Annotated in this window: 55 protein-coding genes (1 of these 55 cut by a window edge); 28 read left to right on the top strand and 27 right to left on the bottom strand. The window is 72.1% G+C overall.

Annotated features, from left to right (window positions below; translation table 11 throughout):
- Positions 1–507 precede the first annotated feature (507 nt).
- Both QI554_RS19215 and QI554_RS19220 read right to left on the bottom strand, forming a co-directional pair.
- On the bottom strand, positions 508–2,109 hold the full coding sequence (locus QI554_RS19215) for an acyl-CoA dehydrogenase family protein (protein WP_281471329.1): 1,602 nt from the start codon (positions 2,107–2,109) through the stop codon (positions 508–510).
- Positions 2,106–3,323, bottom strand: coding sequence for an amidohydrolase family protein (locus tag QI554_RS19220; RefSeq protein ID WP_281471330.1), 1,218 nt, complete (start codon positions 3,321–3,323; stop codon positions 2,106–2,108). Before QI554_RS19220 ends, QI554_RS19215 begins: the two co-directional genes overlap by 4 nt.
- Before the next feature lie 114 nt (positions 3,324–3,437).
- On the opposite strand from QI554_RS19220, the gene QI554_RS19225 reads away from it, so the two are divergent.
- Positions 3,438–4,253, top strand: coding sequence for an enoyl-CoA hydratase/isomerase family protein (locus tag QI554_RS19225; protein ID WP_281471331.1), 816 nt, complete (start codon positions 3,438–3,440; stop codon positions 4,251–4,253).
- A 321-nt stretch (positions 4,254–4,574) separates the two neighbouring features.
- Here QI554_RS19225 and QI554_RS19230 read toward each other — a convergent pair whose 3' ends face one another.
- Positions 4,575–5,378: a FadR/GntR family transcriptional regulator gene (locus QI554_RS19230; protein ID WP_281471332.1), complete on the bottom strand. Its 804-nt coding sequence runs from the start codon at positions 5,376–5,378 to the stop codon at positions 4,575–4,577.
- Positions 5,375–6,313, bottom strand: coding sequence for an aldo/keto reductase (locus tag QI554_RS19235; protein ID WP_281471333.1), 939 nt, complete (start codon positions 6,311–6,313; stop codon positions 5,375–5,377). Before QI554_RS19235 ends, QI554_RS19230 begins: the two co-directional genes overlap by 4 nt.
- 132 nt (positions 6,314–6,445) lie before the next feature.
- Between QI554_RS19235 and QI554_RS19240 the strand changes: the two genes are divergently transcribed.
- On the top strand, positions 6,446–7,648 hold the full coding sequence (locus tag QI554_RS19240) for a DegT/DnrJ/EryC1/StrS family aminotransferase (protein ID WP_281471334.1): 1,203 nt from the start codon (positions 6,446–6,448) through the stop codon (positions 7,646–7,648).
- 101 nt (positions 7,649–7,749) lie between these two features.
- On the opposite strand, the gene QI554_RS19245 is transcribed toward QI554_RS19240, so the two are convergent.
- Positions 7,750–8,862 carry a hypothetical protein gene (locus tag QI554_RS19245; protein WP_281471335.1) on the bottom strand — a complete coding sequence of 371 codons (1,113 nt, stop codon included), beginning with the start codon at positions 8,860–8,862 and terminating at the stop codon, positions 7,750–7,752.
- A 165-nt stretch (positions 8,863–9,027) separates the two neighbouring features.
- Between QI554_RS19245 and QI554_RS19250 the strand changes: the two genes are divergently transcribed.
- The gene (locus QI554_RS19250) at positions 9,028–9,591 is read left to right on the top strand and encodes a VOC family protein (RefSeq protein ID WP_281471336.1); all 564 of its coding nucleotides are present in this window, start codon (positions 9,028–9,030) and stop codon (positions 9,589–9,591) included.
- Positions 9,592–9,681: 90 nt separating this feature from the next.
- Here the strand turns inward: QI554_RS19250 and QI554_RS19255 are convergent, their stop codons facing one another.
- Positions 9,682–10,419, bottom strand: coding sequence for a nucleotidyltransferase family protein (locus QI554_RS19255; protein ID WP_281471337.1), 738 nt, complete (start codon positions 10,417–10,419; stop codon positions 9,682–9,684).
- A gap of 327 nt (positions 10,420–10,746) precedes the next feature.
- On the opposite strand from QI554_RS19255, the gene QI554_RS19260 reads away from it, so the two are divergent.
- A complete protein-coding gene (locus tag QI554_RS19260) occupies positions 10,747–11,334 on the top strand; it encodes a hypothetical protein (RefSeq protein ID WP_281471338.1) in 588 nt (195 codons plus the stop codon).
- A 978-nt stretch (positions 11,335–12,312) separates the two neighbouring features.
- Positions 12,313–12,945 (top strand): glycoside hydrolase family 3 protein, encoded by a 633-nt coding sequence (locus tag QI554_RS19265; RefSeq protein WP_281471339.1) that lies wholly within the window; start codon positions 12,313–12,315, stop codon positions 12,943–12,945.
- Between the two features lie 16 nt (positions 12,946–12,961).
- On the opposite strand, the gene QI554_RS19270 is transcribed toward QI554_RS19265, so the two are convergent.
- Positions 12,962–14,224 (bottom strand): MFS transporter, encoded by a 1,263-nt coding sequence (locus tag QI554_RS19270; RefSeq protein ID WP_281471340.1) that lies wholly within the window; start codon positions 14,222–14,224, stop codon positions 12,962–12,964.
- A 93-nt stretch (positions 14,225–14,317) separates the two neighbouring features.
- On the opposite strand from QI554_RS19270, the gene QI554_RS19275 reads away from it, so the two are divergent.
- Positions 14,318–14,890 (top strand): MarR family winged helix-turn-helix transcriptional regulator, encoded by a 573-nt coding sequence (locus tag QI554_RS19275; RefSeq protein ID WP_281471341.1) that lies wholly within the window; start codon positions 14,318–14,320, stop codon positions 14,888–14,890.
- A 722-nt stretch (positions 14,891–15,612) separates the two neighbouring features.
- Here the strand turns inward: QI554_RS19275 and QI554_RS19280 are convergent.
- The 7 genes from QI554_RS19280 to QI554_RS19310 form a co-directional block, all read right to left on the bottom strand.
- The gene (locus QI554_RS19280; protein ID WP_281471342.1) at positions 15,613–16,353 is read right to left on the bottom strand and encodes a GPR1/FUN34/YaaH family transporter; all 741 of its coding nucleotides are present in this window, start codon (positions 16,351–16,353) and stop codon (positions 15,613–15,615) included.
- Positions 16,354–16,378: 25 nt separating this feature from the next.
- The gene (locus QI554_RS19285; protein WP_281471343.1) at positions 16,379–18,274 is read right to left on the bottom strand and encodes an amidohydrolase; all 1,896 of its coding nucleotides are present in this window, start codon (positions 18,272–18,274) and stop codon (positions 16,379–16,381) included.
- Positions 18,271–19,224: an alpha/beta hydrolase gene (locus tag QI554_RS19290; protein WP_281471344.1), complete on the bottom strand. Its 954-nt coding sequence runs from the start codon at positions 19,222–19,224 to the stop codon at positions 18,271–18,273. Before QI554_RS19290 ends, QI554_RS19285 begins: the two co-directional genes overlap by 4 nt.
- Positions 19,225–19,319: 95 nt before the next feature.
- Positions 19,320–20,150 carry an alpha/beta fold hydrolase gene (locus tag QI554_RS19295; RefSeq protein WP_281471345.1) on the bottom strand — a complete coding sequence of 277 codons (831 nt, stop codon included), beginning with the start codon at positions 20,148–20,150 and terminating at the stop codon, positions 19,320–19,322.
- 86 nt (positions 20,151–20,236) lie between these two features.
- The gene (locus QI554_RS19300; protein ID WP_281471346.1) at positions 20,237–20,824 is read right to left on the bottom strand and encodes a Dps family protein; all 588 of its coding nucleotides are present in this window, start codon (positions 20,822–20,824) and stop codon (positions 20,237–20,239) included.
- A gap of 13 nt (positions 20,825–20,837) precedes the next feature.
- Positions 20,838–21,362 (bottom strand): DoxX family protein, encoded by a 525-nt coding sequence (locus QI554_RS19305; RefSeq protein ID WP_281471347.1) that lies wholly within the window; start codon positions 21,360–21,362, stop codon positions 20,838–20,840.
- A gap of 5 nt (positions 21,363–21,367) precedes the next feature.
- Positions 21,368–22,030 (bottom strand): hydrolase, encoded by a 663-nt coding sequence (locus QI554_RS19310; protein WP_281471348.1) that lies wholly within the window; start codon positions 22,028–22,030, stop codon positions 21,368–21,370.
- A gap of 320 nt (positions 22,031–22,350) precedes the next feature.
- Here QI554_RS19310 and QI554_RS19315 point away from each other — a divergent pair, with 320 nt between their 5' ends.
- Positions 22,351–22,701, top strand: a complete 351-nt coding sequence (locus tag QI554_RS19315) for a DUF4352 domain-containing protein (RefSeq protein ID WP_281471349.1) — start codon at positions 22,351–22,353, stop codon at positions 22,699–22,701.
- 15 nt (positions 22,702–22,716) lie between these two features.
- Here the strand turns inward: QI554_RS19315 and QI554_RS19320 are convergent, their stop codons facing one another.
- Both QI554_RS19320 and QI554_RS19325 read right to left on the bottom strand, forming a co-directional pair.
- A complete protein-coding gene (locus QI554_RS19320) occupies positions 22,717–23,391 on the bottom strand; it encodes a hypothetical protein (protein WP_281471350.1) in 675 nt (224 codons plus the stop codon).
- 138 nt (positions 23,392–23,529) lie between these two features.
- Positions 23,530–23,718 carry a CsbD family protein gene (locus tag QI554_RS19325; protein ID WP_281471351.1) on the bottom strand — a complete coding sequence of 63 codons (189 nt, stop codon included), beginning with the start codon at positions 23,716–23,718 and terminating at the stop codon, positions 23,530–23,532.
- Positions 23,719–24,000: 282 nt separating this feature from the next.
- Between QI554_RS19325 and QI554_RS19330 the strand changes: the two genes are divergently transcribed.
- Positions 24,001–24,501, top strand: a complete 501-nt coding sequence (locus QI554_RS19330; RefSeq protein ID WP_281471352.1) for a flavin reductase family protein — start codon at positions 24,001–24,003, stop codon at positions 24,499–24,501.
- Here the strand turns inward: QI554_RS19330 and QI554_RS19335 are convergent.
- Together QI554_RS19335 and QI554_RS19340 are read right to left on the bottom strand one after the other, a co-directional pair.
- Entirely contained in the window at positions 24,479–24,769 is a 291-nt protein-coding gene (locus QI554_RS19335) for a hypothetical protein (protein WP_281471353.1), read from the bottom strand. The genes QI554_RS19330 and QI554_RS19335 overlap by 23 nt on opposite strands.
- Positions 24,770–24,803: 34 nt before the next feature.
- Entirely contained in the window at positions 24,804–25,433 is a 630-nt protein-coding gene (locus QI554_RS19340) for a TetR/AcrR family transcriptional regulator (protein WP_281471354.1), read from the bottom strand.
- A gap of 101 nt (positions 25,434–25,534) precedes the next feature.
- On the opposite strand from QI554_RS19340, the gene QI554_RS19345 reads away from it, so the two are divergent.
- Positions 25,535–26,497 carry a TIGR03620 family F420-dependent LLM class oxidoreductase gene (locus tag QI554_RS19345; RefSeq protein ID WP_281471355.1) on the top strand — a complete coding sequence of 321 codons (963 nt, stop codon included), beginning with the start codon at positions 25,535–25,537 and terminating at the stop codon, positions 26,495–26,497.
- Between the two features lie 170 nt (positions 26,498–26,667).
- On the opposite strand, the gene QI554_RS19350 is transcribed toward QI554_RS19345, so the two are convergent.
- A complete protein-coding gene (locus tag QI554_RS19350) occupies positions 26,668–29,466 on the bottom strand; it encodes an MXAN_6230/SCO0854 family RING domain-containing protein (RefSeq protein WP_281471356.1) in 2,799 nt (932 codons plus the stop codon).
- 236 nt (positions 29,467–29,702) lie between these two features.
- Here QI554_RS19350 and QI554_RS19355 point away from each other — a divergent pair, with 236 nt between their 5' ends.
- Positions 29,703–30,548, top strand: coding sequence for a YwqG family protein (locus QI554_RS19355; RefSeq protein ID WP_281471357.1), 846 nt, complete (start codon positions 29,703–29,705; stop codon positions 30,546–30,548).
- Between the two features lie 870 nt (positions 30,549–31,418).
- Here QI554_RS19355 and QI554_RS19360 read toward each other — a convergent pair.
- The gene (locus QI554_RS19360; RefSeq protein ID WP_281471358.1) at positions 31,419–31,775 is read right to left on the bottom strand and encodes a hypothetical protein; all 357 of its coding nucleotides are present in this window, start codon (positions 31,773–31,775) and stop codon (positions 31,419–31,421) included.
- A gap of 204 nt (positions 31,776–31,979) precedes the next feature.
- Positions 31,980–33,119, bottom strand: coding sequence for an aromatic ring-hydroxylating oxygenase subunit alpha (locus QI554_RS19365; RefSeq protein ID WP_281471587.1), 1,140 nt, complete (start codon positions 33,117–33,119; stop codon positions 31,980–31,982).
- 500 nt (positions 33,120–33,619) lie between these two features.
- On the opposite strand from QI554_RS19365, the gene QI554_RS19370 reads away from it, so the two are divergent.
- The 14 genes from QI554_RS19370 to hypE all read left to right on the top strand — a co-directional run bounded on the left by QI554_RS19370 (position 33,620) and on the right by hypE (position 46,984).
- The gene (locus tag QI554_RS19370) at positions 33,620–34,675 is read left to right on the top strand and encodes an NADH-quinone oxidoreductase subunit B family protein (protein ID WP_281471359.1); all 1,056 of its coding nucleotides are present in this window, start codon (positions 33,620–33,622) and stop codon (positions 34,673–34,675) included.
- Between the two features lie 129 nt (positions 34,676–34,804).
- Entirely contained in the window at positions 34,805–36,586 is a 1,782-nt protein-coding gene (locus tag QI554_RS19375) for a nickel-dependent hydrogenase large subunit (protein WP_281471360.1), read from the top strand.
- On the top strand, positions 36,583–37,152 hold the full coding sequence (locus tag QI554_RS19380) for a thioredoxin (RefSeq protein ID WP_281471361.1): 570 nt from the start codon (positions 36,583–36,585) through the stop codon (positions 37,150–37,152). Before QI554_RS19375 ends, QI554_RS19380 begins: the two co-directional genes overlap by 4 nt.
- Positions 37,149–37,790 (top strand): DUF5947 family protein, encoded by a 642-nt coding sequence (locus QI554_RS19385; protein ID WP_281471362.1) that lies wholly within the window; start codon positions 37,149–37,151, stop codon positions 37,788–37,790. Before QI554_RS19380 ends, QI554_RS19385 begins: the two co-directional genes overlap by 4 nt.
- Positions 37,787–38,416, top strand: coding sequence for a DUF6084 family protein (locus tag QI554_RS19390; protein ID WP_281471363.1), 630 nt, complete (start codon positions 37,787–37,789; stop codon positions 38,414–38,416). Before QI554_RS19385 ends, QI554_RS19390 begins: the two co-directional genes overlap by 4 nt.
- Entirely contained in the window at positions 38,413–39,807 is a 1,395-nt protein-coding gene (locus QI554_RS19395; protein ID WP_281471364.1) for a hypothetical protein, read from the top strand. The genes QI554_RS19390 and QI554_RS19395 overlap by 4 nt, the downstream gene beginning before the upstream one ends.
- Positions 39,807–40,382, top strand: a complete 576-nt coding sequence (locus QI554_RS19400; protein ID WP_281471365.1) for a hydrogenase maturation protease — start codon at positions 39,807–39,809, stop codon at positions 40,380–40,382. Before QI554_RS19395 ends, QI554_RS19400 begins: the two co-directional genes overlap by 1 nt.
- Positions 40,376–40,480 carry a DUF6893 family small protein gene (locus QI554_RS43580; RefSeq protein ID WP_425528012.1) on the top strand — a complete coding sequence of 35 codons (105 nt, stop codon included), beginning with the start codon at positions 40,376–40,378 and terminating at the stop codon, positions 40,478–40,480. The genes QI554_RS19400 and QI554_RS43580 overlap by 7 nt, the downstream gene beginning before the upstream one ends.
- 169 nt (positions 40,481–40,649) lie before the next feature.
- The gene (locus QI554_RS19405) at positions 40,650–41,033 is read left to right on the top strand and encodes a hydrogenase maturation nickel metallochaperone HypA/HybF (RefSeq protein ID WP_281471366.1); all 384 of its coding nucleotides are present in this window, start codon (positions 40,650–40,652) and stop codon (positions 41,031–41,033) included.
- Positions 41,034–41,037: 4 nt separating this feature from the next.
- The gene (hypB, locus tag QI554_RS19410) at positions 41,038–41,967 is read left to right on the top strand and encodes a hydrogenase nickel incorporation protein HypB (RefSeq protein ID WP_281471367.1); all 930 of its coding nucleotides are present in this window, start codon (positions 41,038–41,040) and stop codon (positions 41,965–41,967) included.
- Positions 41,964–44,432 carry a carbamoyltransferase HypF gene (gene hypF, locus QI554_RS19415; protein WP_281471368.1) on the top strand — a complete coding sequence of 823 codons (2,469 nt, stop codon included), beginning with the start codon at positions 41,964–41,966 and terminating at the stop codon, positions 44,430–44,432. Before hypB ends, hypF begins: the two co-directional genes overlap by 4 nt.
- On the top strand, positions 44,405–44,758 hold the full coding sequence (locus tag QI554_RS19420) for a HypC/HybG/HupF family hydrogenase formation chaperone (protein WP_281471369.1): 354 nt from the start codon (positions 44,405–44,407) through the stop codon (positions 44,756–44,758). The genes hypF and QI554_RS19420 overlap by 28 nt, the downstream gene beginning before the upstream one ends.
- A complete protein-coding gene (gene hypD / locus QI554_RS19425) occupies positions 44,755–45,879 on the top strand; it encodes a hydrogenase formation protein HypD (RefSeq protein ID WP_281471370.1) in 1,125 nt (374 codons plus the stop codon). Before QI554_RS19420 ends, hypD begins: the two co-directional genes overlap by 4 nt.
- A gap of 115 nt (positions 45,880–45,994) precedes the next feature.
- A complete protein-coding gene (hypE, locus tag QI554_RS19430; protein WP_281471588.1) occupies positions 45,995–46,984 on the top strand; it encodes a hydrogenase expression/formation protein HypE in 990 nt (329 codons plus the stop codon).
- 252 nt (positions 46,985–47,236) lie between these two features.
- Here hypE and QI554_RS19435 read toward each other — a convergent pair whose 3' ends face one another.
- Positions 47,237–47,788, bottom strand: coding sequence for a hypothetical protein (locus tag QI554_RS19435; RefSeq protein ID WP_281471371.1), 552 nt, complete (start codon positions 47,786–47,788; stop codon positions 47,237–47,239).
- A 167-nt stretch (positions 47,789–47,955) separates the two neighbouring features.
- Between QI554_RS19435 and QI554_RS19440 the strand changes: the two genes are divergently transcribed.
- Positions 47,956–48,582, top strand: coding sequence for a sigma-70 family RNA polymerase sigma factor (locus QI554_RS19440; protein ID WP_281471372.1), 627 nt, complete (start codon positions 47,956–47,958; stop codon positions 48,580–48,582).
- A gap of 34 nt (positions 48,583–48,616) precedes the next feature.
- Here QI554_RS19440 and QI554_RS19445 read toward each other — a convergent pair whose 3' ends face one another.
- The gene (locus QI554_RS19445; RefSeq protein WP_281471373.1) at positions 48,617–48,841 is read right to left on the bottom strand and encodes a hypothetical protein; all 225 of its coding nucleotides are present in this window, start codon (positions 48,839–48,841) and stop codon (positions 48,617–48,619) included.
- Between the two features lie 88 nt (positions 48,842–48,929).
- Here QI554_RS19445 and QI554_RS19450 point away from each other — a divergent pair, with 88 nt between their 5' ends.
- Entirely contained in the window at positions 48,930–49,757 is an 828-nt protein-coding gene (locus tag QI554_RS19450) for a hypothetical protein (protein ID WP_281471374.1), read from the top strand.
- A 219-nt stretch (positions 49,758–49,976) separates the two neighbouring features.
- A complete protein-coding gene (locus tag QI554_RS19455; protein WP_281471375.1) occupies positions 49,977–50,852 on the top strand; it encodes a hypothetical protein in 876 nt (291 codons plus the stop codon).
- A 150-nt stretch (positions 50,853–51,002) separates the two neighbouring features.
- On the opposite strand, the gene QI554_RS19460 is transcribed toward QI554_RS19455, so the two are convergent.
- From QI554_RS19460 to QI554_RS19475, 4 genes are all read right to left on the bottom strand, one after another.
- Positions 51,003–51,551 carry a hypothetical protein gene (locus QI554_RS19460; protein ID WP_281471376.1) on the bottom strand — a complete coding sequence of 183 codons (549 nt, stop codon included), beginning with the start codon at positions 51,549–51,551 and terminating at the stop codon, positions 51,003–51,005.
- Positions 51,552–51,813: 262 nt separating this feature from the next.
- Positions 51,814–52,074, bottom strand: a complete 261-nt coding sequence (locus QI554_RS19465; RefSeq protein ID WP_281471377.1) for a hypothetical protein — start codon at positions 52,072–52,074, stop codon at positions 51,814–51,816.
- Positions 52,075–52,257: 183 nt separating this feature from the next.
- Positions 52,258–52,761: a deaminase gene (locus QI554_RS19470; protein WP_281471378.1), complete on the bottom strand. Its 504-nt coding sequence runs from the start codon at positions 52,759–52,761 to the stop codon at positions 52,258–52,260.
- A gap of 182 nt (positions 52,762–52,943) precedes the next feature.
- Positions 52,944–53,861 (bottom strand): NADP-dependent oxidoreductase, encoded by a 918-nt coding sequence (locus QI554_RS19475; protein ID WP_281471589.1) that lies wholly within the window; start codon positions 53,859–53,861, stop codon positions 52,944–52,946.
- A gap of 264 nt (positions 53,862–54,125) precedes the next feature.
- Between QI554_RS19475 and QI554_RS19480 the strand changes: the two genes are divergently transcribed.
- On the top strand, positions 54,126–55,561 hold the 5' portion of the coding sequence (locus QI554_RS19480) for a CYTH and CHAD domain-containing protein (RefSeq protein WP_281471379.1). 115 nt of this gene lie beyond the right edge of the window; only the first 1,436 of its 1,551 coding nucleotides appear in the window; the start codon lies at positions 54,126–54,128; its stop codon lies off the right edge, out of view.

A 55,561-nucleotide genomic window follows, 5' to 3' on the forward strand; every position in this document is an offset into this window, starting at 1 on the left:
CGGTAGACGCGGTGTTCGCTCGACACGACCCGCTTTACCAGGGGCTTCACGCCTGCGGGAGCCGCGCACCACCGCGCACGGCAACTCCCGCCCGCGCGCCCCCACGGCTTTCACTGAGAAAACCTCAATAGGGATTCGTGTGCCTCAATGCCCCGATTTGGTGCGATATGAGAACCGTGAAGTGCGGTCACCGGTCGTCAAAGGTGGTCGCCCGCCCCACGCCGGGACCGCAGCCCGGCAACGCAACGCACCCGATGCGCCTCCACACCGCCTCCCCCTCCCGATAGTTGCCGTGGTTTTAAGCGCGGCCGGGCGGCTGTCAAGGCGCCCCCACCACCCCGGGACAGGCCACCTGTTGATGACTGATCCACCGCGCCTTGACAGGCGACCGGCCGCGCGGACAATCCCCAATCGGGAGGGGGAGGTGGCCTCCGCCGGCAGACAGGTCCGGGACGGCGCATGGACTTCGACTCCCACGCCGCAACGGAACAGGCGCGCCCGGACCCGTCACCAGCCCTCGCGCAGGGCCCGGTCCGCCAGTTCTGCACGGGCCGACGTCGGGCCGCCGTGGGCCAGTTCGGCGAGGCGGGTGATCGCGCGGAGGTCGCCCAGGCCCGACTCTCGCAGGTAGCCGTGGGCGCCGCACAGCAGGATCGCGTCCTCGACGACACGGTGGCAGGCCGGGCCGACCACGGCGCGAGCGGCGAGTTCGTCCGCTTCGCCGCGTTGCGCCACCAGCCCGCGCGCTGCGGCGAGTTCGAGTCTCATGTCGGCAAGTCTCTGCCTGACCACCGGCAGTTTCGCCAGCACCGTGCCGTACGCCTGGCGCCGCCCCACATACTCGACCGCTATGCGCAGGGCCTGTTCGGCGGCGGCCACGGCGTCGGCCAGCAGGCCTTCGCCCTCGGTGGGTTCGGCTATCGCCTCGCCTCGCTCGCCCAGCACCAGTGCGGCGATCGTCGCGCGGTGGAGGTCGTTCGCGCCGACGCTGATCGGACCGTCCAGCCGGAATACCGCCTCGGCCTCGAACCGCGCTGCGGCGGACGGGTCTTCATTGCCTGCGACCGTGTCGGCGGCGATCCGGGCCGCGGCCTGGACGAACTCGGTCAGCCTGACCTTCGCGACCGCTGCGGCGGCCGGGTCCGCCTTCACCGCCTTCACCGCCGTCGCCGCCGCGACCGGGGCGAGCGCGGGCGCGCGTTCGGCCGCGAGGCCCGCCCACAGGCCGCCCAGCGCGTCGCGCAGCACCCCGGCCCGAGCGGCGGCCACGGGGTCGGCGCCCCGCAGGTCCGCCGCCCCCGTCGTCCGTGCCCATGCCGTCAGGTCGGCCACGATCCTGTGTGCCCACCCCAGGTGGAACATGCCGCCCTGCTCGGCCCGGATCGCCCGGGCGGCCTGGCGGCGTCCGGCGCCTGCTTCGCCGAGGAGTTCGGCCTCCGTCGCGTCGAACTCCAGCTCGTCGAGGGTGTATCCGGCGAGCGTGGGCATCCGGCGCACCGCGACCGTGTCCCCCGCGGCCCGCAGGTCGACGACGAACATGGCCGGCCCGTGCCGGGTCTGGGCCGCCGTCAGACAGCGCTCGGCCTTGGCCCCGCCGGTGATGCGGGACTTGACGCCGGTCAGCCGCCACACCCCGTCCCCATCCTGCTCCCCCCGGGTGGCCAGACCCGCGAACAGGTCGTTGCCCGAGGTGGGTTCGGTGTACGCGCAGCACCACATCTCGGTGCCGCCCAGCATGCCGGGGAGCAGGCGTGAGCGCTGCCGGGCGCTGCCGTACGCGATCACCGGCCGCGCCGCGAGGGTCACCCCTGTGTCGACCAACGGTGCGTGGTGCCAAGCGACTTCGTACGCGAAGGCCGCCGCCCACGTCGCGGGTCGCCCGCCGCCGCCCATCGCGAACGGCAGCGAGACGCCCAGCAGGCCCCGCTCCCCCGCCTCGCGCAGCAGCTCGCGCTCGAACTTCTCGTCCAGTCCGGTCCTGTCGGCCGGGTCGGTGTGGTGGGCGGTGCGTTCCGGAGCCATTGCCCCGGTCAGCCACGTGCATACGCCGGCACGGAACGCCTCGGCGGGTGCGTCGAGTCCGAGGTCGAGTGGGTGGTGCGGCCTCACTGGGGTTCCGGCAGGTCGAGGCCGAGGAGGCGGATGGCGTTGCCGCGCGCGAGCTTGTGGATCGTGGCGTCGTCGAGGTGGCCGAACTGCGCGGCGGCCGCGGCGCGCGAGTGGGGCCACGTGCCGTCCTGATGCGGGTAGTCGGTCTCGAACGCCACGTTGTCCACGCCCACGTGGTCGAGGAGTTCGACGCCGACGGCGTCCTTGAAGAAGCACGAGTACATCTGCCGGCGGTAGTACGTGGACGGCGGCTCGGGGCACAGGCGTTGGCTGCCCGACCAGCCCCGGTGCGTCGTCCAGACGTCGTCGATGCGTTCCAGCAGGTACGGGATCCACCCGATCTGCGCCTCGGCGAACAGCAGGTTGAGGCGCGGGCGGCGGTGCAGGACGCCGGAGAACATCCAATCGGCCATGGAGGCCGCCGAGTTGCCGAAGATGATCGTGGACGCGACGGCGTCGGGGGCGTCCGGCGAGGCCTGCGGGGTCTTGGTGCCCGACCCGATGTGCATCGCCAGCACCGTGCCGGTCTCCTCGCACGCCTCGAACAACGGCTCCCACGCGCCCGAGTAGATGCTCGGCAGCCCCAGGTAGGTCGGGAGTTCGCTGAACGCGGCCGCCCGCACGCCGCGTTCGGCGTTCCGCCGTACCTCGGCGGCGGCGGCCTCGGCGTCCCACAGCGGGACCAGGCACAGCGGGATCAGCCTGCCGCCCGACGTGCCGCACCACTCCTCGACCATCCAGTCGTTGTACGCGCGCACGCACGACAGCGCCAGCTCGCGGTCCTTGCCGCCGAGGAACAACTGGCCGCAGAAACGGGGGTAGTTCGGGAAGCACATCTGCGCCTGGACGTGGTTGAGGTCCATGTCGGCGAGCCGGTCGGCGGTGCGCCAGCAGCCCGGGCGCATCTGGTCGTACGTGATGCCGGTCATCGTGATCTCGTCGGCCGGGTAACCGGCGGCGGCGATGAGGCGCTTGACGGAGTAGTAGTGGTCCTCGTAGTGCCACCAGGCGACGTCGGGGCCGTCCTCGCCGGGCGCCTCGCGGTAGGTTCCGCCGGTCAACACCGGTTGTCCGCCGGGGAGATGCTCGATGCGCGGACCGATGTCGCGGTAACGACGCGGCAGGCGCGAGGACCACAGGTCGGGGGGCTCGACGACGTGGGCGTCCAGGTCGACGAGGGGCGGGATGCGCTCCAGATCCGGAGTAGCCGTCATGGCCAATCATCATAATGATTGCAAGTGCACGATGGCAGAACGCGGAACGTCGAACGTCCTGTACGTCCAACGTCGAACGTCGAACGTCGAACGTCCAACGCGAAGGAGCCTCGTATGGCCGACGGAGACCACTACGGCTTCACGTACCTGCGCACCGAACTGCGGGGGCGGATCCTGTGGGTGACCCTCGACCGCCCCGAGCGGCGCAACGCGATCAGCCCGGAGATGCACGCCGAGTTCACCCCGCTGTTCCGCCGTGTGGCCGCCGACGAGCAGGTCGACGTGGTGGTGGTGACCGGGGCCGGCGACAAGGCCTTCTGCGTCGGGGCCGACTTCGCCGGAATGGACGCCAAGCTCACCGAGGGCTACCCCGACGGGAATCCGGAGCTGTTGGAGGGGTCGGCGGCCCTGGTGCGCGCCCAACTCGCCGTACCGCAGCCGGTGATCGCGGCGGTCAACGGCGACGCGCTGGGGCTCGGCGCGACGCTCGCGCTGTTCTGCGACGTGACGTTCCTGGCCGACACCGCGCGTATCGGCGACCCGCACGTGAACGCGGGCCTGGTGGCGGGCGACGGCGGCGCGATCCTGTGGCCGCTCCTGCTTGGCGTCAACCGGGGCAAGGAGTATCTGATGACCGGCGACATGATGACCGCCGACGAGGCCCTGCGCTACGGCCTCGTCAACCACGTCTGCCCGGCGGCAGAGGTCCGAACCCGCGCCGCGGCCCTGGCCGAACGCCTCGCCGCCGGCCCGCAGATCGCCATCCGCTTCAACAAGCGCCTGGCCAACACGGAGCTGGCCGACCGCGTGAACCGCCTGCTCGACACGTCGCTGGCCCTGGAGGCCGTGACGTTCGAGACGGCGGACCACAGGGAGGCGGTGACGGCGTTTCTAGAACGCCGCCACCCACACTTCGGCGGGAATGCCTGACTGACAGGTTGCCCGTCCGCTCAAGGACACCGGCCTGCCCTCGCCGGCGCCCGGTGCCCGGGCGCCGCGGCGCGGCTGCTGCGCGCTTCGGCGAAGAGCGATGAGGCCCAGATTGCCCCGCTGCGCGGGCCCGGCCCAGTCCCGGCCCAGTCCCGGCCCATGCCCGCGCCCCCATGCCCGCGCCCCCATGCCCGCGCCCCCATGCCCGCGCCCCCATGCCCGCGCCCCCATGCCCGCGCCCCCATGCCCGCCAGGCGCTTCGCGCCGGCGGGCGCCGGCGGGGTGTGCGCGGGGCCGGTCGGGTGCGTTCGTCGTTGTCCGTTACACCTTGACCGGGCGGGCGCTGTGGGCTCGGAGGGGGTATTCCTGGGCGCCGGCGATGTGGCGGGAGGCGAGGCGGTAGACCTCGGTGTCGTCGCCTGCGGCGATCAGGGCGATCAGCTTGCCGTGGTCGCGGAGGCTGGCTTCGCGGACGGCGCGGGCCGTGTCGGCGAGGGCGGCGTCCGCCCAGACCTGTTCCTGGCGGGCCCACAGGACCTCGACGGCGCCGAGGAGGATCTGCATCGTCGCGTTGCCGCACCGTTCCACGAGGGCCTCGTGGAAGGCGCGGTTCTCGCGGAGGAAGGCGTCGCCGTCGTCGAGGACGTCGGCCATGCGCGCGTGGACGGCCTCCAGGTGCGGCACCACCGCCGTCGCCCGGTCGGCGCGCGACGCGCAGAGCGCGGCGCACACCGGTTCCAACTGCCGCAGCGCGCCCGCCAGATCCTCCAGCGGGACGTGCCGGGCGTGCATGACCATCCCGAACATGTGGGCCGCGTCCGCCGGTTGGGGCACGTGGACGACGGCGCCGCCCGCGTTGCCCCGCCGAACCGTGATCAGGCCCTCGGTCTCCAGCACCCGGAACGCCTGCCGCACCGTGGTGCGGCCCACGCCGAACTCGGCCATCAGGTCGTCCTGCTTGGGCAGCGTGCCGCCGTCCGGGATGGCCCCGTCGAGGATCCGGGCGCGCAGCCGGGCGGCGACCGCGTCGGCGATGCTGTGGTGCCGTACCGCCTCGGCGTCGCCCGGCGGCAGCGCCCGCACCGACGCCGCGCCGCCCGCGCCCAGCCCTCGACGCTCGGTCACGCCACGGCCCCCGCGGTGATCGCGGCGATCTCCGCCAGCTCGTCGGCGGTCAGGTCGACCACCGCGGCGGCGTTGGCCGCGGCCTGCTCGGCGCTCGTCGCCCCGACCAGGACGGACGGCACCTCGGGCTGCGCGGCGAGCCAGGACAGCGCGAGCTCGAGGAGCGTCCGGCCGTGGTCGGCGGCGTACGCGGTGAGCTTCTCGACGATGTCGAAGTTCGCGTCGGTGGCGCCGTCGGCGAGCCGCGGGATGGCCGCGAAGCGGGTGTTCTCCGGGAACTCCTCGCCGCGCCGGTACTTGCCGGTCAGCAGCCCGGACGCGAGCGGGAAGTACGGAATCACCCCGAGGTCCAGGTGCCGTGCCGCCGGCACGACCTCGCGCTCGATGCCGCGCTTGAGCAGGCTCCACTCGGCCTGCGTGGCGATGAACCGGGCGCCGCCGGACGCCCGCGCGATGTGGTCGGCGTCGACCAGCTGCCAGCCGGTGAGGTTGGAGTTGGCGATGTACCGGACCTTGCCCTGCCGCACCAGGTCGTCGAGGGCCGCGAGGGTCTCCTCCATCGGGGTGTCCGGGTCCGGGAAGTGCAGGTAGTACAGGTCGATGTGGTCGGTGCCGAGCCGGGTCAGGCTGGTCTCGACCTGCCGCATGACCTGGAGCCGCGCCGCGCCGCCGTCGTACGGGCCCTTGCCCGGCGCGCCGAACTTGGTCGCGACCACCACCTCGTCGCGCCGCGAGCCGAGGGCGCGGCCGAGCATCTCCTCGGAGCGCCCGCCGCCGTAGATGTACGCGGTGTCGAAGAAGGTCACGCCCGCGTCGAGCGCGGCGCCGACCACCTTGTCCGCCGCGGCGGCGTCTATCCGCATGCCGAAGTTGTTACACCCGAGACCGACCGCCGAGACCTTGAGGCCCGATCCCCCGACCCTGCTGTACCGCACGCGCCGACTCCCCTCACGCTCCGAACCACTTGCCCCACCATCATAGCCATGATAGCCATGAAAGGGATGCTGACGCTCCGTCAGCCACCCTCGGCACCACCACCACATCACAACACCCAGGGGCGGAACCACATGCGCAAGATCCCGTACGCCGGCAGCGTCCACGACCAGGCCGAGATCGACGCCATGCTGACCATCCTCAACGGTCCCCCCAGCGCCATGACCATCGGCCCCAACGTCGCCGCCATGGAGCAGAAGGTCGCCGCGCTGTTCGGCAAGAGCCACGGCCTGATGTGCAACTCGGGATCGTCCGCCCTCTACCTCGCCATCGAGCTGCTCCGCCTCACGCCCGGTGACGAGATCATCACCTCGACGCTGACCTTCTCCACCGACATCGCCCCCATGGTCAAGGCCGGCCTCGTCCCCGTCCTCGCCGACGTCGACCCCGACACCTTCCAGATCGACGTCGACCGCATCGAAGGCCTCATCGGCCCGCGCACCAAGGCCATCCTCACCCCCAACCTCGCCGGCAACGCCCCCGACTGGGACCGCATCCGCGAGATCGCCGACCGGCACGGCCTCGTCGTCGTCGAGGACTCCTGCGACGCCCTCGGCGCCACCCTGCGCGGCACCCCCACCGGCACCCGCGCCGACATCTCCGTCACCAGCTTCGCCATGAGCCACATCATCACCTGCGCCGGCAACGGCGGCATGGTGCTCGTGGACGACGAGGCCCTGCGCGACCGCGGCCTCATGCTGCGCCGCTGGGGCCGCCGCTCCGAACTCCAGCTGTTCGGCTCCAAGAAGGGCAACCGCGACTTCTTCGAGGAGATCGACGGCGTGCTCTACGACAACCTGTTCATCTTCGACGAGATCGGCTGGAACTTCGAACCGTCGGAGCTCGGCGCCGCCTTCGGCCTCGCCCAACTGGAGAAGCTGCCGCGCTTCCTGGCGACCCGTCAGCGCCACTTCGCGGCACACCACGCGTTCTTCTCCAAGCACCCCGAGGCGTTCATCGCGCCGCGCCAGACCGAGGGGCTGGAGACCGGCTGGCTCAACTTCCCCGCGATCATCAACCCGGAGGCCGGCTTCACCCGCGGCGAACTCCAGCAGTACCTCGAGGAGCGCGGCGTCTCGACGCGCACGGTGTGGTCCGGCAACATCCTGCGCCAGCCCGGCTTCAAGGACATCGCGCACCGCGCCGACCCGGACGGCTACCCGAACGCCGACCGGGTCATGCAGCACGCGTTCATCGTGCCGATGAACCACCGCATGGACGACGAGGACACGGCGTACATCCACGAGCAGGTGGAGGGGTTCCTGGCCTCGCGCTGACGAAGGCGGGGGCGAGGGTGGGGCGCTGCTGCCGCTGGACGGTGCGGGCCAGGACGAGGCGCGGCAGCGCGCCGCGGGACGGAGCAGAACGGCGGACCGGGTCACCCCCGCTCCGCCACCCACCCCGCGACCAGGTCCGCCGCCTCGTCCCGCGCGCCCGGCGGGTCCTGGAGGTAGTGGTCGGCCTTGACCAGCGCCAGGCGCTTGTCCGACGCGGCCAGGCCGTCCAGGATCGCGCGGGCGTCGCTGTCGAACACGCCCGTGTCGGCGGTCGCGTGCACCACGAGCGACGGCACCGTGATCCGGGCCAGGTGCGGCGCGGCGCGGCACTGCGACGTGCGCAGGCTCCACATCGACAGCCAGCCGCGCAGCGTGCAGACCAGACCCACCCCGTGCACGCCGTAGTTCGCGCGTGCCGGCTCGCCGCGGTAGCACTGGTTCGGGATCCGGTCGGACGGCTCGATCGACGGGTCGACCATCCGCAGGTCGGCCCATGTGCGCGGGACGAGGAACAGCCGGTCGCGGGCCCGCGTTCCGCGCAGCGCGTCGAGTTCGGCCAGCGCCCAGTCGGTGATGCGCTCGTTGCGGGCCCGCTGCGCGGCGCGGTAGCGGTGCTGGAACTCCGCGTCGTACGGCGGCCCGTGGCGCTCGTCGAACGGGTCGAGCTCCGGGTCGACGGAGAGCGGGTCGGTCTCGTCGGTGACAGACGGGTCCATCCAGGCCGTGAGGACGTCCGGCCGCCCCGCGTGCGCGGCGAGCGCCACGAACAGGTCCCCGGGCGGCAGTTCGTCCAGCTCCGGAACCGGCCGCAGGCCCGGCGCGGGGCGGACGTTCGGCTCGACGGCCTGCGACTGGTAGGCGGCCATCAGCGACCCGCCGCCGGAGTTGCCGAGCAGCACCACCCGTTCCACGCCTGCCTGTTCGCGCAGCCAGCGCACCCCGACGCCGATCTCGGCGAGCGCGTGGTCGAGCAGGAAGTGCGGCTCGTCGCCGCGGAACCGGGTGTTCCAGCCGAGGAACCCGTAGCCGCGCTCGGCGAGGTAGGGCGCGAGGTAGTGCTCGGCGAAGTCGATGTTGTAGTGCGTCGCGATGAACGCGGTGCGCGGCGGCGGTCCGGCCGCGGGCCGGTGGTAGAGCCCCTGGCAGGGGTGGCCGCCGGCTCCGGCGCGTCCGACCAGCGGCGACGGCAGTCCCACGAACTCCCGGCTGATCATGCCCGGTCCCCCGTTCCTCGTGGTGATCCCGGATCAGATGTCGTACTGGACCCGTGCGATCGAGGCGATCCGCTGCCGCGTCAGGCTAGAGCAATCTGCTGAACGAGCGCTAGCTTTGGGGGTGTTCGCACGAGACCCCGGGACACCAGGGACGGAGGGCACCACATGGCCTGGCAGAACCCCGAGTTCGCACTGGGCGGGGTGAACCACCTCGCGCTCGTATGCTCCGACATGAAGGAAACCGTCGAGTTCTACCGCGACATCCTCGGCATGCGTCTGGTGAAGACCATCGACCTGCCGCGCGGGCTCGGCCAGCACTTCTTCTTCGACATGGGCGGCGGCAACTGCCTGGCGTTCTTCTGGTTCGCCGACAACCCGGACGCGGTGCCGGGCGTCTCGGCGCCGGTGGCGCTGCCGGGCGAGGGCGACTTCAGCAGCGCGGTCGGGTCGATGAACCACATCGCGATCACGGTGCCGGAGGAGCACTTCCTCGCCTACCGCGACAAGCTGCTGGGGCGGGGCGTCCGGGTCGGACCTGTTATCGACCACGACGACAGTCCGCTCGGTGTCGCACCCGAACTGCACGACGGGGTGTTCGTCCGCTCGTTCTACTTCCAGGACCCGGATGGGATCCTGCTCGAATTCGCGTGCTGGCGGCGCGAGATGGGGCAGGACGGCGATGTGGTGCACGAGCCTCGGACGGCGGCGGAGCGTACGTCGGCCGGCTGACGGGCGGGTCGTCGAAAGCGGGTCACCGGAATGCGCGAGGCCGGGCGTCAGAGATCCTCAGAGCTCTGAGCCCGGCCTTCTCGACGGTTTTCAGCCCCGCAGTTCCTTCGCGGCCTCGGAGAGGTCCTTCGCGGTGTCGATCGCGCGCCAGTACGACCCCTGCGGGATGGCGAACCCGGCGAGGCGCTGCTCGCGCGCCAGCCTCGGGAACGTCGTCCGCTCGTGGTCGCCGACGTCCGGCAGCAGCGCCGTGAACTCCGCCGAGAACACGTACACGCCCGCGTTGATCGGGTACGGCGACGTGGGCGCCTCGATGAAGTCGAGCACGTGCCCGAACTTGTCCGTCTCCACGACGCCCCACGGGATACGGGGCCGGGCCAGCGACAGCGTCGCGATCGCGTGCCGCTCCTCGTGGAAGGCGGCCATCTCGCGCAGCGAGAAGCGCGTCCAGATGTCGCCGTTGGTGGCGTACCACGGCTCGTCGGGCCGCGGCAGCGCGGCGGCCGCGAACTTCAGACCGCCGCCGCGCCCCAGCGGCTCGGTCTCCACCACGGTCGACACCGCGAGCGGCAGGTCGGCGGTCTTCAGCCAGTCCTGCAGCACCTCGGCCAGGTGGCCGCACGAGACGACGACGTCGGTGACGCCCTCCTCGGCGAGCCACGCGAGCTGGTGGCCGATGATCGGCGTGCCGGTGCCCGGGATCTCGACCATCGGCTTGGGCCGGTCGTCGGTGTAGGGCCGCAGGCGCGAACCCTGCCCGCCGGCCAGGATCACGGCCTGCGTGATGGGGCGCGAGGGCTGCGCCGTGCTACGTGCTGCGGAAGTCATGCCCACGACGATATCGACTTGTCCCGAAGGACCGAAAACGTGTGTCACCCGGCGGGTGGGTGCTGTCGGTGCAGGCTTGTTGAATGTTGTCGAAGCAGAGCGCTAAGGCCGGTTATTTTTGACGACAACCAGCGAGTCGGCACGCGTCACAGCGCCCGCCGCACCGCCAGGCGGGACGACAGGTTCCGCTCAGGAGTACCGCCGACCCCGAGCACCGCACTAGCATCCGACCGGGGCAGGCGCACGCCCGGCGTACTCATGGTGGGGACCGGAGTACCGGGGGCGCGCGATGCGGTCCGGCGGGGGCACGGCGTTGGGGGGCAGTGCATGAAAGGGCGCGTCGTCGCGTACACGCTCGTCGCGGCCGGGATGTGGCTCGTGGCGGGCTGCATCGGGTCGGGATCGGGCTGCTGCCCGCACGCGGCCACCTCCACCATCCAGCCGACCGGCCCAGGCGTCCTCCCGACGAGCCGCGTCCCGCAACCACCCCCCACCCCCGGCGCCCCCCGCCCCACAGCCTGCGAGCTGCTCACCCCCGCGCAGGTCGGCGAGGCCCTCGACACCGACGAGGTCACCGCGGTCGTGGACGAGGACGGGCGCGCGTGTCTGTTCCTCCGACCCGACAGCCAGCGCGTCCTCACCGTCCGCGTCCGCGACCTCCCCAGCGCCCTGATCGGCGACGCCGACCGGGTAGCCCGCCTGACCGCCGCCCCCCAGGCCGAGACCGAGCCCGTCACCGGCGTCGGCGACGCGGCGTACTTCTACAGCGACGCCACCTCCAACGGCCTGGCCTTCGCCCGAGGCCACGGCGACCGCGTGACGAGCGTCGACATCAACGCGGCGGGGCCGCGGGCACACCCACCGCGTGAGGCGCTGGTGAAGTTGGGGCGATCGGCGCTGAACGCGCTGCGCTGAGGGCGGCGGGTGAGGAGGTCGGTGGGGGCTCGCCACGCGCGGGGGCTCGGCACATGGGAACGCAGTTGCACGCAAACGCGGCACGCGCGGATCGGCGCACGGGGGCGTAGTGCGCGCGAGCGCAGTGTGGGCGAGCCCAAGCGCAACACGGGTGCCAGCGGTGTGGAGGCGCGCGGCGCGGGTAGGGGTGGGCCGGCCCGGCTGGGAGCCCCTGCCGTACCGGCTCGAACAACTGCGCTGCGGCGTCGAACCGCACCCCACGGAGAGCAGCCAGGACTGAACCCGCACCGCAGCCGGTGGCGGACGCCCCCGCACGCCAAGGGACCCGGACCCGCCAAGGCCCCCGCCCGGACCTGACAGCCCGCGGTAAGCGCTGGCTCGGTACGGACGGAGTCGGCGCGCGCGGGCGCCACGGGCGATCGCAGTACAGAAACGTGCGGTGCGAGCGCGCGCAGCACACGCGGGCTCGGGTCGGGCGAGCGCGGCGCACGCGGGGCGAAGGACGTACGAGCGCAGTGCCGGCTAACTCAGCGCGACTGAGCGGAGCACGTGCGGGCTCAGTACAACCGATCGCGGCGTGTCCCAGCGCGGCTCGTGCGAGCGCGGCGCGTCCCAGCGCGGCACGACCAGGCACGGCGCGTCCCAACGCGGCCACGACCCAACGCAGCGCGACCAGGCACGGCGCGCGCACGGTCGAATGGGTCTGGCGGGAGTCTGACTCGGCCGAATGAGGGCCGCCGAATGAGCGACAGTCACAGGCCACCCCGCGCGGCGGCGTTGGGCCCATCGTCCGGCCTCTGCCCCGGTGCGTGTCCGCTTGTGCGGAGTTGGCGTCTGCCGTGCGAACCGGCCGCCTTCCAACTGTTCGGAACCACACTCTCGTGCACGTGACGTCCACACCTGTCGGCGCGATCTGCCACCATGGGGCGGCGCAGTGGGGCCAGGCCACCGGCCCCGCCCGAAGGGAGCCGCCGGAAGATGCCGTCCCCAGAGACCACGGTCGGGTCGCGCACGGCCCAGGACCGCACCGGCCCGCGCGTGGCCGGACCCCGAGCGGGCGACGCGTACGAAGTCGCCCGCGCCCCACGTGAACTGCCAGGCCCCGCCCGCCGCCTCACGGTGCCCGCCGGGCGCGTCGAGGCCAGCGGCACGGACGCCGAGTTGCGGGCGTTGACGCTGCTGACGAACCGTACGAGCACCCGAACCAGCGCCACCGGCGGGCCCGCGATCCCGCTGCGCGACGGCGTGCGGGTGTATCTGGAAGGTCTCCCGAACGGCTCGGCGGGCGCCTACGCCCAGGTCGTGGCCGAGCTCGCGGAGGCGGAGGTCGCGGTGCTGCGGGTCGCGGCCGCGCCGGACGCCGACGCGGTGGACCGGGTTCTGGACATCGCCGCCACGGTTCCGACGATCGTCGTGCTGCGGCTCGACGGGCCGGACCCGGTACCGGAGTTCGCCGACCAGTGCGCCGCGCTGCTGGCCGACCGCGGGGCGGGCGACCAGACGGTGCTGGACGTCGTGTTCGGGCGCCACGCGCCGCTGGGCCGACTGCCGTTCGACCTGCCGGCCGTCGACGGGCCGGGCTACGACGCGGGATTCGGGCTGTCGTTCTGACGGTCGCGCGGGTCCGCTACGCGGGCTGCGCGGCGTGGTCCGGCTCGGCCTCGGCCTCGGCGGTACCGTCGGCCGGTTCGGGTGCCCGCGTCCACATGTCCGGCATGGCCAGCAGCCCGAGGTTGGCGCCCGCCACCAACACCGCCGCGACGAGCAGCGGCGCCGTCGTGCCGACCGCCGCCGCGATGGGGGCGGCGACGGCGAACCCGAGCGGCCGTACGGCGAACGACACCATCGCGTCGATCGACCCGACGCGCCCGAGCTTGTCGTGCGGGATGCGGCGCTGCATCTCGGTCTCCCAGAGTGGGCTGAGCACGCCGAGCCCGAACATCGCGGCGAGGTACGCGGCGGTGACCACCGCGAGCGGGGCGTGCAGCCCGAAGGCGAGCAGCGGCAGCGTGTACGCCGCGGCCCCGAAAGCGACGGCGACCAGCGGGTGGCGTTGCGGCAGGCGCGGTGCGGTGTAGACGCCGGCGACCATGCCGATCGTCCCGCCCTGCACGATGACCACCCAGGACGTGTCGCCGCCGAGCCGGTCGTGGGCGATCAACGGGCCGAGGGTGAGCAGGAACCCGGCGGCCAGGTGCCAGACGGCGTGCGCGCACACGTTGGCAAGGAACCACGGGTGGCGGCGGGTCTCCGTCCAGCCGTCGCGGAGTTGGGCCTTGAAGGCGGAGGTGCCGGCGCGGGCGGCGGTGGCGGGACGCTCGGTCCGGAGCCCGCCGAGGGTCGTCGCGGAGACGACGAACAGGACCGACGTGACCAGGGCCGACCAGCCGCCGGACAGCGCGAGCATGAGGCCGCCCGCCGCGGCCGGTGCGGCGATCTGCGCGAGCGCGGCGGCGACGCCGATACGGGCGTTCATGCGCAGGCGTTCGGCCTGGGGAACGGCGGCCGCGACGAGGGTGCGGACCGCGGGCGTCCCGAACGCGACGGCTGCCCCGGTGACGGCGGCCAGCGCGGAGAGCGAGGCGACGTTCGGGCGTCCCGCGAACAGCACGGCGGCGATGCCCAGTTGCGCGGCCGCGCGGACCAGGTCGGCGGCGAGGACGACGCGCTGCGGCCGGAACCGGTCGGCGGCGACGCCGGCGACGGGGAGCAGGAGCAGCATCGGGACGAGCTCGCAGGCGAGCACGATGCCGAGGTCGGCCTTCGAACCGCCGCGGATGAGGGCGAGCGTGAGGGTGGTCGGGATCATCCCGGTCGCGAGGGCCGCGAGGGTGCGGCCTACGAGCAGCCGGCGGGCGGTGGAGCGCACGAGGGGCTCGGGTGAGGGCATGCGCCGAATGTATTTCGCTGACGAATCATTCGTCAACGAAATACATCTTTCGGCGGTCGCCCGCCGGCGATGGGCACAATGCACAATGTGCGGATGAACGACGCGCACGGCAGGGGGAACGCGGGCAGCCGGCCCGCAACGGAGGGCGGCGACACGGCGACCGAGGACTCGGTCGACCGGCACATCGCCCGCTGGCGCGACAAGGCGCCGTTCGACGAACGGGTCGAGGGCATCATCACCCGCATCCAGCTCATCAACCGACACATCCGCCAGACCAAGAACCGCGCACTCGCCGAAGTCGGACTCCAGGACTTCGAGTTCGAGACCCTGCACCGGCTCGCCTCCCGCGGCACCCCCGGCCGCGCCACCCCGTCCGAACTCGCCGCCGAGTTGAAGATCTCCCCTGCGGGCATGACGGGACGCCTCGACACCCTGGAAAAGGCGGGCCTGATCCGGCGCTTGAGGGAAAGCGCCGACCGGCGGCGCATCGACATCGAACTGACCGACACCGGACGCGAACGCTGGCTTGCGGCGATGAACCTGCGCGCGGTGGCGGAGACCGACATGTTGACGCCGTTCTCGCTGGAGGACCAGGACGAACTGTCGGGATTGCTGAAGCGGATGCTGAAGCATGTGGAGGGGGACGCCGAGCCGCCGGTGCCTTGAGGTCGGCCCGGCTTCCTGATCCGGGGCAGCGCCTTTGGGGTACGAGCCGGCCGGCATCTGCGCTGCGGGGCTCGCACGTTGCGGCGTGGAAGTCCCTTGCCATGAACCGTTCCCGACCTGGCTGTCGGCGGCGTCCTGACGCCCCTCCCGACTTTTGATGGTCCGCGCGGCCGAACGACTGTCAAGCCGCGGTGGATCTCGCGCGAACAGGCGGCCTGTCGCGTGCCGTTGGAGGCGGCTTGACAGCCGCCCGCCCGCGCAGACAACCCGGCAGCTATCGGGAGGGGCGCGGGGTGTGAAGGCGCTTTGGTCGCGTTGGTCTTGCCGGGCTGCGGTCCCAGCGTGGTCGCCGCCGACTCCGTCGACGGAAAGGCCCGCACCCCGCCCCCCCCCGGCCGCCCTGCCACCCGCTCCACGACCCTGGGAACCAAATGGACGCTGAGCGTCCATTTGGTTCCCAAGGCCAAAAACACACCTGCCGAAATGCCGGATTCAGGGCCTTTGCGATCATCGGGAGTGCGGAATCGGTGCCCGCCGCCCTCCCACACCAAGATCATGAGAGGTTCGCGGCAACATATTGCCGCGAACCTCTCATGAAGATTGTAATACCCGCCGGCCCCCCGCCCCCCCCCCACCCCCCCCCACCTGCCGGGGGGGGGGCCCCCCCCCCCGCCCCGCCCCCCACCGGTCTGTTCGTGGGTCACCGTGCCCGTGCCGCCGCCTCACAGCGTGCGGCGTACACCCGCCTGGCGTTCGAGGTTCCGCAGTTGCACCGCGAGGCTTCCGTCGACCGCGCTGCGGGCGGGGCCGCTGCGGCCGATGGGCAGGACCTCCTCGCTGCGCATGTCCTCCAGCATCAGCGCGAACGCCGCATACGTCGCCACGAGCGCCACGAGAATTCCCAGCGCCCCGGACACACGGGTGATCGCTTCGACGCCGGTCAGCCCCGACAGCCCGGTGGCCGCCCATCGGGGCAGGGAGACCACCAGCACGAGCCACAGCGCGCGCTTGGGCTTGGTCACGGAGGCCATCAGCGCTCCGAAGCAGAGGAACGCCAGGTTGAACACGCCGAGCACCCGGAGCCCACCGTCCGCACCGGAACCCATGACCAGGGAGTACGCCAGCCAGCTGCCGGCGAACGTACCCATGAGCGTTGCCGCGATCACATCCCGGGCCCCGAACGCCAGCACGCTCACCAGGAGTTGGAGCGCGAAGGCGGGCAGCACACACAGCGCGACCGCCTTGCGGTCCGCGGCCTCCAGGACACCGAGTTGCAGGCATCCGGTCATCACGGAGGCGATCGCCACGGTGAAGAAGCCCAGCGGCATCGGTGAAGCGATGGGCCGCAGGTTGATCCGCGTCATCGACCGGAGGTCCGGTTCGAAGCTGCGCCGTGGAGGCGCGTCCGGGCTGTCGCCGGGCTCGCCGGCGCTCTCGGCGCCGGTGGATGGGAAGGTATTCATCGAGCGGGCTTCCTTGTTCGTGGGTTCAGTGGGCGAAGCACGGGTCGACGAACGGCGCGGGCACATCAGCTACGGCCCCGCGCGCGATACGCCACTGGCGGTGCTGCTCGGACTCGGCGACGGCCTCGGCCATGGCGAGTGCCTGGCGGGCGCCGCCGGACTGGTAGCCGCCGAAGCGCGCCACCGGACTCCACACCGGGCTGACCGGCGGCAGGGCTTCGTCGAGTCCCTCGTACTCCGCGCTCGCGTACACGATGCGGCCGCCGACGACGGTCAGCACCGATTCGATGTCGGGGATGGCCGCCTCGGGCACGGTGAAGTAGTCGTCGGACAGGATCGCGAGGTCGGCGTAACAGCCTTCCCTCAGCGTGCCCTTGACGTCCTGCTCACCGGTGAGTTGCGCGCCGCCGCGGGTGTACAGGCCGAGGGCGGTCTCCCTGCTGAGCAGGTTCGCCGCCCGGTAGAGCGGTGTGCCGCCGACGGTCCGGCCGCTCACCAGCCAGTGCAGCGCGACCCACGGGTTGTACGAGGACACCCGCGTGGCGTCGGTTCCGGCGGCGACGGTCAGGCCCCGGTCGAGCATGGCCCGCACCGGCGGGGTGTGGGAGGTGACCGCGGCGCCGTACCGGTCGAGGAAGGCGGCGCCCTGGAAGGACATCCGGTTCTGGACGGACAGGGCCCCGCCGAGGGCCGCGATCCGGTCGAGGCTCTCGGGCGAGACGGTCTCGGCGTGGTCGAACAGCCAGCGGTTCCCTGCGGGGAACAACCCCTCCGCCGCGAGCTTCTCGAACACGGCCAGGTCGCGGCGGATCGTCTCGTCGTAGGTCGCGTGGAGCCGGAAGCCCCAGTCGTGCTCCATCAGCAGCCGGACCGCCTGCTCGAACTCGGCCTCGTACCCGTCGGCGAGTTCGGGCCGGGGTTCGGAGAAGTTCTCGAAGTCCGCGGCGGCCCAGGTCAGGTTCTCACCCGCGCCGTTCAGCCGGAGCCACTCGTCTCCGTCCTCGGGCTTGACCGTCTCCGTCCAGCGCCTCAGATCGGCGAGCTCCTGCCCCGCGGTCTGCGGGAACAGGTGGTAGGCGATGCGCAGCGACAGCTCCCCCGACCGCGCCAGGTCGATGACGGTGGCGTAGTTGTCGGGGAAGTTCTGGAACCCGCCGGCGGCGTCGACCGCCGAGGTCAGCCCGAAGCGGTTGAGCTCGCGCAGGAAGTGGCGGGTGGAGGTGCGCCGGTCGGCCTCGTCGAGGGCCGGCGCCTTGGCGAGGGTGGAGTAGAGGATGAGGGCGCTGGGCGCGGCCAGCAGCACCCCGTTCGGTTCGCCGTCCCGGCCCCGTACGATCTGGCCGCCGCGCGGATCGGGGGTGTCCCGGGTGAACCCGGCGGCCTGGACGGCGGCCCGGTTCATCAGCGCCGACTGGTACAGGTGCAGCACGAACACCGGCGTGTCCGGTGCGGCGGCGTTCAGCTCGGCCACCGTCGGCATCCTGCGTTCAGCGAACTGCTCGGCGGTCCAGCCGCCCACGACCCGGATCCACTGCCCCTTCGGGGTGCGGCCCGCCTGTTCGCGCAGCATGGCCAGCGCCTGGCGGAGGCTGCGCACGCCGTCCCAGCGCAGCTCCAGGACGTAGTTCAGGCCGCCGCGGATGACGTGCAGGTGCGAGTCGTTCAGCCCGGGGACGACCCGGCGCCCGAGGGCGTCGACGATCCTGGTCGCCGGGCCCACGAGGTGGGCGAGGTCGTGGTCGCCACCGAGCGCCGCGACCCGGCCGCCGCGTATCGCGACGGCGCAGGCCTCGGGGCGGCCGGGATCGCCGGTGAACACCTTCGCGTTGCGGACGATCAGGTCGGCCGGTGACCGTTCCGGCCGCGGGGCGGGCAGGACGCCGGCGACGGGCATGCTCGCCGAGCGGATGACCTCGGTCATGCCAGGTCCCGGCGCAGGGTGTCGGTCGCGAGGCCGATGGCCAGCTCCGCGGCCTGCGTCCCGCGCAGCGCGTTCAGCATGACGAAGTCGTGGATGGCCCCCTGCACGCGCAGGGCGGTGACGGGAACTCCGGCGGCGCGGAGCTTGGCCGCGTACGCCTCGCCCTCGTCGCGCAGCACGTCGGCCTCCGCGGTGATGACCAAGGCGGGCGGCAGTCCGGTGAGTTCGTCGAGCGACGCACGCAGCGGGGAGGCGGTGATCCGTGCGCGGTCGGCCTCGTCGGTCGTGTACTGGTCCCAGAACCACCGCATGGCGTCGCGGCGCAGGAAGTAGCCTTCGGCGAACCGGAGGTAGGAGTCGGTGTCGAACGCGGCGTCGGTGACCGGGTAGAAGAGGACCTGGCGGACGATCCGGACGTCCCCGCGTTGCTTGGCCATGAGGGTCAGCGCGGCGGTCATGTTGCCGCCGACCGAGTCGCCTGCGACCGCGAGGCGGGTGCCGTCGAGGCCCTTGCCGTGTCCCTCGCGGACGATCCACTGGGCGACGCTGTAGTTCTGCTCGATGGCGACGGGGTAGCGGGCCTCGGGCGAGAGGTCGTACTCGGGGAAGACCACGGCCGCCCTTGCGCCGACCGCGAGTTCGCGGACCAGCCGGTCGTGGGTGTGTGCGTTGCCGAAGACCCAGCCCGCGCCGTGGATGTAGAGGACGACGGGCAGGGTTCCGATGACGCCGCGCGGGCGGACGATCCGCACGCGGACGGCCCCGGTGGGCCCGCCCTGGACGGTGACCCATTCCTCGTCGACGGGCGGAAGGGCGACGCCTTCGCCGCTCTGCACGCCGTCGACCGCCGTGCGGCCTTCCGCGGGCGGGATCTGGTAGAGGAACGGCGGCTGAGCCGTGGCGTCGGCGAAGTCCTGTGCGGCGGGCTCGAGTACGGGCTGGTTCGACATGGCGGAGGTTCCTTCTCGTGCGGGCTGTACGGGGTGGGGCGCAACGGGGCGCCGCCCACAGGGGTGGCGGCGCCCCGTACGCGAAAGGTCGTCGCTCAGCCGAGGAAGGCGAGCAGCGCGGTGTTGACCTCGGCGGCGTGCGTCCAGAGCAGGCCGTGCGGGGCGCCGGGCACGATCTCGAGCCGGGCGCCGGCGATGCGCTCGGCGAGCGGAATCGCGGTGGCCTCGATCGGCAGGGTGCGGTCGGCGTCACCGTGGATGATCAGCGTCGGGACGTCGATGCGCGGCAGGTCGTCGCGGAAGTCCGTGAGCCAGGCCGCGACGCAGTCGAGGGTGCCCTTGGCGGACGCGCCGACCGCGACGTTCCAACTGGCCTGGACCGCCTGCTCGCTGATCCGCTCGCCGCCCAGCACGTCGACGTTGTAGAAGTCGGCGAGGAAGGCGGTCATGAACGCGAACCGGTCGGCGGCGATGGCCGCTTCGATGCCCTTGAAGACGCTCCCGTCCACGCCGCCCGGGTTGTCGGCGGTCTTGAGCAGGAACGGCGGCACGACGCCGATCATGACGGCCTTGGCGATGCGGTCGGAACCGTACGTGCCGAGGTAGCGGGTCACCTCGCCGGTCCCCATGGAGAACCCGACCAGGACCGCGTCCCGCAGGTCCAGCGCGGTGAGCACCTTGTCGAGGTCGGCGGCGAAGGTGTCGTAGTCGTAGCCGTCGGCGGGCTGGTCGGAGCGGCCGAAACCGCGGCGGTCGTAGGTGATGACGCGGTGGCCGGCGGCGAGCAGGGCCGCGGTCTGCTTCTCCCACGAGGCCCCGTTCAGCGGCCAGCCGTGGATCAGGACGACCGGCCGGCCCGCGCCGTGGTCCTCGTAGTACAGCTCGACCGGGGCGGAGTTGCCTTCGGCGACCTTGATGAACGGCATGGGTGTGCTCCCTTGTTCAGTGTTTTGCAGTGCGTGTGTGTGGTGGAAGTCGGTGGCGTCGGGGGTGTGTTGGAGCTCCGCACCGGTCAGGCGCGCACCAGGGGCGTGTCGACGAGGTGTTCGGCGAGGAACCACACCTGCGCCTCGCCGGTGCGGACCACCTCGGAGATCAGCAGGTCGTTGCTGCCCTCGTCGCCCTCGGCCGCGATCCGGGCGGCGGCGTCCCGGGCGTCGATGAGGATCCGCTCGTGGGCGTCGAGGAGCCGCGACAGCATGACGGGCACCTGCTCGACACCGTCCGGCGGACGGGGGATGGACGTCAGCTCGGCGACATGGCGCGGGTCTCCGACCGCGACGCCGCCCAGGCTCTGGATCCGCTCGGCCAGGGCGTCCACGATGGCCAGTTGGTCCTGTGCGTGCTTGTCGAGCATGAGATGGAGCGAGTAGAAGGTCGCCCCGCGCATGAGCCAGTGGTGCTTCTTGTAAAGCGAGTAGAGGATCTGTGTGTCGGCCAGCACACGGTTGAGCCGCTGGCATGCGTACATGCGGGCGTCATGGCCGAGACCGATGGGGAGCTGCTTGAGAGTCCCGAACTTCTGCGTCTCCTCCCCGTGTTGGTGCAGCAGCGGCTGACCGCCGCCGTGCGAGGGAGCAGTGGTGGCTACGGATGTCATGGATTGCTCCTGTTCAAGTACGTTGCGCCGTGGGCGCGATGGCCGGACCGGGCCGCGCGGGGCGGTGCAGGACGAGCCGGGTGAGCAGCCCGCAGCCGACACCCGCCGCGAGCACGACGGCCGACCACCACAGCGGGTACGCCGTCAGGCCGAAGGCCGCGTCGAGGGACCACGCGCCGGGCCCGGTGGCCGACAGCGCCACCGCGGCGCCGATCAGGACGAGCGGGTACTCGTAGCCGTCGTTCTGCACCCAAAGGCCGTTGCGCCACTTCACCGTCAAGGCGACGGTCATGACCCCGACGGCCCCGGCCGCCGCGAGCGGGGTCAGGAACCCCGCGGCCAGCAGCAGGCCCGACCCGATCTGGCCGCCGCCCGCCGCGAGGGCGGTGAGGACGCCGCCGCGGAACCCGTCCGAGCGGAACTCCTCGACACCGCCGTCGAGTCCCTTGCCGCCCAGCCGCCGGCTGACCTTCTGCACCCCGTGGCCGGCGACGAGCAGGCCCACGAGCAGACGCAGGATCAGAATGCCGGTGTCCACGGCGGTCAGCCGGCGGCGTGTTCGCCGATGACACTCTGCGCGTAGACGACACCGAGGCCGTACGCGCCGGCGTGCGCCTTGACGATCTCCAGCACCGCGCCGTACGTCTCCTGGCGCGCCCAGTCGCGCTGGAGCTCCAGCAGCACCTGCACCCACGTCACCGGAACGGCGCCCGCGGCGACCATCCGCTGAAGGGCGTGCTCGTGCGCGGCCGGGCTGACGCCGCCGGAGGCGTCCGCGACGACGTACACCTCGTACCCCTGTCCCAGCGCGGACAGCGCGGGCAGGACCACGCAGACCTCGGTCCACAGCCCGGACAGGATGATCTTCTTGCGCCCGGTCGCCTTGACCGCGGCCACGAGCGCCTCGTCCTCCCAGGCGTTCATCGTCGTCCGGTCGATGGCCTCGTGCCCGGGGAAGACCTCCGCGAGCTGCGGCAGCAGCGGACCGGAGAACGACTCGGCGGCCACCGTGGTCAGCACGGTGGGCACCCCGAACGCCCGTGCGGCCTTGGCGAGTCCGACCGTGCTGTTGACGATCGCGGCACGGTCGCCGCTCCCGGTGCCGAAGAACATCTGCGGCTGGTGGTCGACGAACAGCATGACCGCGTTGTCGGGCGTCAGCAGATCCGCGCTCGGCGCAGGGCGCACGTTGGCGATGTCGAACATGAGGAGGTCCTCTCGGAACAGTCAGGAATGTCCAGCCGCCGCGTCCCCGCTGGTCGGCATGCATGGAAGCTATGGCCGCCCCGACCACCCGACTGTTCCGCCAGCGACCGGCACCTGGCACATCAGCGCACCACTGCCGTTCGGCAGCGACCGCCTCACGAAGGGGGCGGCATCGTCCCGGCACACCCGGCTTGGCATCATGACCACGCCAGCCGATCGGGGGGATCCATGCGCGCCCGCGCGTTCACCTACGCCGCAACCGCCGCCGTCCTGAGCGTCGTCCTCATGCCCACTCGGGCATCACGTTCGACGCGACCCTCGTGCGGGTCGTGGACCCGGCCCTTCCCGAGAATCCCGCGAACCCGAACACCTACCCGAAGAGCGGCTACCGGTTCGTCGCCATCCAATGGAAGATCACCAACACCGGGCTGGAAGAGCTCAAATCGGACCAGATCTACAGCACGCACATCGTTGACGACCACGGCGAGTGGCACCTGTCAGTGCTGGCCCATATCGCCGCCGGCGCCTGCTTCCCCTCCGACGTCAAGATTCCCCCGGGCGAAAGCCGCCTCGGCTTCCTCGTCTACGAACTCCCCCTGGCCGCAAAGGCGAACACGGTCCGGTTCGACGGCGACTACGACAAGCCCGTCGGCACGTGGAAACTGACCTGACCCGCCACCCGTGGATCATTGCCCGCTGTCGGCAGGACGGCGGTCGTCCGAGGTTTCGGCCTTCCACTCGGTGACGCGCGCCTCCTGACCGTCGCCGCCTCCTGGACCGAACGTGGCGCCCATGATCCCGACCCGGATCTCCTCAAGGCGCTTCGACTGCGCTTCGGCACGCTCGACGAGCTCACCCAACTCCTCTGCGGACAACCGGTGATCGTCGTCCGCGAGGGCACGTAGACCGCGCCACATCGACGCCTTGCCCTCGACGCCCATGCGCATCGTCTCCAACTCGATGACGGCGCTCAGCGGCGAGCGGCCGAGCAGTCGGCCGTTCGGCTTGAGCCCGCCGGCCTGGGTCATCGCCCACGCCAGGGCGAACTTCGCCGGCACAGGCGAGCATCCCAGGTCGTCCATGACCCGGCGCAGCGTCTCGCGGTCCTCGGCGACCTCCTTCGCGAACTCGGCCAGCCCGAGGCCGTACGCGCCCCCCTTGTGGTTGCGCGCGATCCGCCGCGCGAGGCTCACCCCGCTGGTGGCACCGGCGAAATGGTCGCTCAGGTAGATGCGGAGCAGCCGCGCGGCGTCGTCGCTGTCCTGCGGGCGCTGGTTGGCCGGGAACGCGCGCCGCCGCATCACCTCGGTGACCCCGGGAGGCGCCGGCTGCTGTTCGGCAGGTCGCTTGGACTCGGTCATGACGGGACCTCCTCGCCGGGACGCCCGCAGGAGGCGACCCCGGCTGCGGTTCGGACTCGGGTTCGGATCGGGGCGGTCACCGGGCGCGGTCAGTGGTCAGTGGTCAGTGGTCAGTGGTCAGTGGTCAGTGGTCAGTGGTCAGTGGTCACGATCGTCGTCGCCGGTGAGGGAGTCCACTGCGCCCTTCGCCTTCTCGACGGCTTCCTTGGCCTTGCCCTTGGCCTGGTCGGCCTCGCCTTCGCCTTCCAGGCGCTTGTCACCGGTGACCTTCCCGGCCGCCTCCTTGGCTCGCCCCTTCAGCTTGTCCGCCGCGCTCTCGTCGCTCATGCGTCAACTCCTTCCTCATCGGGCCCCTCGTCCCACCTTGGCCCTCCCCAGGCATGCCCGCACGTCAGTCCGGAGCCGCGGGCCGGCACCGGGTCGGCGGGGCGACAGGGGCATGATCCTGCGACACAGCGCGGCTACCCGCCGCCGACGGGGGTATTCCGACAACGAACCAGGTCGCGCTTGGCGGCGCCGGGGAGGCTTCTGCCGGCTTCCGGTGCCGCCCATCCAGGTCCAGCGTCACCGCGAACTGGTCGGGCGCGCCGCACCGCAAGGGATCCGCACATGGCATTCGACGAGTTCACCGACGCTCTGGACTACCCGGTGTTCGTGGTCACGGCGGTGGACACCGCGACCGGCGAGCGTGCCGGGTGCCTGGTGGGCTTCGCGACGCAGTGCAGCTTGGAGCCCGCGCGGTTTCTCGTCTGCCTCTCCACGGCAAACCACACCTACCGCGTCGCCCGGGCCTCGCCGGTACTCGCCGTCCACGCCCTCGGCGTCACTCAGCACGGCCTCGCACGGTTGTTCGGAGAACGCACCGGCGACACCACCGACAAGTTCGCCCAGTGCCGGTGGGAGCCCGGCGAAGCCGGCGTTCCCCTGCTGTCGGACTGCCCTCAGCGCTTCATCGGACGTGTCCTGCACCGCGTGGACAACCTGGGTGACCATGCCGGGTTCGTGCTCGCTCCCGCCGAGTCCGCCCCGGACGTCGCCACGGACAACACCGTTCCCGGGCTGCTGATGTTCTCCCAGGTCCAAGACCTCACACCGGGGCACCCTGCGTGATCGCCGCGTACTCGGCGCCGGCATCGAGCCGCTCGTACGCGCGAGTGCGGGCCTCCTGCTCCCGGTGCGCCTCCGCGAGGACGCCCGCATCCACGGCGGGCACCGGTCTACCCGGCCGCGCGGTGACGCCGGCACGCGACCAGCGTGCCCGCAACGTCTCGGACCGCCGTCTCCCACGGCCGCGGCCGACGGTGACCGTCGTGGGCGCGTGCGGGTAGCGGGCGTCGACGCGGCGCTCGTCGGCGTCTCCGAACGGGCGCCCGCGCACCCGGACCCCACCAGCCAGGCCCCCTCCCCCGCATTCAGCCAGACGCCGCGCTCCCCAGCCGACGTGCCTGGCCGGCCACCCCATGGACCCCGTCCAGCACCAGCGCCAACAGCCGTGCGGGCTGGGCCTCGTCTCCGTACTGGTTCGCGGACAGGGCGAGGCCGACCACCAGTTGCACCAGGTCGTCGACCGTCACGTCGCTCCGCGCGGTGCCCTCGCGTTGCGCGCGCTCGAGGACGGACGCGGCCGCGGCGAAGATGCGCCCGTGGCAGTCGGCGCCGAACTCCTCGTCGTGCGCGGCCATCGCGGCCGCGCCGATGCCGTGGTTGAGCCGGGCGTGGGCGAGGAAGGCCGCGAGCCATTCGGCGAGCGCCGCGTCGGCGGTGGGCCCCTCGGGGCCGGGCTCGGCCAGTCGGCCGGCGTGGGCGCACAGCGCGTCGACGCGTTCCTGGATGACGGCGGCCAGCAGCGCCTGCCGGTTCGGGAAGTGCCGGTACAGCGTGCCGGGCCCGACGCCCGCGCGCCGGGCGATCTCGTTGAGGGACGCGTCGGGCCCGCTCTCGGCGAAGACCTCGCGCGCCGCGGCGAGCACGCGTTCACGGTTGAGCCGCGCGTCGGCGCGCTTGGCCCCCGGCGCACCGGCGGGCCCTGTCGTGGTGGCCATCGTCCTGCCCCCTCGCGTATCCACTAGCCAAGCGGAGATGTTCTCCGTATCGTAGCGTCACTGAACCGGAGAACCTCTCCGGATGACTGCTTGGAGCCCCCATGCGCGACGACAACACGACAGCCACCGGACCGGGCCAGGTAGGCGTCTGGACCTTCGCCTTCGACGCACAGCCGGCCGGCCTGGTGCGCGACGCCGCCGCCGAGATCGAGGACCTCGGCTACGGCGCCGTCTGGCACGGTGAGGCGTTCGGCCGCGACACCTTCGGCCAGGCCTGGCTGCTGCTCGGCGCGACCCGCCGCCTCACCGTCGCGTCCGGCATCGCCAACATCGCCTTCCGCGACCCGATCGCCACCGCCACCGCGACCCGCACGCTCGGCGACGCGTTCCCCGGCCGCTACCTGCTCGGACTCGGCGGCCACCGCGTCGACGACACCGTCCACCACCTCGACGGCTACCCGATGCCCGCACGCGGGCGGGCCGTCACCACGATGCGGGCCTACCTCGACGCTATGGACGCCGTCCCCCAACACGGCCCCCGGCCCGAGCCGGCGCCGCGCCGACTCCTCGCCGCCCTCGGCCCGAAAATGCTCGAACTCGCCGGTCAGCGCGCGGACGGCGCGCACCCGTACTTCGTCCCCGTCGAACACACCGAGCGCGCCCGCCGCATCCTGGGCCCGGACGCGTTCCTCGGCGTCGAACAGGCCGTCGTCCTCGACACCGACGCGGCCCGCGCCCGCGAAGTGGCCACCGCCCACGTCGCGGGGTACATCGCCGCGGCGCCGCACCAGCTGGCGAACGTCCGCCGACTCGGCTTCGACGACGCGGACACCGCCGGCGGCCCCAGCCGCAGGCTCGTCGACGCGATCGTCGCGTACGGGGACGTCGACGCCATCCGCCACCGAGTCCGCGAACACCTCGACGCGGGCGCCGACCACGTGTGCATCCAGGTCCTCACCACCGACCCGGCCGCACTCCCCATGCAGGAGTGGCGCGAACTCGCGTCCGCGGTGGTGCCGAAGCCGACGGGAACGCTGCCGGAACGTATCGGGGGCCGCCGATAGTTCGGCGTCGTCCCCCCAGGAGCGCCTAGCGGGAACGGGTGGCGGCTACGGAACCGGGGTGGATCGAAAACGCCGCCCTGGACGTGCTGTTCGATCAGATGCGCGACCCGCAGCCCGTCCACGCGGCGGCGTTGACCGTCAACCTGCCCGCGCCTCGGCCCGCCGCAGCGTCACCCCTCATCCGGCCCGAAGTCCGCGATCAGGTCGGCGGCCGCCAAGCGGGTGACCCGGTCCGGGGCCGTGTCGGAGACCCCGGGGTAGAGCCGGTACAGGGCACCGCGCGGCGTGTCCGGTTCGACCGGGACGTCGCCGTGCACGAGCGCCAACAGCGCGTCGCGCCCGCGCACCTCCTCGGCGAGCACCGCACCTGACTGATCGACAGGGACGAGCCGGACCCGGTCGGCGTGCGGGCCCGCAAGCCGGGCCGCGAAGGCCTCTCGGAGCTCGTCGGGACGCCGCCGGTAGGTACGCAAATCCACTCCGCTGTCAACGAGTTCGCGTACGTGCACCTCGTCGGCGCGCGCGGCCGCGGACAGCCGCGCCAGGTCCCACAAGGTGGCTCGGGCGCCGGGCTTGAAGTGGCTGTGCACGTCGCGCACCAACGCGGCAAGCGCCTCATGGTGCCGGGCGACGCTGTGCGCGCCGTCGACCGAGTCGAGATTGAGGTCGGTCCAGCGCGCGTTCCGGGTGGCCAGGTCGACCACCATCGGCACGCTGATCCGCGCCGGCCCGGCCAGGTCGAAGCGCTGCGTCACGCCGCGCGGGTCGAAGGCCTCGACGCGGGTCTCCCCGGCGAAGGTGTCCAGGTCGATGAACCCGGCGAACGCGTCGAGCAGTTCCTCGAAGGCGATGTTGTTGTAGCTGAACACGACGACCACGGCGTGCCGTGCACCGAGCCGCGCCAGCGCGGGCAGGTCCAGGTCGACGAACTCGCTGGCGCCACGCGGCGCGGGAGCCGAGGTGAGGTCGCCGGAGTGCACGGCCGCGCCATCGCCGTACACGAGGCGTGTGTAGTCGCACATGCCGTGGAACGACCAGTCCTCGCCGAACAGCGCGACGGACAGGTCGAGGTCGACGCGCACACCCGGAGGTTCCATCCAATGCAGGAACAAGCGGACGCGCCCGCTGGCCGGCATCGCCTGCACACTGCCGCGCGGCACCTCGACGAGCGCTTTGGCAGCCGTGCGTACCGCGAACGGCGCAACCAGGTCCTCAAGTCCACGGTCGAGGACCGCGACGTCGACGCTCGGCCGCCGGGTGGCGCGGCGCAGCAACTCGGCCTCAATACGTGCGACGACCGGCGCGCTCGCCGCAGCCGGAACGGGCGGTTCCCAGTCGTCGAACCCGACGGCCCGGGACGCCTCGCCGCGCGGGAACCAGACGCGGCGCTCGCCCAGTTCGCGGGACACCCGCAGCCGACCGAGCGCCCCGAGCAGCGGCCCGGGCGCGGCACGCGGGAGGGTCCGCGCGAGCGCGGCGGCAACCGTCTCGGGCACCCCGGCGCCGCCGACGGTCTGGTGCACACGCAGCAGTTGATGCAGACGCCGCACGAACTCACCCGGGCGCTTCGCAAGTTCCTCGACCGCGGCGTCCACGTCGCCGGCGTACAGAGCCTGCTCGACACGCGACGCGAACGTACGCGCGACCAGCCGCACCGCGGGCAGTCCCCCGCGGCTTTCGTCGACTTCCACGACGTCGACCGGCAGTGCGGCAGCGGCCGCGCGCAGCGATCGACCGAACGCGTCGTCGGCCAGGCGGGTGCCGCGCAACGCCGCGAACGCGACCGCTGCCCGCGGATGCTTGCGGGCGTACTCGAACGGGTGCAGCACTTCGGCCGCACGCAGCCAGGCCTGGCGATGCCGCGGCAGGTCCTCGGCGACATACTCGAACGGCAACCCATCTATGACACCGACCAGTTCGCGCCGCAGCGGGCGCGGCAGCGCACGCAGCCGGCTGGGCGCGGTGACCAGGTCGGGGTCGGCACCGGAATACGCCCACAGCAGGCGCAGGACATCCGTCGCCGTGTCGAGGCGGCCGGCGAGCAGCGCGCGGGCGGACGCCGCCGTGGACGGGACGTCGAGCAACAGAGCCAGGACGGCGGCTTTGCTGGCCCGGATCGGGACGTCGGCAGGCAGCCACACCGCGGGATCGGTGACGCGCGCATCAGCCGCCCGCTCGCCGGCGCTCTCGGCAGCGGGTTCGTCCGCTAGGTCCACAACACCGGCGGGCACCCCGACGACCGCAATATGCCGGGTCAGTGCGCCCAAATCGCCCCGATCGCGCGGATTCAACGGCGTTCGGCGACCGAGCAGTTCGAGGAGCTGTCCATACGCGTCGGCGTCACGGTCGACACCGAGCCGCAGCAACCGCAACACCCCTTCGGCGCGCGGACCGTGGACGTCGCGCGCGGGCGACAGGTACGGGTAGGCGACGTTGGGCATCTCTGCCCCGCACACCGGGCATGCCGTCAGCTGCGCCTCTCGGGCAAGGCACGGGGAGCAAACAATGTGCCCGCACGAGGCCAGCGCCCCGACGTCGCCGGTGGCGCAGCAGATGAGGCACGGCTGGTGGGGTTGGCTGAGCAGGAACTCCCGCATCTGCGCCGAGTAAGCGGCGTGCGCGTACGGCGGGACGCTGTGCGGAAAGCCGGAGAAGAGCGGCTGATGCGTGCGGTCCGCACCGAGCAGCGCGTCGACGCGTCCGAGCGTACGCATGCCGTGCCCGGCCAGGTCGACCGGCGCCAATGCGACGAGCGCATCGCGGAGTTCCCGGGTCAGAGCATGCCCACGCGCCCCCAAGTCGGCCTCCAGCGCGACGACCCCCGCCGCGTTCCCTCGCGCATCGTCGGGCGTACCGCCACCGGGGTACACCGTGCCGAGCCGCCGCAGCAGAATCCCGTCGACATCGTCCGCAGCATGAGCCGTCGTGACACTGCCGGAACGGACACCACGACGCAGCGGTGTGGACACGCACAGCCCCCCTGAAGAACGTCAGGCGGGGGCGGAGAGTGGGTGCGCGATCTTTTCGAAGAAGGAGAAGGATGCACACCGCGGAGCCGCCCCCGCGCCGAGATCGTAGACGGCACAGGGGCGTCACGGCCACGTGATATTCGGCCTGCGGTGCCTGGAGGCTGCTCGACGCTGCCGCGGGCGGTGTCGGGCAGGGGTCCTAGGCTCGCCTGACGTCCGTCAGGAGGATTCCCACCGTGAGCTTCGCCAGCCCGCCACCGATGTTCGATATCGCGCAGCTCTTTCCGGAGCTTGCCCCGCTCGCTGCCACGTCGATGCGTTTGCACCCGCGGCGCGGCAAACCGGAATTGCGCGACTCATCGGTAAGCGGGCCGCTGTTGTGGCCCGCGGACGACCCCTGGCCGTGGTGCACCGACTCCCCGTACGAGCACGACGAACCCAATGCCTACCAACCATTGCTGCAGGTCTTCGCGCGGGACGCACCGACGATGTTCTTCCCCGACGGCTGTGACCTCCTGCAACTGCTGTGGTGCCCCAACGAGACCTGCTCGCCGGAAGGACATCCCCTCGCGGGCTGTCCACGGCCGCTCGCACGCTGGCGTGCCAGTGCCGATGTCACCGACGTTCTCGTGTCTCCGCCGACGCCCGAAGTGGTGTCCGATGAGTGGTTCCCCTGCCACCCGTGCGTCGTCAGCCCCGAGCCCGTCACCGAGTACCCGTACATCGCCGACCTGCCGCAGGAACTCCAGGAGCGCATCTACGCCTGGGAACCCACCGTGGACCGTTCAGACGATGAGGGGAACTATCAGTACTCGCTGTCCACCGTTCCGGGCACCAAGACCGGCGGCCATCCCAACTGGGCACCGATCGACCCCCGCTGGCCCGCCTGCTCGTGCGGACGCCGCATGACGTATCTGCTCACGATCGACGACGGTGAAGGCGGCGCCACGGGAACACGATGGGCCCGACAGGACTACGACCACGAGCGCGAGACCGGACACGAGCTGATGCTGAAGGGCGGCCTGCTCGCCTTTGCGTGCACCCATTGCCCTGATGCTCCACTGGACTACCGGTGCACCTGACGTACGTCCCGCGTTAGGCGAAGTGCTTTCACGGTCACGGGCGGTGCCGGGGGATGCCAGGGGCTGACGTGGCTGCGGCGGCGGATCAGCTGACGTGGGGCCCGGCCGTTTCGGGGGCCTGGCGCGGCCCTTCACCGGCGAGCGCAGGGACATCGGTCAGACGCAAGGGCACTCGAGGCTGCGCGGGCTCGCGGTAATCGCGTGCTGGGTGGCACGGACTGATGGCAAGATGACGGCATGTTGACCCGAAAGGCTGATGCCGCGTAGGCGTCCGAAGGGGCTGCGCGCGGAGCGCTGGCGGCCCAGGAGAGGTGTCCCGGTTCACCGGATCCGCGGTGTTTCGGCGGCGACTCGTGTGGCGATCCGGAAATTGGAAGACGAGCGCCTGCGGCCGGGGGCTGTGGCCGCCGCGTTGGCGGAGTGCCGGTGGCATCTGCGGCAACCAGGGCGCGTTCTGCCGGATCCAGTGATGGCTTGCGACTGCTGTGATCCTCTGGTGGCTCGCGACGATCTGGAGGACGTGTTGCTGTGGCTTCCCCGAGGTGCGCGGACCGACCTCGCCAGGCTCATCGCAAGACTGGACGCCGAGTTCGACCGCAGGGCCGTCCCGCTTAGCGCTCACCTCCTGCTGCCAACGCCGTTCGGTGCTTGTGGGTATTGGCGGCGGCGATTCATGGAGGACCGGCAGTACGTGGGTCCTCGCCGCTCAGCGCTCAACAGACGAGCAGGCACGACCTAGGCGCGCGGCTTGAACTGGGCGCAGTGGGTGCAGTTCCGTTGGTGTGAAATCGCGTGACGGAAACGTACTTCTGTGGTGCGCGCGTCTATCTGATCACGCCGAAGTCACGCGGTTTGGGGTGTCTTCGCGGATCAGTTCACCGGCGGCGGCCACCAGCGCGGTAATGGACGCGCAGATGGCAGGCACGAACAGGACCAGGGGATGAACCAGAACCAGGGCGCGAGGAGCAAGGTCACGAACCCGAGAACGGTTCCCGATATCAGCTCTGCGACTATCAGCCCCTGGTTGGTGCGCGTGGTGAGCGGCCATGCGAGGAGGGTGAAGGCGATGACTCCGGGACCGCTCACCTCCAGCCAGGTCAACCCGGCCCAGTGGAGCACGCCGAGAATGAGCAGGACAGGTGGCGCCGCCAGGCCGAAGGCGATGCCGGCGCAGCGCGCGGCGGTCCGGTTCAGGGGGCGCGCGAGCACCGAGGCCAGATCGGCCATCGCATGCCCTCCCTCCGAATTCGAAGAATCATACGTTTGAGCGTCCGCTCAAAACGACCCTACACATCGTGGCTGCGGACAGGTTCGCCCGTCTCTACCGAGAACTCGTTGACAGCCTGGCCACGTCCTGCGGGATCCGGACCTCTGGGTTCGACGTCGCGCCCTGGTTCTCCGAGACGGGCCGGGAGTATCTGAGTGCTCGGCTCAGGCCGTTTCGGGCGTAGGCGGGTCGGCGGGCGGCGCGGCTCCGCAGGTTGAGGCGTCGGGGCAGGGGGCGGGTGTGGTGGCGAGGGGGGTGCCGTTGGTTCGTAGGACGTGGCGGAGTTGGAGGATCAGGGGGAAGACCTCGTGGTTGTGGTCGGCGCCTTGTTCGTCCCAGGCGCGTTGTTCGGCTTCGACTGCCATGCGGTCTTCGGCGAAGACGCGTTCGGTGAAGCGGCGGATGAAGGGCCAGGCCAGGTTCAGGGCGCCGGGGAGGCGGGGTTTGGCGATCGACAGCAGGCCGTAGACGTGGTTGGTGCGCTGTTGGGCGTCTTCGGGGACGTAGGCGACCCACAGGGAGAAGGCCGGGAGTTCGGCCTTCTCTGGGACCAGGTGCAGGGTTTGGTAGGGGTATTGGGTGCGGATCGTGATGACGTCCGGGGACTTCGATCCGCCGACGCCTTCGGCCGCCAGGAGTCCCGCGCCGCGGTCTTTGCGGCCGCCTGCGTGGGTGAAGAGGTAGCGGGCCTCGACGAAGTCCGGTCCCGCGTCGCTGCCGAGGAGGGTCGGCTGGATGCGGCCCAGGATGCCGCGGTGCAGGAACTGGTGGTTCATGTCGAGGAGGTTCTCGTGCATGAAGGAGTAGTGGCACCGGACGGTGCGCGAGAACATCATCGTCTTGTGGCTCGGCGAGGCGCATTCGGGCAGGTTCGGTAGCTCCGCCTCGTCGGCGCGGGCGGGGTCGCCGGGGTAGACGAAGACCAGCCCGTACGCCTCGCGGACCGGGTAGGCGCGCACCCCGCGCGGCGGGCGGTCCACGCCCTTGGGGAGGTACGGGATCTGCGAGATGCGGCCGGTCCCCCGGTACGCCCACGCGTGGTAGCAGCAGCGCAGGAGATCGCCTTCCACGACGCCCATGCTCAGCGGGACCTGCCGGTGCGCGCAGCGGTCCTCGAGCGCGTACACGGTGCCGCTCGTGCCGCGGTACAGGGCGATCCGCTCCCCCGCGAAGCGCGCCGCGAAGGTCTTGCCGGTGCGTACGGCAGACGAGACGGCCACGGGGTACCAGAAGTCGGGGTGGATGCCGACGCGGCGCAGGTCCGGGAGGCCGGCGGGGGGTGGGTACGGCCGATCCGGCTCCATCTGCGCGGCGTCGCCGGCGGTTGCGGCTGAGGCTGCGGCGGCGTCTGCCGCCGCGGCTTCGGCGGCCGCGGCGCGTACTGGTCGCTGCGTCCCGGTCATGTGGCCCTCCCGACCCGGCCCACCGGCGCCCGGGCGCACGGAGGCGCCGACGTGGCGGTCGCAGGCCTTTCCGGCGCCTGCGATAGGGCGAACCTCCAGTGTCCTGCCGGACTGCGTCGGCAGCCAGAGGCCGAACGGGTGCTGGTGGGCGGTAGACGGTCGTGGTGCTTCCACGTCGGAATGGACGCCGATCCTTGCCCGCGCCCGCCGTTCCCAAACTCCGCCGTCCGGGCGAACCGAACGCGAACCGCGCTGCCACAAAGGCCGGTTGGGGCACACGGGTGAGGTCCGCGGCATACGGGGGACCCTCAAGGGCCTCGGCGCGACGGCCGGGGTCTCGGCTGATATGAAGTGGTCTGGGAAGTTTTGTCCCAACCTCTCGTGTCCGAGGAGGCATCCCTATGGGTGCTGCATCGACCACCGCCTCCGATACCGACGTGGTGCACATTCTGTGGATCAACGCCGGGCTCAGCTGTGACGGCGACTCGGTGTCGCTGACCGCCGCAATGCAGCCGAGCATCGAGGAGATCGTCACCGGCGCATTGCCCGGCCTACCGCCGATCGCGGTGCACTGGCCGTTGATCGACTTCGAATGCGGGCCCGTCCAGGGCGCGGACAACTTCGTCGAATGGTTCTTCAAGGCCGACCGCGGCGAACTGGAGCCGTTCGTCCTGGTGATCGAGGGCTCGATCCCCAACGAGTCGATCAAGGCCGAGGGCTACTGGTGCGGCTTCGGCGACAACCCGGAGACCGGCCAGCCGATCACCACCAGCGAGTGGCTGGACCGGCTCGCTCCGAAGGCGACCGCGGTCGTCGCGATCGGGACGTGCGCGACGTACGGCGGCATCCACGCCATGGAGGGCAACCCGACCGGCGCCATGGGCGTACCGGACTACCTCGGCTGGGACTGGACGTCGAAGGCGGGCCTGCCGATCGTGTGCGTGCCCGGCTGTCCGATCCAGCCGGACAACTTCGCCGAGACGCTGACCTATCTGCTGTACCAGCTCGCCGGGTCGGCGCCGATGATCCCGCTCGACGACAAGCTGCGCCCGCGCTGGCTGTTCGAGGCCACCGTGCACGAGGGCTGCGACCGCGGCGGCTACTACGAGCAGGGCCAGTTCGCCGACGAGTACGGCACGCCGGAGTGCCTGGTCCGGCTCGGCTGCTGGGGCCCGGTGGTCAAGTGCAACGTGCCCAAGCGCGGCTGGATCAACGGCGTCGGCGGCTGCCCGAACGTGGGCGGCATCTGCATCGCGTGCACGATGCCGGGCTTCCCGGACAAGTTCATGCCCTTCATGGACGCGCCGCCCGGGTCGATCGTGTCGTCCGGCGCGAGCTCGGCGTACGGCGCGGCCATCCGCCGACTGCGTTCGATGACCCTCAAGACCGTCGACAAGGAACCCAAGTGGCGGCACACCGGCAAGCGCATCACGACCGGCTACCGGCCGCCGTGGTGACGGCCGCGACGGGTCCGTCCGCCGCGCCGGCGACCGCCGTCACGACAGCAGTCGTGGCGGCGGTCGCCGCACATCCCACTCAACCCGCACAGCGCTGACACCCCCGGCACGAAAGGCAGCACGAACGCAATGGCACCGACGACCACGGCCGGGGACGGCAGCGGCCTTGTCGAGATGTCCTGGGATCCGATCACCCGGATCGTGGGCAGCCTCGGCATCCACACCAAGATCGACTTCAAGCAGAAGAAGGTCGCGGAGTGCTACAGCACTTCGTCGGTCTTCCGCGGCTACAGCGTCTTCATGCGCGGCAAGGACCCGCGCGACGCGCACTTCATCACCAGCCGGATCTGCGGCATCTGCGGCGACAACCACGCCACGTGCTCGGTGTACGCGCAGAACATGGCGTACGGCGTCAAGCCGCCACACCTCGGCGAGTGGATCATCAACCTCGGCGAGGCGGCCGAGTACATGTTCGACCACAACATCTTCCAGGAGAACCTGGTCGGGGTCGACTACTGCGAGAAGATGGTCCGCGAGACCAACCCCGGCGTGCTGGAGCAGGCCGAGCGCACCGAGGCGCCGCACGCGGCGGACCACGGCTACCGCACCATCGCCGACATCATGCGCTCGCTCAACCCCATCGAGGGCGAGTTCTACCGCGAGGCGCTGCAGGTCAGCCGCTACACGCGCGAGATGTTCTGCCTGATGGAGGGGCGGCACGTCCACCCGTCCACGCTGTACCCGGGCGGTGTCGGCACGGTCGCGTCCGTGCAGTTGTTCACCGACTACCTCACGCGCCTGATGCGGTACGTCGAGTTCATGAAGAAGGTCGTCCCGCTGCACGACGACCTGTTCGACTTCTTCTACGAGGCGCTGCCCGGGTACGAGGAGGTCGGCCGCCGCCGGATCCTGCTCGGCTGCTGGGGCAGCCTGAACGACCCGGATTACTGCGACTTCACGTACGCGAACATGACGGACTGGGGCCGGCGCATGTTCGTGACCCCCGGCGTCGTCGTGGACGGGAAGCTGGTCACCAACGACCTGACCCGCATCAACCTGGGCATCCGCATCCTGCTGGGCAGTTCGTACTACCAGGACTGGGAGGGCCAGGAGCAGTTCGTCACGCACGACCCGCTCGGCAACCCGGTCGACCCGCGGCACCCGTGGAACCAGCACACCATCCCGGCCCCGCAGAAGCGCGACTTCGACGACAAGTACAGCTGGGTCATGTCGCCGCGCTGGTTCGACGGCACCGACCACCTGGCGCTGGACACCGGCGGCGGCCCGATCGCGCGGCTGTGGTCGACGGCGCTGTCCGGGCTGGTCGACATCGGGTACATCAAGGCCACCGGGCACAGCGTGCAGATCAACCTGCCGCGCTCGATGACCAAGCCCGAGGTCACGTTCGAGTGGAAGATCCCGCAGTGGAGCAACGCCATCGAACGCAACCGCGCGCGCACCTACTTCCAGGCGTACTCCGCCGCGGCCGCGCTGCACTTCGCGGAGAAGGCGCTCGCCGAGGTCCGCGCCGGGCGCAGCCAGACCTGGGAGAAGTTCGAGGTCCCGGACGAGAGCATCGGCTGCGGCTTCACCGAGGCGGTGCGCGGCGTGCTGTCGCACCATATGGTGATCCGCGACGGCAAGATCGCGAACTACCACCCGTACCCGCCCACTCCGTGGAACGCGAGTGTGCGCGACAGCTACGGGACTCCGGGGCCGTACGAGGACGCGGTGCAGAACACCCCGATCTTCGAGGAGAACAGCCCGGAGAACTTCAAGGGCATCGACATCATGCGCGCCGTACGCAGCTTCGACCCGTGCCTGCCGTGCGGCGTGCACATGTACGTCGGCAACGGCCGCACGCACAAGCAGCTCCACGTCCCCACCGGCCTCAGCGGGCTCACGGGATGACGGCCGAGCAGACGGGGCTGCGGGTCCAGGAGTCCCTGGACCGGCTGACCGGCACCGGGGCGCAGGCCGCCGCCGAGGACCTGGTGCGCGAGATGATGGCGTTCTACGGCGAGGGCCTGGCGGCGGTCGTGCGGCTGCTGCCGGGCGACGCGCTGGAGCCGCTGCTGGACGACCCGGCGGTGGCCGGGCTGTTGGTGCTGCACGACCTGCACCCCGAGGACGTCGCCGCCCGAATCGCCCGGGCGCTCTCGGCGCTTCCCGAACAGCCGGTGGACATCGAGGAGTTCGATCCGGACACGGGCGTTCTGCGGCTGCGCCGGCGCGGCGGCGCCGACGGCGGGTGCGGATGCGGCGGGGGCGCGGCGGTGCGCGAGGCCGTCGAAGGCGTCCTCGCCTGCCATGCGCCGGAGGTCGCGTCCGTCGACATCGCCGAGCCGCCGAAGCTGCTGCAGATCGGCGTGCGGCCGCCGGAGCCGGCCCGCCGTGGTGAGCCTGTGGAGGCCGCGCACCGCGGCGCTCCCCTGAACGCCGCGCACCGCGCCGAGGCCGTGGAGATCGCTCGATGAGCGAATCCGCCGGCTCGGGGACCGCGCTGCTGCGCCGGCTGCGCGCCCCCTCGGCACCCCCGCAGGAGGCCTGTGCCCTGTGCGGCGCCCGACTCGGTTCCGAGCACCGGCACTTGGCCGACATCGAACGCCGGGCCCTGGCCTGCTGCTGCGGCGCGTGCGCCATGCTGTTCGACCGGCCGGGTGCGGCCGGCGGGCGGTTCCGCTCGCTGCCCAGTCGCGTCCTGGTCGACCCCGACCACCACGTCGACGCCGCTGTCTGGGCGGCGCTCGGCATCCCGGTGGGCACGGCGTTCGTCCTGCGCGACGCCGCGCAGGACCGCGTCGTCCTGTTCTACCCCAGCCCCGCCGGAGCCACCGAGAGCCAGGCCGACGACGACGCCTGGCGGACCCTGCGTCAGGCCACCCGCCTGGCCGGGCTGTTGGAGCCGGACGTCGAGGCGCTGCTGCTGCGCCGTGACGGCGACCGGGTCGACTGCTACCTGGTGCCGGTCGACGCCTGCTACGAACTCGTCGGCCGCATGCGGCTGCACTGGCACGGCTTCGACGGCGGCTCCGTCGCCCGCTCCGAACTCGACGCGTTCTTCGGCCGGTTGGCCGAACGCTCCGACCATCTCGCCGCTCGGGAGTCCGCGTGACCGGCGTTTCCTTCGCGTGCACCGAGGTGCGCGCAGATCCGTACGCGGCCGGGCCCACCCTGGTGTTCCGGCTGCGCGTCACCGCGTCCGAGGGTGAGCGCGTGCACGCGGTGGCGCTGCGCTGCCAGTTGCGCATCGAACCCGCGCGGCGCTCGTACTCGACCGCCGAAGGCGAGGGTCTGGCCGACCTTTTCGGCGAGCGCTCGCGTTGGGCGACGTCGATGAACCCGGTGCAGTTCGCGCAGGTCTCGCTGATGGTGCCGTCGTTCACCGGCGAGACCGACATCGACATGCCGGTGCCGTGCACGTACGACATGGACGTCGCCTCGACCCGCTACCTGGACGCCCTGGAGGCCGGCGACGCGTCGCTGCTCCTGCTGTTCTCCGGCACGGTCTTCTCCGGGCCGGCCGGGTTCCAGGTCGCGCCGGTCGGCTGGGACCGGGAGGCCCGCGTCCGCATGCCCGCGAAGGTGTGGCGCGACATGATGGAGCAGCACTTCCCCGGCTGCGGCTGGGTACGGCTGCCCTCGGACGTGATGGACACCCTGCTGGCCTACCGCTCGCGCCGCGCGCTGCCGTCGATGGAGGCGGCGGTGCGCGAACTGGTCGAGGGGAACGCCCGGTGACCGCCCCCGTGTTGCCGACCGGCGTCGAGGAACGCTTCGCCGCGGCCCGGCAGATCGCCGACGCGGTGCTCTTCGAGGGCTACGTCCTCTACCCCTACCGCGCCTCTGCGGCGAAGAACCGGCTGCGCTGGCAGTTCGGCGTCCTGGTCCCGCCCGGCTACGGCACGGACCGGGCCGAGCACTCGCACCAGCGCACCGAGTGCCTGATCGAGCCGCGCGGCGCGGACGCGCGGCTCGCCGTCGAGCTGCGGTTCCTGCGCGCCCAACGCCGCACCGTGCAACGCGCCACCGAGGACGGCGCGTTCGTCCCGGTCGAGGCGCTGGAGCTCGCGGACCGGCGCCTGGTGCCGTGGGACGAGGGTGCCGAGGAACGCGTCGGCGTCGACGTACCGGTGGCCGACCTGCTCGGCGACGGCGTCGAACACCTCTTCTCGCTGGCGGCCGCCGACGACGAGGAAGCGGTGTACGAGGACGGCGTTCTGGTGGGCCGTCTGCTGCGCCGCCGCGAACGCGTCGACGGCGTCATCCGTCTGACCGCCACCGAAGTACCGGGCCCCTACGCGGCGTTGCGGCTCTCCGCGGTGGTCTCCAACACTTCCTCGTGGAGCCCGCACGACGGCGCCGAGCGCGACGACGCGCTCGCCCACTCCCTCATCTCCGCCCACGTGCTGCTGGGTCTGGCGCCCGGCTCGTTCGTGTCGGTCACCGACCCGCCCGAGTGGGCCAAGGCCGCGGTCGCCGAGTGCCGCAACGAGTACTGCTGGCCGGTGCTCGTGGACGGGCCGGGACGCGACGACGTCATGCTCGCCTCGCCGATCATCCTCGAGGACCGCCCGCAGATCGCGCCGGAGAGCCCCGGCGTGCTCTACGACGCCACCGAGATCGACGAGATCCTCGCGCTGCGCACCGCCGCGCTGACCGACGAGGAGAAGCGCGAGGCACGCGGCACCGACGCACGCGCCGGCGCGGTCGTGGACCTCGCCGACTCGCTGCCGCCCGAGGTGCTGGACCGGCTGCACGGCGCCGTCCGGGCGCTGCGCGAGGTCACCGACACGCGGGTGGCCGCGACCGAACGGCCCGAGACCCCGTGGTGGGACCCGGGCGGCGACCCCAGTGTGGATCCGGAGCACGACCATGTCGTGGTCGACGGCGTCCGGGTGGCCGCGGGCAGCCGGGTGGTCCTGCGTCCGGGGCAGCGGCGCACCGACGCGCAGGACGCGTTCCTGCACGGGCGTACCGCACTGGTCGAGGCCGTCCTGCACGACGTGGACGGCGCGGTGCACGTCGCGGTGACCATGGACGGCGACCCCGGCGCGGACCTGTGGCGCGCGCAGGGGCGGTTCCGGTACTTCCAGCCGGACGAGATCGCGCCCGTGCCGGAGGTCCCCTGATGAGCGCCTCCCCCGCGCCCGGCCGCGTCCTGGTCGCCGGGATCGGCAACATCTTCCTGGGCGACGACGGCTTCGGCGTCGAGACGCTGCGCAGCCTGGCCGCGGACGAACTGCCCGACCACGTCGAGGCCGTCGACTTCGGCGTACGCGGCGTGCATCTCGCCTACCAGGTCCTCGAGGGCTACCACACGCTCATCCTCGTCGACGCGGCCGCGCGCGGCGGCCCGCCGGGCACCGTGTACCTGATCGAACCCGAGGCGGGCCCCGTGGAGTCCGCGGCCGCCGAGCCGCTGCTCGACGGCCACCGTATGGGCCCGGACGCCGTGCTCGCCCTCCTCGGCACGCTCGCCGCCGGAACCGGCACCGTGCCTCCCGCGCGGATCCTGGTCGTCGGCTGCGAACCCGCGTCCCTCGAGGAGGGCATCGGCCTCAGCCCGGCCGTCGCGGCGGCCGTCGACGAAGCCGCGGCCCTGGTCCGCCGCCTCCTGCGCGGCGACGTACCTGCACTGGACACCCCGCGCGGCGACGTGTCGGCCGCGGACACCCGAGCACCCGGAAAGGCAGCACCGTGCTGAAGAAACTCGTCGTCCTGAGCGTCGCCGCCGCGGCCGCCGTCACCCTTATCCGCAACCTCCCCGACCTCAAGCGCTACCTCAAGATCCGCCAGATGTGACGCCAGATGTGACGCCGGAAGTGACGCCGGAAGTGACGCCACATGCGGCCCGCGCTGCTGCGAACGGGTGTTGCTGTGGGCGTGGCGGACGCGTAGTGGGGTCTCGGGGGCGGGCGGACCCCTACTAATAGACGCGTCCGCTCGGCGTACCGCCCAGGGAGTGAGGCCGATGCACGAAATGTCTGTCGCGCTGGCCCTGGTCGACCAGGTCGCCGAGGCGGCCCGGGCCGACGGCCGGGAGCGCGCGCTGGCCGTGCACGTGCAGATCGGCGAACTGGCGGGCGTGGTCGGCGACGCGTTGGACTTCGCCTTCGAGCTCGCGCGGGAGGGCACGCCGTTGGAGGGTGCCCGGCTGGTTGTCGAGACGGTGCCCGCGCGGGCGCGGTGCCGCGACTGCGCCGGCGAGTTCGCGGTCGGGGCCCCGCCGGACCTGACCTGTCGCGGCTGCGGCGGGACCAATGTCGAGCTGTTGAGCGGACGCGAGCTGCGGATCACCGCCGTCGAATGGGCGGACGGGCCCGCGTACGCCGCGTCCGCGGGCCAGAAGGGCTGAGCCAATGTGCCGCACGCATGAACTCCGGCTGGCGCTGCTGGCCCGTAACGACGGAAGCGCGACCGAGCTGCGGGAGGAGTTGGCCGCCCGCGGGACCGTTGTGGTCAATCTGCTGTCGAGCCCGGGGAGCGGCAAGACGGCGCTGCTGGAGGCCGAGCTGACGCGGGCGCGGGAGCGCGGCCTCGCGGTGGCGGCGCTGACGGCGGACCTCGCGACGGAGAACGACGCGACGCGGCTGGCGCGCTCGGGGGTTCCGGTCAAGCAGGTCCTGACCGATGGGCTGTGCCATCTCGAAGCGTCCATGCTGCGCGGCCAGTTGGACGGCTGGCTGCCGGACGGCACGCGGCTGGTGTTCGTGGAGAACGTCGGGAACCTGGTGTGCCCGGCCTCGTACGACCTGGGCGAACGGCTGCGCGTGGCGCTGATGTCGGTGACCGAGGGCGAGGACAAGCCGCTCAAGTACCCCACGGCGTTCGGGCTGGCGAACCTGGTGGTGGTGACGAAGGCGGATCTGGCCGCGGCGGCGGAGTTCGACGAGGCGGCCTTCCTGCTGAACGTCCGACGGGTGAATCCGGGCGTGGAGGTGCTGTTCACCTCGGCGCGCAAGGGGCAGGGCGTCGGGGAACTGCTCGACCGCGCCGTCGCGGTGGCGGAGGGGGCCGAACCGCATCGCCCGGTGATGGCGGATGAGCCGGTGCAGCACACGGGGTGTACGGACGCGCACGGCGACGAGCACGACGACGGGCAGGGGCACGGGCATAGCCGTGATCACGGGCACGGGCACGGGCATAGCCATGATCACACGCACGACCGCGGCGACGGGCATCGTCACAGCCATGGACGTACCAACGGTCGCGAGCACGGCCAGGAGACCGACCCCGTCGCGGCGCCGTCCCGGCCGCGGCCGAACCTCGCGGTCGGGGAACTGTCTTGACGCTCAGTCAGGAGCGGGACACGGCAGTACGCGAGCGCCGCCGGGTGGCCGTCGGCGGCGTGGTGCAGGGCGTCGGTTTCCGTCCCTTCGTGTACGCGCTGGCCACCGGTCTCGGGCTGGACGGGCATGTCACCAACACCGGAGACGGCGTCCTCGCGGAAATCGAAGGCCCGGCAGAGGTGCTGGACCTCTTCTGCACGCGGGTCCGCTCCGACGCGCCGCCGTTGGCCCGCGTCGTGTCGGTGGTCGCCGAGCCGCTCGCCCCGGTCGGCGCGACGGGCTTCGCGATCGCCCCGACCGTCCAGGGGACCGCCCGTACGCTGTGCCCGCCCGACACCGCCACCTGCGCGGACTGCCTGGCCGAACTCGCCGATCCCGCCGACCGGCGCCACCGCCACCCGTTCATCACCTGCACGAACTGCGGCCCCCGCTACACGATCGTGACCGGTCTCCCCTACGACCGCGCGGCCACCACGATGGCCGGTTTCGCGATGTGTCCGGACTGCGCGCGCGAGTACGCCGACCCGGCCGACCGGCGCTTCCACGCCCAGCCGATCGCCTGCCACGCGTGCGGCCCGCGGCTGTCGCTCGTCCGACCGGACGCGCCCGTGCGGGAGGGCGACGCCGCCGTCGTCGCGGCGCGGGCGATGCTCGCCGACGGCGCGATCCTCGCGGTGAAGGGCATCGGCGGCTACCACCTCGCGTGCGACGCCCGGAATCCGGACGCCGTGGCCGAACTGCGGCGCCGCAAGAACCGCGGCGACAAGCCCTTCGCGGTGCTCGCCCGCGACCTCGACGAGGTCGCCGCGTGGGTCGAGGTCGACGAGTCCGAACGGGCTTTGCTGACCGGCCCCGAGCGACCGATCGTCCTGTTGCGGCGACGCGGGCACACGGCCGCGCCCGAGGGCCGCGACGCGCGTACCGCCGCCGCCCTCGACCACGTCGCGCCGCGCTGCCCGGACCTGGGCGTCATGCTGCCGTACGCCCCCGTCCACCATCTGCTGCTCGGCCTCCCCGGCGATCCCCCGGGGCCGACGCTGCTGGTGCTGACCAGCGCGAACCTCTCCGGCGAACCCATCGTCACGGACGACGCAGAGGCCCGCGACAAGCTGGCGCCGCTGGTCGACGGGTGGCTCACGCACGACCGTCCCATCCATGTCCCCTGCGACGACTCGGTGGTGCGCGTGGTCGACGGCGAGCCGTCGCCGGTGCGCCGCTCGCGCGGCTGGGCTCCCCTGCCGATCGCGCTGCCGCTGCCGGTGGTTCCTTCGCTCGCGGTCGGCGGGGACCTCAAGTGCGTGCTCGCGCTGGCCGAGGGCGAACGCGCTTGGCTGTCCGGGCACATCGGCGACATGGACGACCTCGCGACGCTGCGCGCGTTCGACCGGGCGGTCGAGCAACTCGGCGCGGTCACCGGTGTCGTCCCCGAGCGTGTGGCGGCCGACCTGCACCCGCGTTACCGCTCCGCGCAGCGGGCGCGCCACCTCGCCGGCGAGCGCCTCGTGCACGGAGTGCAGCACCACCACGCGCACATCGCGTCCGTCATGGCCGAGAACGGGTTGGACGGCCGCTCCCCGATCGTCGGCGTCGCGTTCGACGGCACCGGGTACGGCACGGACGGCGCGGTGTGGGGCGGCGAGTTCCTGGTGGCGGACTACGCGGGCTTCGACCGCTTCGCGCACGTGGCGTACGTCCCGCTGCCGGGCGGTGACGTGGCGGTGCGGCGGCCGTACCGGATGGCTTTGGCGCACCTGTACGCCGCGGGCATCGACTGGGACTCCGACCTGCCCAGCGTGCGCGCCTGCCCCGCTGACGAACTCGCCCTGCTGAAGAAGCAGTTGGACCTCGGCCTCAACTGTGCGCCGACGTCCAGCATGGGACGCCTCTTCGACGCGGTCTCCTCGCTCGCCGGGGTGTGCCACCACAGCGGGTACGAGGCCCAGGCGGCGATCGAGCTGGAGGCGGCGGCGTTGCGACACGGGGTTCACGGGTCGCACGGGCGGCACGAGCCACAAAGCGGCGAAGGCGCACGCGACGCAGGCGGCGCCGGCATCGGCGATGCAGGCGGCTACCGCTTCGAACTCCATGACGGAGACGGCCCGTTGCGCGCCGAACCCGGCCCGGTGCTGGCCGCCGTCGCGGCCGACGTACGCGCGGGCGTGGGAACCGGGGAGATCGCGACGCGGTTCCACACGGCCGTCGCGGACCTGGTGGTACGCGTCTGCAGGGCCGCGCGCGAGCGCTACGGGGTCTCGACGGCCGCGCTGTCCGGCGGTGTGTTCGGCAACGCGGTCCTGGCGTCCGCCTGCGCGCGCGGGCTGCGCGCGGACGGGTTCACGGTGGTGCGGCACCGAGCCGTTCCGCCGAACGACGGAGGACTGGCACTCGGCCAGTTGATGGTGGCGGCCCGTGCGGCCGCCGACGAGGAGGAAAGCCCATGTGCCTGGCGGTGCCCGGCAGGGTGACGCGGATCCTGGAGCGGGACGGCACCCGCATGGCGGTGATGGACTTCGGCGGCGTCGAGAAGGACGTCTGCCTGGAGTACCTGCCGGATCTCCGGGTCGACGAGTACGCGATCGTGCACGTCGGTTTCGCGTTGCAGCGCCTCGACGAGGAGTCGGCGCGCAAGACCCTTGGACTCTTCGAGGAACTAGGCCTGCTCCAAGAGGAGTTCGGCGATCCGTGGGAGGCGGCCGCGGCCTCGGGTCCGGCCCTGGAGTGGGCCGCGGCGGACGCGGCGGCAGGTGCGGCGTCGGCCGCAGCGACGGCGAGTGCGGAGGCGGATCGGTGAAGTACCTTGCGGAGTTCCAGAATCCCGACTTGGCCAAGGGCCTCCTGGACGACATCCGGGCCACGGTCACCCGGCCGTGGGCCCTCATGGAGGTGTGCGGCGGCCAGACGCACACGATCATCCGGCACGGCATCGACCAGTTGCTGCCGGACGAGGTCGAGCTGATCCACGGCCCGGGCTGCCCGGTGTGCGTGACGCCGCTCGAAGTCATCGACAAGGCACTGGAGATCGCGTCGCGGCCGGAGGTGATCTTCTGCTCGTTCGGCGACATGCTGCGTGTGCCGGGCACCGACCGCGACCTGTTCCGGGTGCGCGGCGAGGGCGGCGACGTGCGGGTCGTGTACTCACCGCTGGACGCGCTGGAGATCGCGCGTGAGAACCCGCACCGCGAGGTCGTGTTCTTCGGCATCGGGTTCGAAACCACGGCGCCGCCCAACGCGATGACGGTCCATCAGGCCCGCAAGCAGAACATCCGCAACTTCAGCATGCTGGTCTCGCACGTGCGGGTGCCTCCGGCCATCGAGGCGATCATGACCTCGGCGGACTGCCGCGTCCAGGGCTTCCTGGCCGCGGGGCACGTGTGCAGCGTGATGGGCACCGCCGAATACCCGGAGCTGGCCGAGAAGTTCCGGGTGCCGATCGTCGTCACCGGCTTCGAGCCGCTGGACATCCTCGAAGGCGTGCGCCGTACCGTACGGCAGTTGGAGCGCGGCGAGCACACCGTGGACAACGCGTACCCGCGCGCGGTCCGCCCCGAGGGCAATCCCGCGGCGCGCGCGATGCTCGAGGACGTGTTCGAGGTGACCGACCGGGCGTGGCGCGGTATCGGCGTGATCCCTCAGAGCGGCTGGCGGCTCTCCGACAAGTACCGCGACCAGGACGCCGAACACCGCTTCGACGTCACGGGGATCAACACCTGCGAGCCGAGCGCGTGCCGCAGCGGCGAGGTGCTGCAGGGGCTGCTCAAGCCGAACGAGTGCGAGGCGTTCGGCACGACGTGCACGCCGCGTACGCCGCTCGGCGCCACGATGGTGTCCAGCGAGGGCGCGTGCGCCGCGTACTACCTGTACCGGCGGCTCGGCACCCCGGCGGCGAACCGGGAGGCGAGCCCCGTTGGCTGACACCGTGACCAACCCCGCGGCCTCCGGCACCGCGACCGTCCCCGGGGCCGCGCCGGCGCCGGACTTCTCCAACTGGAGCTGCCCGCTCCCGCTGCGCGACCACCCTCGCGTGGTGATGGGCCACGGCGGCGGCGGCGCGATGTCCGCCGAGCTGGTGGCCAACCTGTTCGCCCCGGCGTTCGGCGGCACCGCGCTGGCAGGGCTGGGCGATTCCGCCACCGTGGCGCTCGGCGGTGCCCGACTGGCGTTCTCCACCGACTCGTACGTCGTCAGGCCGCTGTTCTTCCCCGGCGGCGGCATCGGCGACCTCGCGGTCAACGGCACGGTGAACGACCTGGCCATGAGCGGGGCCCGGGCGGCGTACCTGTCGTGCGGGTTCATCCTCGAAGAGGGCGTCGAGATGGCCGTGGTCGGCCGGATCGCCGAGACCATGGGCGCGGCGGCGCGCGCGGCCGGGGTGGAGATCGTCACCGGCGACACCAAGGTCGTCGAGTCCGGGCGCGGCGACGGCGTGTACGTCAACACGGCCGGGATCGGGCTCGTCCCGGCCGGCGTCGACATCCGGCCGCAGCGCGCGGCGCCGGGCGACGTGGTCATCGTGAGCGGCGAGATCGGCCTGCACGGCGTGGCGATCATGAGCGTCCGCGAGGGCCTCGAGTTCGGTGCCCGGGTGGAGAGCGACTGCGCCGCGCTCGGCGGCCTGGTCGAGGCGATGCTCGCGGTCACGCAGGACATCCACGTCCTGCGCGACCCGACCCGCGGCGGACTGGGCGCGGCGGTCAACGAGATCGCCTCGGCGGCGGGGGTGGGCGTCGCGCTGCGCGAACGCGCGATCCCCGTCCCGGACCAGGTCGCCAGCGCGTGCGCGATCCTCGGCCTGGACCCGATGTACGTCGCCAACGAGGGCAAGCTCGTCGCCTTCGTCCCACGCGACCAGGCCGACGCCGTGCTGGCCGCCATGCACGCCCATCCGCTGGGTGCCCGCGCGGCGGTCATCGGCGAGTGTGTGGACGACCACCACGGCATGGTCGTCGCCCGAACCGCCTTCGGCGGCACGCGCGTTGTCGACCTCCCGCTGGGCGAGCAGCTCCCCCGGATCTGCTGAGCGCGAGCCCGTCGCGAGGAGCGTAGGCAGGGGCGGTACGGCCGAGCCGTACCGCCCCTTCGCGTGCGGGAGCACGCAGCCCAGGCTGTGCGGACACCGCGCCGATCCGCGACGCAGGCGGCTCGCGGCGGCCGGAGTGACGCGGGCAGCGCGTGACGTCGTGTCGGCCCGCTCGTTACGCGCCCGGCGGGATGCGCAGGAGGCGCGGGGGTCGCCGGCGGGTGGTGCGCTGCCACCCGCCGACGTGCCCGGTCAGATCACGCTCTCGCAGTTCACCGCGGTCTCGACGTTCTTGCACTGGTCGGCGTCGCCGACCGCCGGGTCGTAGACCGTGTCCCCGGAGACCTGCGTCCCGCCGAAGATCCGGTCCTGCCACGGCGTCGTCCAGAACGTGTCGTCGCCCGCCTCGCCGCGCGCGTCGAAGCCGCCGCTCGCCGACGAGCCGTTGACCGCCCGGTCGTTGCCGTCGCCGAAGCAGATGAGCAGGCCGGACAGGCCGGTGAGGTCGACGACGTCGTCGCCGCCGAGCGCCGCGACGACGTCGCCCGACACCAGGCGGAAGGCCGGGTTCGGCGACGTGGCACTGAAGTAGTCGGACGCGTTCGTGCCGACCTTGGTCGCGGTGCGGATCTGCCCGGTGGCGTCCTGGCAGGTCGCCGTCACGGCCGAGGCGGGGCCGGCGAGCGCGACGGCGCCGACCGGGACCGCGAGGACCGTCGCCGCGGCGAGGGCGGCGAAGGTGCCGCGGCCGCGCGGCCGCGACGGGTGGGCGGTGGCCGAGGTGCGGCGCGTACGGATGGTCATGACGGTTCTCCTTCCGCCGGTGCGCCGCCGTCCGCGGCGCGGTGTCGGACCGTGGTTCGGACGCCGCGCCCGGACGGATGAAGCGAATTTCGGTGGGGCGCGCCCCATCCGCGCCCGCTCCGGCTCCGAACAACCGGCGCGGGGAGGTGACCACGGGGGGTGGGCGCATGCGAGGACAAGGACGAGGACGAGCCGGCGCGACACGGCCGGAGGACGGCGACGAGGCGTTGCACGCGCGGCTGGTGCACGGCGACGCGGCGGCGCTCGGCGAGGCGTACGACCTGATGGCCGGCGTGGTGCACGCGGTCGCCCTGCGGGTCAGCGGCAGCCGGTCGGCGGCGGAGGACATCGTGCAGGAGGTGTTCGTTCATCTGTGGTCGAACCCGTACGCGTTCCGACCCGAACGCGGCACGATGCGGGGCTGGTTGTGCATGTTGGCGCACCGGCGCGCGGTCGACTGGGTCCGCGCCGAGGAGGCCCGCGACCGGCGCCTGCGGCGCCTGGGGGCGGCGGTCCGCTACACGGCAGTGCCGAGCGCCGAGGACAGCGTCGTCGCCGCGGACGAGGCCCACCGGGTGCGCGCGGCCGTCGGCAACCTCCCGGCGGCCCAGCGCGAGGCGATCGAGCTGGCGTTCTTCGCCGGCAACACCTACCGCCAGGTCGCCGAACGCCTGGGCGTCCCCGAGGGCACGGTGAAGTCCCGCATGCGCGTGGGCCTCCGACAACTCGCCGTGGCCCTGGCCCACCCGGCGCGGCCAAGGATGACCGGCGAGACGAGGGCCGGGGAGGCGTGATGAAGGACGCATGGTCGACGGAGAATGACGGGGCTCAGGAGAGGCCCGACGGCGGGACGACGGATAGTGGGACGACGGACCGTGAGACGGCGAACGGCGGGACCACGGACGGCGGGACGACGAACAGCGGCACCACAAACAGCGGGACCACGGACAGCGGCACCACGGACAGCGGAACGGGCCCGGCCTCGCCGCTCGGCAGCCCCGACGCGCGGGACGCCGCCCCGCCGTTCGGCGCACAGCCGAACGCCGGGAACAACGGCCGCGCGCCGGCGCACCTGGAGGCTGCCGACCCCGACGCTCCCCGACAGGTGTTCGTGAGCGGCGGGCAGGTCTCCGTTGGGGGCTTGCCGCCCGACGGTCTGCGCGGGCGGGTGATGGCGCAGGCGTTCGCGGTGCGGCGGCCCGCTGCCGACGTGCCGGATTTCGCGGCGTGTTTCGCGGGAGCGGTGGCGATGTTCGAGGCGCTGCTCAACGATCTCCTGCCGGCCGGCGGCGCGTTGGCCGGGTCGCGGCTGGGTGCGGCCGGGGGGCGGTTCGGGCCGCCGTGGGAGCCGGCCGGTGTGCTGGCGCACCTGGTCGCGACGGACGGCGCGCTGTGCCGCCAACTCGGCGTCCCCGAGGCCGTACCCCTGCCGGGCCCGGTCCCGGTGTGCCCGGGCGACCCGGACGGGGCCCGCACCGAGGTCGTCGTGGCGCGGCTACGCGACCGCACCCTCGACGAGGTCCGCGGCGTCTGGCGCGCCCAGGCCGACCGGCTGCTCGCCGCCGCCCGAGCCGTCCCGGCGACGCGCCTGCTCGCAGACGCCTACGCTGACAGGGCGTTCGAGACGTGGGGCCACACCCGCGACCTGGCCGAGGCCGCCGGTCGCGGCGACGTCCGGCCGCCACGGGTCGACCAGCTGGTCGCGTACGGCCTGCGGGTGCTGCGCCCACGCCTTGTCGGACCGCCGGTCGACCTCGTTCTGACCGGCCCCGGCGCCGGTCGCTGGACGCTCGGACCGCGCACGGATCGCGCATCCGAGCCCGAGGCTGAAATCACCGTCGACGCCGTCGAGTTCTGCCTGCTCTTCGGCGCACGCCGCACGCCGGACACGCTCCCCGCCCACATCAGCGGCGACCCCGTCTCGGCCCGCGTGCTCCTGGAGACGGTCGTGTCCCTAGCCCGACTGTGACCGCCGGGGGCCGCTTCAGCTCCCGGCCGACACCCCGTGTGGCAGACCGGGATACCCACCTGCGGGCATCGGGACGACCGGTGGAGACCAACGGCCGCATAGTGGCATTGGCTCAACGACAACGGCAGCGGCGCCGTCGTCAGGGCTTGTCGGGAGCGGCGGGCACAATGCGCCTGGGCACACGACCACCAGGTGCCGGTTTTGGAGGAAGCGCTCGAAATGGTCCGCACGACACCGCCCCGGCCGATCACGGTCACCGAGGTGTTCCCTGAGCTCAGCGCGTACAAGCGCACGGCGATCCGCTTGCACCCGCGGCCCGGCGCCTCCAGTGCCGACGAAAGCTCGATGGGCGGCCCGTTGCTGTGGCCGGCCGGTGAACCCTGGCCCCACTGCACGCGCGACCACGAAGACGAGGCCGGGCCGGTGGCGCTTCTGCCGGTGCTGCAGGTGTACGCCCGCGACGTTCCCGAACTGCCCGGATGGGACTGGCCGGAGGGAACCGATCTCCTACAGGTCCTGTGGTGCCCGAACGACCACCGCGACCCGAGCATCGACCCGTGGTACGAAGGCCCGATCCCCACACTGTTCTGGCGCAGGTCCGCCGATGTCCAGGACGTGCTGCACACTCCCCCAGCCAGTCGCTTCGCCTGCGACCCCGAGTACTACCACCCCGCCGACGACTGGTACACGCTGACTCCGTGCGTGATCCACCCCGAGGCGGTGGCCGAGTACCCGGACGCTGGCGAGGTCCCGAAGGAACTGGCCCTGCGGATACACGAGTGGGAGGAATTCTCCGGGCCGGAATATCAGTATGAGTTGTCGATCTCGCCGGGCTGCAAGGTCGGCGGGTGGCCGACATGGCACCTGACGGACTTCCACGCGATCGACTGCCCGTGCGGCGCACGCATGCAGCCCCTCCTGACAATCGCGAGCAGCGAATGGCACGGCGGTGGCGAGAGCTGGATCCCCGTCGAAGACCACCCCGACACCCGGGACTCCGACCCGCTGGGCATCGACGTCGGACGGTACGGACAGATGCGCGTCTTCGCCTGCCCGACGTCCCTCGACCACCCGATCCGGCTCGACACGCAGTGACCGACGTCGGCGGCGGCCTCTCCTGCTGAACGTGGCCGGTCGGCCGACCGGGACGGCGGCGTCGGCGACGCGTCGTCGCGGCCTCCCGCTCGCGCGCTCAGCCGCGCCCTACGGCGCCTGGTGTGATCGAGTCCTTGAGGACGTGTGTGCCTACGCGGCGTGGACTGGGGCGCCCGCGACGAGGGTCACTGGGGTGCTGCCCAGGATTTCCTCAAGGCGTTGCCGCAAGGCCGGGGAGTCGGCGCCCTGCTGACTGGTCGTCACCTGGATGCCTGAGGCGTCCGAGGCCGCGGAGACGATGTAGATCGGGGATCCGGCGATGTCGTGCCCGGCCTTGGTGATGTCGTCCATCGCCGCCTGCAGGAACTGTCGGGTGTAGCGGCACGGGTAGATGTCGAGGCGAGCCAGGTCGATGCCGGGGGCGGCCTGCTTTGCCGCGTCCGCCAACTGCCGTCCGCGGGCCAGGTCGGTGACGCAGAGGGCGACCCGGCCGGCCGGGAAGTCCGTGACCTGCGTGCCATAGATGTCGGCGAAGGCACCCCTGCCCTGCGCCCCCACGGCCTGGGACAGCGCCGACGCCTCCGGGGTGTTGGCCGGAACGCCTCCGAGGGTGGTGGGGGCGGGCCGGTCCTTCCACTGGTCGAGGGTCGGGCACGCCGCCGCCCCGGACCCTGTGGTCGCGGTGGGCGCGGCGGACACGCTCGGAGTGGTGGACGCATCGGCCGTCGTCGACGACACAGCCGCAGGAGGGCCGGCCGACGTCGGTGCGGGGCTCCCACACCCTGCGGCGACCATGATGACGGTCGCACAGGCGATCGATACGGTGATGCGGTTCACGGCTTCCCCTTGGCGCGACGCCATCCCAGCGGCGATCCGACGCGACAGAGCCCGTGCTGGTTCCATGGACCGGTGGGGGCCGGGGGCACGGGTGTTACGCGGGCGCTGGTGAGGGCGGACAGGGTTACGTGGTGGGTGTGTCCTGGGGGCGCTTGCGGCGGCGGCCGGTACCGCGTTTCCAGGGGTGCGAACCGTCCGGTGTGACCTCGAGCCAGGCTTTTACGCCGTGGTTGTCGGTGGCATATCCGCCGCAGACCCACGCGGTGCCGTTCCACCATTCAAGCGCGAGGGCGCCGGGGGCGACCACGCCGAGGCGTCGGACGCGGCGGGCGCCGATGTACTCACCGGGTTGGTTGAGGAGTTCGTCAAGGCTGTTGCGGTCCACCGTCCAGCCGCCTCCCTCCGTGTTGTCGCCTTCCTGGCAGGTTACCGGCGTTCGCGGATGCAGATCGGTGACGGACGCGATGAGACCACAGTGAACGCCCTGTGTTCGGAACTGGGACCTGGGGTCAGGGGCGTCCGGCGAGGAGTCGGCGCGTAAGGGCTACTGAGTTCCGGCGGACGTGACCTACCCGCCTCCGAGCAGATGGGCGTTCACCCGCCTGGCCTCGTCGGCAAGTTCGGGCAGCTCTACCACCTCGACACCCGCGTCTCGGAGCAACTCCACGCCGATGCAGTCCGCGACGAAATGCGCCGGTTCCCGCCACGCGATCACCAGCCGCGGGATCCCCGCGTCCAGGATCAGCCGCGCGCAAGGGTGAGGCCGCGACCGCCGCTCCGAACACGGCTCCAGCGTGCTGTACATCGTGGCCCGAGTCAGCCGTTTGTCGTCTGCGGGCATCTTCGCCAGCGCGGCCTCCTCCGCATGGAAATGCGGATCGCTTTCCCGGCTGTAGCCGTCGGCGAGTTGCACGCCGTCGTCGCCGACGATGAGTGCCCCGACGGAGTAAGCCGCCTGCGAGGGCGCGCACTTCGCGGAAAGGTCGATCGCGCGGCGCATCCAGTGCAGGTCCTGGTCGCGCTGGTTCAAGCGGGTCACGTTCGTTCCTTCCGCGGCGCTTGAGCGCGTCATGGCCGCATCGTACCGAACCGTTCGGTTTGACCGGGGCGGCACGGCGATGCGGTTGGCGGGCGGGCGCCTCGGTTGCGGGGCGGTCCGCGCCGTCGTCCGGCTTAACAACACCTCCTGAACCCCGTAGGACCCGAAGCGGCGGCACAGCCCAGCACGCCCCGGCCGGCCTTCTGCGACAGCTTTCAGGGCTGGAGCACGATCTTGCCGTGGGTGTGCTGCTGTTCCAGCTCGCGGAAGGCGTCCCGCACCTCTTCCAGCGGGTAGGTACGGGCGATCGGCACCTCCAGCTGGCCGCGCGCGGCAAGCCGGGCCAGCTCGCCGAGTACGACCGCGCACGCCGCCGCGCCCTCTCCGTAGGTCCGCGCGCCGACCTCGGCCGCGGCCTGCCAGTCGCGGATGGTGTTGATTCGCTCGGGCCGCACACCCAGCTCCACTGCCAGTGCCACGTAGCCGTCGCCGAAGGTGTCGATGAACGCGTCGACCTTGCCGCCGGACGCCTGACGGATCCGCTCGGCCACGCCGGGCCCGTACTCGATCGGGAGGACGCCGCGGTCCTGCAACCAAGCGTGGTTCCGCGCGCTCGCCAGCCCGATCACCGTGGCACCGCGCCGTCGGGCGAGCTGAACCGCAAGCGACCCGACTCCACCCGCCGCACCGGAGACGACGACTACGTCGTCCGGGCCGGGGTCCACCGCGAACACCGTGGCGTAGGCGGTCGTGCCGGCCACGTACAGTGCCCCGGCCACCTCCCAGGGCAAGCCCGCCGGACGGGAGACCAGGTTCACGTCATCGACCACGACGAACTGCGCGTGGCTGGCCCGCCTGTGGGTGAAGCCCAGTACCTCGTCGCCCACCGCGAACCCCCGGACATGCGGGCCGACCTCCACCACGACGCCGGCGAGGTCGCTGCCCTGCCCGGAGGGAAACGCCGCCGGCCAACGTTGGTGCAGCGCGCCCGCGCGGATGTGCGCCTCGCCGGGCTGGATCCCGGCCGCGCGGACCTCGACCAACACCTGCGCTGGACCGGGCACCGGCCGCTCGACCTCCTCCACCCGCAGCACATCGATCCCGCCGTACTCGTGAAACCGCACCGCCCGCATTGCCTGATCACCGCGCTTTCTCGTCCGAACAAGGCTTGGCCGGCCGCGCGCCAGAAGCCGACGCCGACCGTGCCACCGCATCCAAAGATCACGCGCGGATCCGTATTCCCAAGAGGACTACGACGACACCGTCCGCGCCCGGCAACCACCTGTGGCGTCACCCAGCCGTCGCGCGGGTCTGGCCCCCGGGGTTTCCGTGCCCGCGGCTTGGGCAGCCGTGGGGGCAGGCAGCATCGTCGTGCTGCGGATTGGCATGGGTCCGGTATGGGCGGGACGAAGGTCGAGAGGGAACGTAAGTTCGAAGGCGGCGGGGCGGAGACGCGGCTGAGTGCGCGTGGGCTTCCTGGCGTTGTCGACGTCGTGGCCGCGCCGGACGAGGACCTTGACGCGGTGTACTACGACACCCCTGACCTGCGGCTTTTGGCGCGGGACGCGACGCTGCGGAAGCGGTGTGGCGGGCACGACGCGGGATGGCATCTGAAGCGCCGCATCGATGCCGATCGCCGCGAGGAGTTGCAGGTTCCCGAGGGCGCGCCGGGCGCCGCGGAGGACGCGGTTCCGGACGCTCTGCGGCGACGGGTGACGGCGCTCGCGCGGGGCGTGCCGCTGGTGCCGGTGCTGCGGATGCGGACCCGGCGTGAGCGCGAGCAGCTGGTGGACGCGCACGGGGCGCCGCTGGCCGAGGTCGCGCATGATCACGTCGCCGCCGAGGTGTTGGAGTCACCGGGCCGCGCGGAGGCGTGGTCGGAGCTGGAGGTCGAACTCACGGGCGACGGAGAGGGGGCCGGCGCCGACGGATTGCTTGACGCGGTGGAGAAGCAGCTTGGGCGGCACGGCTGGCATCGCTCCGACCACGCGTCCAAGACCGCCCGGGTGTTCGAGAACGACGTCGAGGCCCCGCGCCGTCCGCGGGCCGGCACGATCGGGCATGTGGTGTACGCGCGGATCGCCGAGCAGACGCGCGAACTGCTCGCCGCCGACGCCGCGGTGCGTGTCGACTCCGACGACGGGGTGCACGACATGCGCGTGGCGGCGCGGCGGCTGCGGAGCGTGCTGCGCTCGTACCGGCGTTACCTGAAGCGGTCGACGACCGATCCGATTGCGGACGAACTGCGTTGGCTGGGACGGGTCTTGGGTGATGCTCGGGATCATCAGGTACTGGCGGAGCGCCTGCGGGACCGCGCCGGGCTGCTGGCCGAGCACGCGGACGCGGCGACCGCCGCCGAGCTGGCGGTGGTGGCGACAACCGCGTACGGCACGGAGACGGAGGCTTACCGCGCCGCTTATGTGGACGCGGTCGACGAGTTGGAGAGGGAACGCTACTTCCGACTGCTGGACGCGTTGGAGGCGGTGATCGCCGAACCGCCCCTGCGCCCGAAACGGGCGCGCAAGGACGCGGATGACGAAGTACGCCGCGTGCTCGGGCGCGAGCAAAAGCGCGTGGGGAAGCGCATGGAGCCGGCTCTGGCGGCGCCCGGCGGGGCGGAAGGCGATCAGGCGCTGCACTCCGCGCGCAAGGCCGCGAAGCGTGCGCGGTACGCGGCGGAGGCCGGTGTTCCGGCGCTCGGCGGCCGGGCGGAGCGGGCCGCCACGCGGGTCAAGCGCATGCAACGGCTGCTCGGCGAGCACCAGGACGCGGTGGTGTCGCGGTCGGCGCTGCGTCGCCTGGCCGCAGACGCACACGCCGCGAGGGCGAACAC

Source organism: Yinghuangia seranimata (genome assembly GCF_029953285.1).
GTDB classification, from domain to species: Bacteria; Actinomycetota; Actinomycetes; order Streptomycetales; family Streptomycetaceae; genus Yinghuangia; species Yinghuangia seranimata.

Bases quoted from the DNA above. Each gene is read 5' to 3' on its own strand.
- QI554_RS19435 (WP_281471371.1), bottom strand. From the start codon at position 47,788: ATGACCATCCGTACGCGCCGCACCTCGGCCACCGCCCACCCGTCGCGG.
- QI554_RS19290 (WP_281471344.1), bottom strand. From the start codon at position 19,224: ATGTCGAACCAGCCCGTACTCGAGCCCGCCGCACAGGACTTCGCCGAC.
- QI554_RS19440 (WP_281471372.1), top strand. From the start codon at position 47,956: ATGCGAGGACAAGGACGAGGACGAGCCGGCGCGACACGGCCGGAGGAC.
- QI554_RS19245 (WP_281471335.1), bottom strand. From the start codon at position 8,862: ATGATCAGCCGGGAGTTCGTGGGACTGCCGTCGCCGCTGGTCGGACGC.
- QI554_RS19325 (WP_281471351.1), bottom strand. From the start codon at position 23,718: ATGAGCGACGAGAGCGCGGCGGACAAGCTGAAGGGGCGAGCCAAGGAG.
- QI554_RS19300 (WP_281471346.1), bottom strand. From the start codon at position 20,824: ATGACATCCGTAGCCACCACTGCTCCCTCGCACGGCGGCGGTCAGCCG.
- QI554_RS19455 (WP_281471375.1), top strand. From the start codon at position 49,977: ATGGTCCGCACGACACCGCCCCGGCCGATCACGGTCACCGAGGTGTTC.
- QI554_RS19295 (WP_281471345.1), bottom strand. From the start codon at position 20,150: ATGCCGTTCATCAAGGTCGCCGAAGGCAACTCCGCCCCGGTCGAGCTG.
- QI554_RS19375 (WP_281471360.1), top strand. From the start codon at position 34,805: ATGGCACCGACGACCACGGCCGGGGACGGCAGCGGCCTTGTCGAGATG.
- QI554_RS19340 (WP_281471354.1), bottom strand. From the start codon at position 25,433: ATGGCCACCACGACAGGGCCCGCCGGTGCGCCGGGGGCCAAGCGCGCC.
- QI554_RS19240 (WP_281471334.1), top strand. From the start codon at position 6,446: ATGCGCAAGATCCCGTACGCCGGCAGCGTCCACGACCAGGCCGAGATC.
- QI554_RS19275 (WP_281471341.1), top strand. From the start codon at position 14,318: ATGAACGACGCGCACGGCAGGGGGAACGCGGGCAGCCGGCCCGCAACG.
- QI554_RS19365 (WP_281471587.1), bottom strand. From the start codon at position 33,119: ATGGAGCCGGATCGGCCGTACCCACCCCCCGCCGGCCTCCCGGACCTG.
- QI554_RS19370 (WP_281471359.1), top strand. From the start codon at position 33,620: ATGGGTGCTGCATCGACCACCGCCTCCGATACCGACGTGGTGCACATT.
- QI554_RS19270 (WP_281471340.1), bottom strand. From the start codon at position 14,224: ATGCCCTCACCCGAGCCCCTCGTGCGCTCCACCGCCCGCCGGCTGCTC.
- QI554_RS19380 (WP_281471361.1), top strand. From the start codon at position 36,583: ATGACGGCCGAGCAGACGGGGCTGCGGGTCCAGGAGTCCCTGGACCGG.
- QI554_RS19250 (WP_281471336.1), top strand. From the start codon at position 9,028: ATGGCCTGGCAGAACCCCGAGTTCGCACTGGGCGGGGTGAACCACCTC.
- QI554_RS19280 (WP_281471342.1), bottom strand. From the start codon at position 16,353: ATGAATACCTTCCCATCCACCGGCGCCGAGAGCGCCGGCGAGCCCGGC.
- QI554_RS19265 (WP_281471339.1), top strand. From the start codon at position 12,313: ATGCCGTCCCCAGAGACCACGGTCGGGTCGCGCACGGCCCAGGACCGC.
- QI554_RS19345 (WP_281471355.1), top strand. From the start codon at position 25,535: ATGCGCGACGACAACACGACAGCCACCGGACCGGGCCAGGTAGGCGTC.
- QI554_RS19225 (WP_281471331.1), top strand. From the start codon at position 3,438: ATGGCCGACGGAGACCACTACGGCTTCACGTACCTGCGCACCGAACTG.
- QI554_RS19405 (WP_281471366.1), top strand. From the start codon at position 40,650: ATGCACGAAATGTCTGTCGCGCTGGCCCTGGTCGACCAGGTCGCCGAG.
- QI554_RS19400 (WP_281471365.1), top strand. From the start codon at position 39,807: ATGAGCGCCTCCCCCGCGCCCGGCCGCGTCCTGGTCGCCGGGATCGGC.
- hypB (WP_281471367.1), top strand. From the start codon at position 41,038: ATGTGCCGCACGCATGAACTCCGGCTGGCGCTGCTGGCCCGTAACGAC.
- QI554_RS19330 (WP_281471352.1), top strand. From the start codon at position 24,001: ATGGCATTCGACGAGTTCACCGACGCTCTGGACTACCCGGTGTTCGTG.
- QI554_RS19385 (WP_281471362.1), top strand. From the start codon at position 37,149: ATGAGCGAATCCGCCGGCTCGGGGACCGCGCTGCTGCGCCGGCTGCGC.
- QI554_RS19475 (WP_281471589.1), bottom strand. From the start codon at position 53,861: ATGCGGGCGGTGCGGTTTCACGAGTACGGCGGGATCGATGTGCTGCGG.
- QI554_RS19255 (WP_281471337.1), bottom strand. From the start codon at position 10,419: ATGACTTCCGCAGCACGTAGCACGGCGCAGCCCTCGCGCCCCATCACG.
- QI554_RS19260 (WP_281471338.1), top strand. From the start codon at position 10,747: ATGAAAGGGCGCGTCGTCGCGTACACGCTCGTCGCGGCCGGGATGTGG.
- QI554_RS19310 (WP_281471348.1), bottom strand. From the start codon at position 22,030: ATGTTCGACATCGCCAACGTGCGCCCTGCGCCGAGCGCGGATCTGCTG.
- QI554_RS19220 (WP_281471330.1), bottom strand. From the start codon at position 3,323: ATGACGGCTACTCCGGATCTGGAGCGCATCCCGCCCCTCGTCGACCTG.
- hypE (WP_281471588.1), top strand. From the start codon at position 45,995: ATGGGCCACGGCGGCGGCGGCGCGATGTCCGCCGAGCTGGTGGCCAAC.
- QI554_RS19285 (WP_281471343.1), bottom strand. From the start codon at position 18,274: ATGACCGAGGTCATCCGCTCGGCGAGCATGCCCGTCGCCGGCGTCCTG.
- QI554_RS19420 (WP_281471369.1), top strand. From the start codon at position 44,405: ATGTGCCTGGCGGTGCCCGGCAGGGTGACGCGGATCCTGGAGCGGGAC.
- QI554_RS19470 (WP_281471378.1), bottom strand. From the start codon at position 52,761: ATGACGCGCTCAAGCGCCGCGGAAGGAACGAACGTGACCCGCTTGAAC.
- QI554_RS19320 (WP_281471350.1), bottom strand. From the start codon at position 23,391: ATGACCGAGTCCAAGCGACCTGCCGAACAGCAGCCGGCGCCTCCCGGG.
- QI554_RS19360 (WP_281471358.1), bottom strand. From the start codon at position 31,775: ATGGCCGATCTGGCCTCGGTGCTCGCGCGCCCCCTGAACCGGACCGCC.